Source organism: Micromonospora sp. SL1-18, assembly GCF_047921505.1.
GTDB lineage: Bacteria > Actinomycetota > Actinomycetes > Mycobacteriales > Micromonosporaceae > Micromonospora.
In genome coordinates, this window is sequence record NZ_JBLROA010000008.1 from 57,672 (window position 1) to 115,342 (window position 57,671).

The window sequence follows — 57,671 nt, forward strand, 5'->3', positions numbered from 1 at the left end:
GCGGCCGCCCCGGTAGACCTGGCCGCCGCTGACCAGGCAGGCACCGATGCCGGTGCCGGCCTTGACGTAGATCATGTCGCCCGGCTCCTGGCCCCGGGTGACGTACTCGCCGATCGCCGCCGCCTTGGCGTCGTTGTCGACGATCACCGGCAGCTGGAAGCGCTCGGCGAGGTACGCCCTCGCGTCGACGCCGCTCCAGCCGGGCATCCGGGCCGGGCCGACCAGCCGCCCGTCGGGGAACGCGACCGGGCCCGGTAGGGCGACGCCGACCCCGAGCAGCTCCTGGCCGGGCGCGGCCGCCGCCTGGAGCCGCGCGAAGGTCGCCGCGACAACGTCGAAAACCTCGTCGGGCCCGCTGGCGATGTCGATCGCCACTTCCTCGGTGGCGCGCAGCTCCCCGCCGGGTGCGCACAACCCCACCCGGGCGTGCCTGCCGCCCAGTTCCGCGACGGCGAGGACCCCCTTGGTCTCCCGTAGGCGCAGGATCCGCGGACGGCGTCCCCCGGTGGACCGGCCCACCCCCTCCTCCAGGATGACGCCCTCCTCGAGGAGCCGGCGGACCACGGTAGTGACGGTCGAGGGGGCGACCTGCAACGCCTCGATCAGGTCGGCGCGTGAGGTGGCCGCGCCGCTGGCGAGCAGGCTGAGGGTCTGGTCGCGCAGAGTGGCGGAGATCGATGGTTCCAAGATGCCTCTCCTTGTTCGGGGCGGTCCTCCGGCGCGCTCAGTCTGTCGCAGTTCCCGAGCCTCGGCGCTCCGGAGTCCGCGCGAAGAGTATCGGTCGATCCTTCGCCGACTTGGATCGTACCTTGGCCGAAGTACGCGAATAAAGAGGGTAAGTTCCGTTGACTCGGCACTTCGGCCCGGATACATTCTCCGCGTCGAACGTCGAGGAGCAGCACAGGCGGCTGACCGCGTGGCAATGCCGCTGGCGCCCGGAGACGCGGGCCACTCGCACATCAATCGAGGAGATTCATGAGGAGCAGATTTGCCGGGCGCGCCCTCCGCGGCGCGGTGGCGGCAGCGAGCGCGGTCGCCCTCGGGGCGGGCCTGGTCGCCTGCGGCGGCGGCAGCGGTTCGTCGAAGGACGGCGGGAGCCAGGGCAAGGACACCGCGACGGTCGCCTTCCGTACCCCCAACTGGATCCTGCCGATCTCGGCACCCGGCTTCACCCAGGGCGAGAACGCCATCTTCGGTCAGGCCCTGTACCGGTCCCTGTACCAGTACAAGCTGGACGGCACCGCGCAGTACAACATCGACCCGCAGCGCTCGATGGCCGAGCCGCCGGTGGTGAGCGACGGCGGCAAGACGCTGACCATCACGCTGAAGGACAACACCTGGTCCGACGGCAAGCCCGTCACCACCAAGGACATCCAGTTCTGGTACGACCTGGTCACGGCGAACAAGGACAAGTGGGCGTCCTACCGGGCCGGCGGCCTCCCGGACAACATCGCGCAGTGGTCGGTCAAGGACGACAAGACCTTCTCGATCACCACTACGAAGGTCTACAACACCGCCTGGTTCGTGGACAACCAGCTCAACAAGATCACCCCGATGCCGGAGCACGCCTGGGACAAGGACTCCGCCACCGCGGCCGTGAGCAACCTGGCCAGCACGCCGGAGGGCGCGAAGAAGGTCTTCGACTTCCTCACCGCAGCCGCCAAGGACCCCAAGACGTACGACTCCAACGAGCTGTGGAAGGTCAACAGCGGCCCGTGGAAGCTGGCGAAGTACGTGCCGAACGGCGAGGTCACCCTCGCCGCCCAGCCGAACTACTCCGGCGTGGACAAGCCGAAGCTGGCCAAGGTCGTGCTGCGGCCGTTCACCGGCGACGACGCCGAGTTCAACGTGCTGCGCGCCGGTGACATCGACTACGGGTACGTGCCGGCGGCCAACCTGTCCCAGGAGGGCTACCTCAAGTCCAAGGGCTACACGGTCTCTCCCTGGTACGGCTGGTCCGTCACCTACCTGCAGCTGAACTTCAACAACCCGAAGACCGGGGTGCTGTTCAAGCAGCCGTACCTGCGGCAGGCGCTGCAGATGCTCATCGACCAGCCGACGATCAGCAAGGTCATCTGGTCCGGCACGGCCGCGCCCACCTGCGGCCCGGTGCCGGCCAAGCCGGGCACCAACGGCACCGACGCCGCCGGCTGCGTGTACTCGTTCGACCCGGCCAAGGCCAAGGAACTGCTGGAGAGCCACGGCTGGAAGGTGACCCCGGACGGGCAGACCGCCTGCCAGTCGCCGGGTACCGGGCCGAACCAGTGCGGCGACGGCATCGCCGCCGGCGCGGCGTTGGACTTCACCGTGACCAGCCAGACCGGCTTCTCCGCCACCACCAAGATGTTCGCCGAGATCAAGTCGCAGATGGCCAAGCTCGGCATCCAGCTGACCATCAAGGAGGTGCCCGACTCGGTCGCGGTCACCCCGGCCTGCAAGCCGACCGAGGCGACCTGCACGTGGGACTTGTCCTTCTTCGGCTCGCAGGGCAGCTGGTACTACCCGGCCTTCGCCAGCGGCGAGCGGCTCTTCGCCACCGGCGCCCCGGTGAACCTGGGCAGCTACAGCAACCCGGAGGCCGACAAGCTCATCGAGGCCACCCAGTTCTCCGGCGACGAGAGCACGCTCAAGGCGTACAACGACTTCCTCGCCAAGGACCTGCCGGTGCTCTGGATGCCGAACCCGGTGTTCCAGGTCTCGGCGTACCGGTCCGGCCTGCAGGGAGTCGAGCCGCAGGACCCGATGAACTTCATGTACTTCCAGGACTGGTCCTGGAAGTGACCGATCACTGATCGTCCCGGCCTCGGCGGCGCCCACCGCGCCGCCGGGGCCCCGACCGGGGAGGAGGCACGGCCCAGGTGGTCCGGTACCTCATCACGCGCTTGGGCCAGGCCCTCGTCGTCGTCGTGCTCGTCACGGTGATCGCGTTCCTCATCCTGCACCTGCTGCCCGGGGGTGCGGCGCGGGCCACCCTCGGCAAGGAGGCGACGCTGGAGCAGTTGGCGGCGTTCAACCACGAGATGGGCTACGACCGGCCGTGGATCCAGCAGTACGGCATGTACGTGCAGCGCCTGCTGCACGGCGATCTCGGCTACTCGTTCCAGCTCAACCAGTCGGTCGTCGAGGCGATCAGCCAGCGGCTGCCGAAGACCATGGTGCTGTCACTGCTGTCGACCCTGCTCGCCATCGTGCTGGCGATCCCGCTCGGGGTGATCCAGGCGGTACGCCGCAACCGCTGGCCCGACTACGCCATCACCTCGCTGTCACTGCTGGCGTACGCCACGCCCATCTTCTTCATGGGCCTCATGATGATCATTCTCTTCTCGCAGGTCTGGCCGATCCTGCCGCCGGAGGCGCCGCAAGGGTTCACGGTCGCGGAGGTGCTCGCCGACCCGGCCGGACTGGTCCTGCCCACCGTCACCCTCGCCATCGTCACCATCGCCGTCTACTCGCGGTACGTACGCTCCGCCATGGTCGACAACCTCAACGAGAACTACGTCCGCACCGCCCGCAGCAAAGGCCTCTCCGAGCGGCGGGTCGTGCTGCGGCACACCCTGCGCAACGGGTTGTTCCCGGTCATCACCCTGCTCGGGATGTACCTGCCCGCGCTGTTCAGCGGGGCGTTGGTCGTCGAGTCGCTGTTCAACTTCCCCGGCATGGGGCAGCTGTTCTGGCAGGCGGCGCTCAAGCGTGACTTCCCGATCCTGCTCGGCGTCACCGTCATCATCTCGATCGCGACGGTCGTCGGCGCGCTCGTCGCCGACCTGCTCTACGCCGCCGTCGATCCCCGGGTCCGACTCCGCGGGAGCGCGTCATGACCACCCTCTCCGAGGCGGCCCGCCCAGGCACCGCCCCCGACCAGCCGGCCGACGCGACCGAGGCGCCGGTGCGCGGCCTCTGGCGGCAGGGGTTGGTCGTCTTCTGCGAGAACCGGCTCGCCCTGGTCGGCCTGGGCCTGTTCGTCCTGCTGGCCGGGATCTGCTTCCTCGGCCCGCTCTTCTACCACACCGACCAGGTGCACACGGACCTCACCGCCGTACACCTGGCCCCCGGTGAGCAGCAGCATCCGCTCGGCACCGACGGGGTCGGCTACGACCAGCTGGGGCGGCTCATGCTCGGCGGCCAGACCTCGATCATCGTCGGGCTCGCGGCCGGGATCCTCGCCACCGCCCTGGGCACCCTCTGGGGCGCCGTCGCCGGGTTCGTCGGCGGGTGGATGGACGCGGCGATGATGCGGGTGGTCGACGCACTGATGTCGATCCCGTCGCTGTTCCTCTTCATGCTGCTCGCCGCCATCGTCACACCGAGCGTGCCGATGCTCATCCTCATCATCGGCGCCTTCGCCTGGCTGGGGCCGGCCCGGCTCGTCCGAGGTGAGGCACTGACCCTGCGCTCCCGCGAGTACGTCCAGGCCATGCGCGCGATGGGCGGTACGGGCGGCCGGGCCGTACGCCGGCACATCGTGCCGAACGCCATCGGGACAGTGATCGTCAACGCGACCTTCCAGGTCGCCGACGCGATCCTCTACGTCGCGTACCTGTCCTTCCTCGGCCTCGGCGTCCCACCGCCGGCTGCGAACTGGGGCGGGATGCTCTCCGACGGCCTCGCGGACACCTACAGCGGCCACTGGTGGCTGCTGTACCCGCCCGGAATCGCCATCATCCTCATCGTCCTCGCCTTCAACTTCATCGGCGACGGGCTGAGGGACGCCTTCGAGGTCCGCCTCCGGCGGCGGTAGCAGGAGCAGGAAAATGAGCGAATCGACCGACGTTCGGCACTCCTCGGCCGTCGGGGGCGCGGCAGGGGGCCAGCCCCTGCTGGAACTGCGCGACCTCGACACCGACATCGCGCTGCGCCGCGGTACGGTCCACGCCCTCGACGGGGTCAATCTTGAGGTCATGCCGGGGGAGACCCTCGGCGTCGTCGGCGAGTCGGGCAGCGGCAAGACCATGACCGCGCTGTCGATCATGGGTCTGCTGCCGCCCGGCGGCCGAGTGTCCGGGGGCCAGATCCTCTTCGAGGGCCGCGACCTGCGATCGTTGTCGGCCGACGAGGTGCGCCGGATCCGTGGCGTCCGGATGGGCATGGTCTTCCAGGACCCGCTCACCTCGCTCAACCCGACCATGCGGATCGGGGTTCAGGTCGCCGAACCGCTCCGGGTGCACGAGAGGGTCGGCCGGGCGGAGGCCCGGGAACGGGCCATCGAGATCCTGCGCCGGGTCGGCATGCCCCGGCCGGACCGGATCGTCGACAACTATCCGCACGAGTTGTCCGGTGGGATGCGGCAACGGGCCGCCATCGGGATGGCACTGGTCTGCTCGCCGCGCCTGCTCATCGCCGACGAACCGACCACCGCGCTCGACGTCACCACCCAGCGGCAGATCCTCGAACTCATCGACGACCTGCGGGAAGAGTTCGGGATGGCCGTCATCCTGGTCACCCACGATCTGGGGGTGATCGCCGGCCGCGCCGACCGGGTCGCCGTCATGTACGCCGGACGGGTGGTGGAGACCGCCGCGACCGAGAAGCTGTTCCGTTCGCCTCGGCACCGCTACACCGAGGCGCTGATGGAGGCGCTCCCCGAGTCGGCGATCCGGGAGGCCGGTGAACACGCCCGGCTCTACAGCATCCCCGGACTGCCGCCGGACCTGTCCCGACCCCTGGCCGGCTGCCGGTTCGCGCCACGCTGCCGGCACGTCACCGACGAGTGCCGGATCACCGAGCTGACCCTGTCGGCCGACGAGCACCAGCACGCCTGCCTGCACCCAGTGCCCCTGGCGCCCGCCGCACCGGTCACCCGGCCGGCTCCGGTACGGGTCGAACCGGCGCCGCAGCCGGTCGGCTCCACGGCCGGACCAGCCGAGCCGGCGGCCACCCCGGTCCTGTCCGTGCGGGCACTGGTCAAGAACTACGCGGCGCACGGCAGTGGACTGCTGCGCCGGACCGCTGGGCAGGTGAGCGCCGTGGCGGGGGTCTCCTTCGACGTCGGTCCGGGGGAGACGTTCGGGCTGGTCGGCGAGTCCGGCTGCGGCAAGTCCACCGTCGGACGGCTCGCCGTCGGGCTGGAGCGGCCGACCGCCGGGCAGATCATGTTGGACGGCACGGACATCGCCGGCCTGGCCGGGCGGGAGCGCCGCCGGATGCACCGGCAGGTCCAACTGATGTTCCAGGACAGCTACGCCGCGATGAACCCCCGAATGCGCGTCGACGCCATCCTCGCCGAACCGCTCGAGATCCAGAGGGTGGGCGACGGGGCGGCCCGCCGGGCGCGGATCGCGGCCCTACTCGACCAGGTAGGGCTGTCGCGGCGGGTTTTGGAGCGCTACCCCCACGAGTTCTCCGGCGGCCAGTTGCAGCGCATCGGGCTGGCCCGGTCGCTGGCCCTGCAACCTCGGCTGATCGTCGGCGACGAGCCGGTGAGCGCGCTGGACGTGTCGATCCAGGCGCAGGTCCTCAACCTCATGCGGGACCTGCAGCGCGAGCTCGGCTTGGCGTACGTCTTCATCAGCCACGACCTGTCCGTCGTCGACTACATGGCGGACCGGATCGGCGTCATGTACCTCGGCAAGCTCGTCGAGGTCGGACCCGCCCGGGACGTGGTCCGGGCTGCCCGGCATCCGTACACGCAGGCGCTCATCGACGCCGTTCCGTCCGTCACGCCGAACGCCGAGACTACGCGCGGCGGCATCACCATCCGGGGTGAGCTGCCCAGCGCTTTGAACCCGCCCACCGGGTGCCGGTTCCGGACCCGCTGCCCACTCGCGCAGCAGATCTGCGAGACCGAGCCGCCGCTGGCCGGCGACGCGCACCAGGTGGCCTGCCACTTCCCGCTGCGCCCGGAGCCGAGCCAGGCCTCCCGTGCGGGCCGGGCGGCCGCATGACCGAGCGAAGCGAGGTCAACAGTCATGCCGATGAGGGGGCGGCATGACCGCGGTGGAGATCTGCGTGAGTGACGTGCCGACCGCGTTGGTGGCCGAGGCGGCCGGGGCCGACCGGGTGGAGCTCTGCGCCGATCTCGGTCAGGGCGGCACCACCCCCAGCCTGGGGACGGTGGAGGTCGCCCTGCGGACGTTGCACAGGGTGGGGGTACGGGTCATGGTCCGCCCCCGTGGCGGTGACTTCCGGGTGAGCGAGATCGAGGAGCAGGTCATGCTCGCCGACATCGCGGCCATCCGTAGCCTGCCCAATCCGCACGGCCTCGCGGTCGGGGTGGTGGTCGGTGCCGTCGCCGCCGACGGCGACCTCGATCTGGCCGTGCTGCGGCGCCTGATCCAGGCGGCGGGCCCGCTGCCAGTGACCGTGCACAAGGCCTTCGACGAGGTCGGCGACCAGCTACGCGCACTCGCGGACATCATCGACCTCGGGGCCGACGCGGTGCTCACCTCGGGCGGGGCCGCCACCGCCCTGGACGGCGCCGCGCGGATCGCAGCGCTGCGGCAGCGGGCCGGCGACCGGTTGCGGGTCATCGCCGGCGGCGGCATCCGATCGCACAACGTCCGGCAGGTGCTCGCGGAGACCGGGGCGCGGGAGGTGCACCTGCGGGCACCGGTGCAGCACGACGGACGCGAGGCCACCGACGGCGACGAGGTACGCCGGGTCGTCGACGCCACCCGCGCCCGCTGACGAGCCCAGCGACCAGACCATCACCTGCTAACGCCGCCGAACCCGCACTAGTGTTTCGGGAGTGTCGTAGGTGGCGGGCATGCTGTGGGGCTGTGGGGAGGTTTACCGCGTTCCGGTTCACAGTCGATCCGTCGCCGTCGCAGGTGGTGGTGTTGGCTCGTCATGCGGGGGCGTCCCGGTTCGCGTTCAACCAGTGCCTGGCTCTGGTGAAGGAAGCCCTGGATGCGAAGCGTCGGGGTGGGTCGGTGGTGGTGCCGTGGTCGGGTTTCGACCTGATCAACGCGTTCAACTCGTGGAAGTGCTCGGCGGAGGCGGGTCGCCGCTTCGTGGTCGATGCGGCCGGCTCGACGGAGATCGTGGCGACGGGGTTGTCGTGGCGGGCGCAGGTGTGTCAGCAGGTGTGTGAGGAAGCCGCCGTCGACCTGGGCCATGGCCTGGCCGCCTGGGCCGACTCGCGGCGGGGGGAACGGCCAGGCCGCCGGGTCGGGTTTCCCACATTCAAACGCAAGACCCGCACCCGGGCGTCGTTCCGGATCCGCTGCACCACCAAGGCCGGCCGGGCGAGCATCCGGGTAGGGGACCCGACAGCCGGTCCTCGCAGTGTGTGTCTGCCGAAGATCGGGGTCTTGAGGGTACGGGAGGACACCCGCCGCCTGCGGCGGATGATCCGCACCGGCCGAGCCCACATCCGGTATGCCACCGTCTCCTGCCGGGCCGGCCGGTGGACCATCACCGTGACGGTCCAGGCAGTAGATCTGCATCCCGCCCGCCAGCACCCGCCCCGCCCCGACACCGACAGCAGCGGTGGTGGTTGGGTGGGCGTCGACCGCGGCCTCGCCGCACTCGTCGTGGCCGCCGACACCACCGGCCGACAGCGGCTGCGCGTCGATGACGCGCCGCGCCCGCTGCGGACCGCCCTGCCAAAAGCTACGGCGCCTGTCCCGCCAGGTCAGCCGCAAACAGCGAGGCTCACGCAACCGGGCCGAGGCTGCCGCCCGGCTGGGCCGTGCCCACCTGCGTGTCGCGAACGTGCGTCGCCACTTTCTGCACGAGGTCGCCAACCGGCTGGTCAAGACTCACGACCGGCTGGTCCTGGAAACCCTGCACACCGCCGGCCTGCTCCGTAACCGGCGTCTGGCCGCCGCCATCTCCGACGCCGGCTGGGCGGACCTGGCCCGCATCATCGGCTACCAACAATCCTGGCGGGGCGGGCAGACCGCCTTGGCGCCCCGCTGGTACCCGTCCACCAGAATGTGCAGTGGCTGCCGCACCATCGGCCCGGCACTGCCCCTGTCCGTGCGCATCTTCGCCTGTGGCGAGTGTGGGTATACGGCGGACCGGGACGTCAACGCGGCGGTCAACCTCGCTGTCTGGGCCGAGCAACATGCTCAGACCCGGGACCCCGAAGTACGAGGCCCGGTCATCAACGCCTCCCGAGGGGACGGCTCTGGCCAGCGCCCACGCGCCGGTGAAACCAGCCCCGATGACGGAGGAACCCTGCCGCCACGAATATCCGTGACGGCAGGGACGCCCGAGAAGGGCGGTGTCTCATGACCCAACAGACTATTGAGACACTCTGTAACGGAGCACGGCTTCGCCGAGGGGCGTACGCCGATAGCGGATCTCGTGCCGGTGTCGTTCCCCGGCGACGAACCCGGCGTCGCGCAGCACCGACAGATGCTCGGAGACCGTCCCGGCGGCCAGCGCGTGGCGGTGGGCCAGCGTCGTTGTGCTGGCCGGCTCGTCGAGGCTGATCAGCAGCACCGCCCGGGTTTTGCCGATCAACCGGCCCAAAGCCGCATGCCGATCGGCGGAGAGGGGCTGCCAGAGCGTGCCGAGCCCGCGCGCCGGATAGATCACCGTGGGCTGCCACGGCGGATCCACGATGACGACGACCTGATCCCACTTGAATGCGCTGGGCACCAGGACGAGCCCCTCGCCGCGCAGCTCGCGGTGTTCATCGTCGCCGTACTCGCGAGACAGCACGCCGTTGCTCCACCGCAGCCGTGGATGCAGCTCGGCGAACAACCGGTCCAGACCGCCTTCGGCGAGGCGTCGGGTCTGGAAGCCCACATCGGCGTCAAGCAGTCCGCGTACCTGCGGCCAGACCGGTTCGACCAAGACCTCCCACGCCTGCTTCACGAGTGAGACCAGCAGCTGGAGAACAACAGCCGGGTCGCCCAGCAGGAGCCGTCCGGTCGCCGACTCGGCCGCCCCCGGGCTGTCCGCCAGCGACCGTCGCAGCTCTGCGCGTACCCGATCATGGTCAGTGGCCGCCACGGCCGCGCGCTCGTCCTCGAACCGGGCGTGCGGGCCGACCGGAGGCGGCGAGAGGAAATCGGGGGTGTAGCCGCGACGCGGCTGGAGCAGGGCGATCGGCCGCAGGTCGAGTTCCCGCGTGTCGATGGTGTCGAGCCAGCGGCGGTGCGGGCCGACGCCTTCGCGCCGGGAGAGCAGGCGCACCGCGGACAGCGTCTCGAGCATGGGTGAGATGGCGAAGCGGCAGCGCAGCAGGTCGGCAGGGCTGAACCGCAGCGTGACCGCCATCCGCACCACCTTCCGCAAGCAGAAGAGATTCGGCGGATGCCGAATCACTGGCGGTCACGGTACCAGCGATCGCAGAGTTCTCCCGACCTGAACCGGCGATCATGAGGAGAGCGACGATGAACCCGAACGCCGACTGGGAGCAGCGCAGCGCGGACCTGTGGGCGGCCTTCAACGCGGCCCCCGACGACTGGGATGGCGAGGAGTTCCGCGAGCGGGTCGGGGCTCTCGCCGACGAGTTGGGGCCGGATCATCCGGTGGCGGCGTTCGAGCGGGCCTGTGCCTGGGACTCGACCGGTCATTCGGACAAGGCGGTTCCGCTCTACCGCAAGGCGCTGGAACTGGGCATCGACGGCATCCGGCGGCGGCGCTCAGTGATCCAGATGTCCAGCTCGCTGCGGAACATCGGGCAGCCCGGGGAGAGCGTCCGGCTGCTGACGGAGGAGCGCGAGCGCGGATCCGACGAACTCGACGACGCGGTCAGCGCGACGCTCGCGCTGGCTCTGACCAGTGTCGGCCGGGAGCGGGAGGCGGTGTCGATCGCCGTCGGGGCGCTCGCCAAGCACCTGCCACGCTATCAGCGGTCGATGGCCAACTACGCCCGGCTCCTGGTCGAGTCCGACTGATTCGCCGAGGGTGATGGCTCGGAGGTCGGCGGGACGAGCGCGGTGAGCAGGCCGGGTGCGGCGAGCCGCTGATAGACGCTGGCGAGGGCGGCGGGTCCGGGCCGGAAATCCTGGTCGACCCACCAGGCGAGCAAGCCGAGGAGCGCGGAGGTGTAGAACGCGGCTGCGATATCGACCGGCAGGTCGCTGCCGGCGGCCTCGATGTGCGGGCGCAGATGGTCGCGGAGCAGGTCGCTGACGAGCCGGTACAGGTGGCGCTGCGCGACGCTACGGCCGCGCCGGCCGCAGAGCGCCCGGTAGAGGTCCCGGTGGCGGTAGGCGTGGGCGAAGATCACGCCGGTCGGGCTGGTCGGATGGGGTGGCACGCCCGGGCTGAGGACGTCGAGGTCGCGCCGCAGCTCGGTGCGCAGGTCGTCGAAGCCGGCCAGCAGCAGGTCATCCTTGTCGCGGTAGTGGGCGTAGAAGGTGGAGCGTCCCACGTCGGCGCGGTCGAGAATGTCCTGCACCGTGATCCGGTCGTAGCCCTTCTCGGGGATCAGGGCCACGAGCGCCTCACGAAGAAGGCGCTGGCTGCGCCGGACCCGGCGGTCCTGTGCCGGCATCTCACATCCCACTTCCCGAACAGTTACCGGCGGATGTCCGGTAACGGATCGTGACGCCGTTCTGATCGTTGAACCGGCTCCTGCCTTCGACCATATTCGGACATTATGTTCGACATCGCCCGAATGTCCGACGGTCCTCGGGCTCTTCAAACCGGGCCGGCGGCGGCCCGATCCGGCGGCAACCTCGGAGGTGGCACATGCATGCGTTCGTCAACGTTGAGCAGGCCGAGGCGTGGAACGGGCCTGAAGGCACGCACTGGGCCGAGCACGCCGCCCAGTGGGACGCGGTCAGCGCAGAGCTCAACGAACCGCTCCTCGCGGCGGGCGGGATCAAACCGGACGACCGGGTGCTCGACCTCGGCTGCGGCAACGGCCAGAGCACCCGGTTGGCCGCCCGGCGCGCCCGGGACGGGTACGCGCTCGGGGTCGACCTGTCCGGCCCGATGCTGCGGACAGCGCGGGCCCACGCCGCCGACGAAGGGCTGACCAACGTCCGGTTCGAGCAGGGCGACGCGCAGGTGCACCCGTTTCCGCCCGGCGAGTTCGATGTCGCCCTCAGCCGTGGCGGGCTGACCTTCTTCGCCAACCCCGGAGCCGCCTTCACCAACATCGCGCACGCGCTGCGACCCGGCGGCCGCCTGGCGTTCACCTGCGCGCGAGCCGTCGACGAACAACAGTGGTTCACCGTGTTCATGACGGCGCTCGTCGGCCGCGTCCCGCGCATCGACCCGACGGCGCCGTACGAGCCGGGCATGTTCTCCCTGGCCGACACCCAACGCGTCGAAGAACTGCTGACCACCGCCGGCTTCCGCGACATCACCATGACCGGCGTCGACCCAGCCATGACCTACGGACGCGACGTCGCGGACGCCACCCAGCTCGTTCTCGGCACCGGACCGGCACGCGCCCTGCTCGACGACGTCGACGCCGCCACCCGAGCGCGGGCCGCACTCACCACCGCCCTGAGCGCCTACGAGCACCCCGACGGTGTCCAGCTAAAGGGAGCATTCTGGCTCGTCACCGCCGTAACGGGCGGCAAATGATCGGAGAACCCGGCTGACCTTCCGTGACCATCTGCGCCCTTGCTCGCGTCACAGTGCGGGGGTCAAACGCCGCAGCCGGCGGTTCCACCATCCGGGGCGGGTGCGGGCCTGCCCGAGCAGCCGCCGGTGCTCCCAATGCTGGTAGGCGACGAGCACCGGCACGAGTCCGAGCATGGCCATCGGTATGCGCAGGCGGGCGGTGCGGTTCTCGGCGACGACGGCGAGCAGGCCCGCGACGGCCGAGGTGTAGAGGATCGGGTTGTAGAAGGGCATCAACTTGGGCCCCAGCCCCTCGCAGTCCGTCAACCAGGGCAGGCCCGCTCGGGTGCGACGAGTCGGCCAACCGAGCAGATGAGCCGACACGGCGGCGAGCCCGAAGCCGTTCGCCGCAGCCAGGAACGTGTCAGTGGAGTCGTCGCGAGCGGTCGCCGTCAGGACGCCACCGGTGACGAGCGTCCAGAAACTCGCGGCGGCGTACGGCCCGATCACCGAGGCGAGCGGCATGCCGACGCCGGCTCCCAGCTCGAAGACCACGTGTCCCGCCAGGCTGACCACGGTCAGCCGGGTCAAGGGCCGGCGTCCGACAGACGACGCCGGTCGGGGACGGACGCGGCCCGTACGGCCTCCGAACATCACCGGAGGGCCGTCGATGTCCGCGCGTCGGAAAGGCTTCATCCGCCCCGCCCCTCACGAGAGTCACCGCCGCCGCTGCCCGCGGGCGCCGGTCCGCCCCTAGTTCGGCGGGTGTACCCCGTTTTCAGGCGAGCATGCGTCGGCCCGGACGGCGCAGCAGCCGTCCGGGCCGACGACGTACGTCAGAAGCCGAGCGCCTCGAGGCCACCGACGATCGGCAGGGTGAGGCGGCTGGAGCCGGGCTGGACAGTCAGTTGCGTGCCGCCGAGCGGCAGCAGGGTGTATTCCTGATCACTGGAGAACACGGCCACCCCGATGCGATGACCCGCCGCGAAGACATAGTCCTTCGGCTGCAGGGTCCAGCGGTAGTCGTACATGATCCCCTGCTTGACTTCGGTGGTGTGCGACCAGCCGGTCCGGTTCTGCGGATCCATCCACCCCCGGGTCACCACCACCGGCCGCCCGGTCGAACCGGGAGCGCCGTAGTCGACCAGATAGACCGACAGGTTCGCGTCTGCGCGGTTGTCGATGGACATCCGCAACCGCATCTCAGGGCGCCCGGACAGGCGCACGTCCCGGGTCAGCACCGGCGAGCGGTAGACGAGCCGGTTGGCGCTGGCCGTGTCGGGTTCGGCCACCAGCGTGCTCGGGCTGATCGTGCGGCCCTCGTCCACGAAGGACTGCTCGGCGCGCTGGTTCCGGGCGTCGGTGGTGATCAGGTTGCCGGGCTCGGTGGCACTGTCGGCGGTAAGGGTCAGCGCCACGTCCCGAGCGCCCGGATCCGGCCAGTTGGCGTACGTGGTGTAGGACCGGTCCTCGCGCTGCAGGACCGCCGTGGGCTCGTCCATGACGCCGTTCTGCACGTTCCACAGCCAGTAGTCGAACCAGCGGTTCTCGGTCTGCTTGTAGGTCCACGCCTGGCCGCCCGGCAGCGTCACCGTCGCGGTGTTACCCGGGCCGCCGTGGCCGCCCTGGTGCAGCCAGATCTTGCGCGGCACGCCGGCCGAGGCGAGCCGGTCCCACCAGCTGGCGAAGCTCTCCGTCTTCACGTTCCAGTCGTTGAGTCCGTGCACGACGAAGACACTCGCGGTGACCTTCTTGGCGCCCGGCAGGTAGTCGCGGGCCCGCCAGAACTCGGTGTAGTCCCCGGTGACCCGATCCTGTTCCGCCGTCAGCTGGGCCATCTCGTCGGCGCACCTGCCCTCGGCGCGCGCCTTCCCCGCCGTGTACTTCGCGAGGACGTCGGCGTCCTCGCCCTGGTAGGTGCCCGGCGCCACCACGAGTCCGTTGGCGCGGTAGTAGTCGTACCAGCTGCTGATCGCGGAGACCGGGATGATGGTCTTGAGGTTCTCGACACCGGTCGTGGCGACCATGTTGGGCAGCGTCCCGTTGTACGACACGCCGGTCATGCCCACCGCTCCGGTGGTCCAGTCGGCGGTGACCGGCTCACCGGCGGCGTTGTACGCCTTCGCCCGGCCGCCCAGCCAGTCGATGATGGCCTTCGTACCGAGCGTCTCCGCCATGTCGCCGCTGGTCGGACAGCCGTCGGAGTCCGCGGTGCCGATGCTCTGCCCGAGCACCACCGCGTATCCCCGCGGGACGTAGTAGTCGTCGAGGGTGCCGGGCAGGTTGGCCCTGGCCCGCTGGATCCCGATCGCCTGCGACTGGCTGCGCAGTTGCTTGGTGAGCCCGGTCTGCGGCAGCTCGTCCAGCAGCACACTCGGGTACGGCACGTTGTTCCAGGTGCCCTTGCGGTACGGGCTGTGCTCGAAGATGACGGGGACCTTGAAGCCCTCCGTGGCGGTCTCCCGCGGGCGGGAGATGTCGGCGACGACCCGGTCCAGCACTCCGTCGTGGTCGGTGTCGAGTGGTGTTTCCACCCACACCCGTTCCTCGATCGCGTCCGCGAACGAGAACACCGGTTGGGTCATCCCGTCGCTGACGACGATGCCGGGTGACGGCGTCGGCGCAGCGCTGGCCGGTGCCGCGGACACGGCCAGGACCGATGCGGTGGTTACAGCGATGGCAAGCAGAACGCTATGGCGCGGTTGGCGCATACCTACCTCCCGTGGTGGGGGTTGTTCGAGAGGATCATGGTAGTTGCGCTACTCGCCGCAGTCGATGCCAGAGATCAGAGGTGGGTGATCACGTCCTTGCCGTACGCGGACAGGGTCTTCTCCTTGTCGTCGTGCATCAGGTACACGGCGAAGTTGCTCACCCCGATCTCCTTGAGTTCCTGCAGCCGGTCGACGTGGGCCGACTCGGGTCCGAGCAGACAGAACCGGTCGACGATCTCGTCCGGCACGAAGTCGGTGGACGGATTGCCGGCCCGGCCGTGGTGTGCGTAGTCGTAGCCCTCGCGGCCCCTGATGTAGTCGGTCAGCGCCTTCGGCACCACGCCGGAGTCGCCGTAGCGCGCGACCAGGTCGGCCACGTGGTTGCCGACCATCCCGCCGAACCAGCGCAGCTGGTCCCGCTGGTGTTCGAGGTCGGTGCCCACGTAGGCGGGCGCGGCCACGCACATGGTGATCGAGTCGGGGTCCCGGCCGGCGGCGGTGGCCGCGTCGCGTACCGAGCCGATGGTCCAGCGGGCGATGTCCGGGTCGGCCGTCTGCAGGATGAAGCCGTCGGCCTGCTCGCCGACCAGCCGCAGCGCCTTCGGGCCGTACGCGGCCATCCAGATCTCCAGCCGGCCGTCCCGCACCCACGGGATACGCACCGGCGTGTCGTGGTGTGCGACCTCCCGGCCCTCGGCCAGCTCCTTGATCACGTGCATCGCCTGGCGCAGCGTGGCGAGGCTCGCCGGCGGCTGGCCGATGACCCGCCGGGCCGAGTCGCCGCGACCGATGCCGCACACCGTTCGGTTGCCGAACATCTCGTTGAGGGTGGCGAACAGGGACGCGGTGACCGACCAGTCGCGGGTGCTCGGGTTGGTCACCATCGGCCCGACGACCAGCTGCTTGGTCGCGGCGAGGACCTGCGAGTAGATGACGAACGGCTCCTGCCACAGCACGCAGGAGTCGAACGTCCAGCCGTAACGGAACCCGTTGTCCTCGGCGGCGGTGAGCCCGGCCACGACGTCGCGGGCGGGCGGGTCGGTCTGGAGTACGACACCGAAGTCCACGGTCACTCCTTCGTCAGACCAGGTACTGGCAGAGGTCGCGCTTCAGGAACGTGCCGTGTCCGGCCGCGCCGTGGAAGGCGTTGTCGTCGACGAGGACCCGACCGCGGGACAGCACGGTGGAGACCTTCCCGGTCAGCTCCATGCCCTCGTACGCGGAATAGTCCACGTTCATGTGGTGGCTGCTCGCGGAGATGGTCTGCCGGGCCGTCGGGTCGTACACGGTGATGTCCGCGTCCGCGCCGGGCGCGATGACGCCCTTGCGTGGGTAGAGGCCGAACATCCGGGCGGGGGTGGTGGAGCTGATCTCCACCCAGCGTGGCAGCGTGATCTCGCCGCGTACGACGCCCTGGTAGAGCAGGTCCATCCGGTGCTCGACGCCCGGCATCCCGTTCGGGATCTTGGAGAAGTCGCCTCGGCCCAGTTCCTTCTGGTCCTTGAAGCAGAACGGGCAGTGGTCGGTGGACACCAGCGACAGGTCGTTGGTGCGCAGGCCCCGCCACAGCTCGGCCTGGTGCTCCTTGGGCCGGAGCGGGGGAGAGGCGACGTACTTCGCGCCCTCGAAGTCGGGCCCACCCAGGTCGTCCAGGGACAGGAACAGGTACTGCGGGCAGGTTTCGGCGAACACGTTCTGGCCGGTGTCGCGGGCGCGGGTGACCGCGTCGAGGGCGTGCGCGGCGGACAGGTGCACGATGTACAGCGGCGCGCCGGTGACCTTCGCCAGGGTGATCGCCCGCGAGGTGGCCTCGCCCTCCAACTCTGGCGGCCGGGTCAGCCCGTGCTGCACCGGGTCGGTGTGCCCGCTGGCCAACGCCTGCGCGACGAGCTGGTCGATGGCGATGCCGTTCTCCGCGTGCATCATGATCATCGAGCCGGTGTCGCGGGCCTTCTGCATCGCCCGCAGGATCTCCCCGTCGGTGGCGTAGAAGACCCCGGGGTACGCCATGAACATCTTGAAGGTGTTTACGCCCGCGTCGATGCAGGCCTCCATCTCCTTCAGCGAGGTGTCGTTGACGTCCGAGATGATCATGTGGAACGCGTAGTCGATCGCGCAGTTGCCGTCGGCCTTGCTGTGCCACTTGTCCAGCGCGGACAGCAGTGAGGTGCCCTTGGCCTGCACCGCGAAGTCGACGATCGTCGTCGTGCCGCCCCAGGCCGCCGCGATCGTGCCGGTCTCGAAGGTGTCCGCCGAGAACGTGCCGCCGAACGGCATCTCCATGTGGGTGTGGCCGTCGATGCCGCCCGGCACCACGTACTTCCCGGCAGCGTCGATCACCCGCTCGGCGCCGGACGCCCACTGCTGCGCCAGATCCGAGTCCGGCGCGGCGAGCGCCGCGATCCGCTCGCCCTCCACCAGCACGTCTGCCGGATAGGCCCCGGTTGCGTTGGCGACTGTTCCGTTGCGGATGACGATGCTCATGCCGACGCCTCGCTTCGCTCGCTACGCTCGCTCACGGCTTCACCAGCGATTCGTAGGTCTCGGGCCGGCGATCGCGGTAGAACGCCCACAGGTCGCGTACCTCGGCCAGCTTGTCCATGTCCAGGTCGCGGACGACGACCTCCTCCTCGGTGTCCGACGCCGCGTCGCCGACCAGCTGCCCGCGCGGGTCGACGAAGTAGGACTGACCGTAGAAGTCGTTGTCGCCCAACGGCTCCACTCCGACCCGGTTGATCGCCCCGACGTAGTACTCATTGGCGACCGCGGCGGCCGGCTGCTCCAGCCGCCACAGGTACTGCGACAGGCCGCGGCTGGTGGCGGAGGGGTTGAACACGATCTTCGCGCCGGCCAGCCCCAGGGCGCGCCACCCCTCCGGGAAGTGCCGCTCGTAGCAGATGTAGACGCCGATGCGGCCCACGGCGGTGTCGAACACCGGATAGCCCAGGTTGCCAGGCCGGAAGTAGAACTTCTCCCAGAACCCCTTCACCTGCGGAATGTGGTTCTTCCGGTGCTTGCCGAGGTAGGTGCCGTCGGCGTCGATCACCGCGGCGGTGTTGTAGTAGACCCCCGGCTGCTCCTGCTCGTACATCGGCACGATCAGGACCACCCCGTGCTGCTCGGCGACCTCGCGCATCAGCGCCGTCGTCGGCCCGTCCGGGATCGCCTCCGTGTACGAGTAGTAGTCGGCGTCCTGGACCTGGCAGAAGTACGGGCCGTAGAACAACTCCTGCAGGCAGACCACCTGCGCGCCCTGCGACGCGGCGCTGCGGATCGCCTCCACCGCGTTCGCGATCATGGACTCCTTGTCGCCGGTCCACTTCTGCTGTACGAGCCCGGCTCGGATGATGTTGCTCATCTGACCTCCTTCTTGGCGTGGCTGCCGTGCAGCACCGACAGCGCCAGATAGATCACGAACGCGCCGACCAGACCGGCGACCCAGCTGTAGTCGTAGAGTGGCTTGAGGAACGGGATCAGCCCGTCGGACGGGAACGGACCCGTGCCGGGCGCGGAGTACGCGCCGCCCACGGCGAGGAGCGCGCCGACGACGGTGGCGACGACTGCCGTCCAGCTCCAGCCGCCGGCGAACCAGTACCGGCCCTCGGGGCGGTAGAGAGCGGGCAACTGCAGGCGGGTGCGGTGGCGGACCCAGTAGCCGGCAATGAGCACGCCGGCGACCGCGCCGAGCAGGCCGCCGTAGAAGCCGAGCCAGACGAAGATGTAGATGTTCGGGTCCTGCACCAGGCGCCAGGGCTGGATCAGGATGCCGAGCACCCCGGTGATCAGGCCGCCGGTCCGGAAGGTGACCAGTCGGGGTGCCGCGTTGGAGAAGTCGTACGCCGGGCTGACCGTGTTGGCTGCCACGTTCACCGACAGCGTGGCCACCACCACCGTGAACAGGCCGAGGGCGACGACCAGTGGGTTCTCGAACTTCGCGGCCAACTGGATCGGGTCCCAGATCGCGTCGCCGTAGATCACCGCCGTGCCCGAGGTGATCACGATCGACAGGATGGCGAAGAACGACATCGTGGTGGGCAGGCCCAGGATCTGCCCGTACACCTGCTGCCGCTGGCTGCCGCCGAACCGGGTGAAGTCCGGGATGTTCAGCGACAGGGTCGCCCAGAACGCGATCATCGCCATCAGCGACGGCGCGAACAGCTTCCAGAAGTCGGCGCCCCAACCCAGCTTGGACGGCTGGGACAGGATCGGACCGGGCCCGCCCGCCTTGATCAGCACCCAGATCAGCAGGGCGACGGCGACCACGATGACGAACGGCGCGGCCCAGTTCTCGAAGCGGCGCAGGGTGTCCATGCCGCGCCAGATGATCGCCATCTCGATCGCCCAGAACAGCAGGAACGACGCCCACAGCGTCCACGGGTAGTCCATGACCTTCGCCGCGTCGACCCACCAGGAGCCCAGCAGCTTGCCGGCGATCGCGTAGATCGCCTCGCCGCCGATCCAGGTCTGGATGCCGAACCAGCCGCAGGCGATGAAGGCGCGCAGCAGGGCCGCGAGGTTGGCGCCACGGACGCCGTAGAACGCGCGGGCGAAGACCGGGAACGGGATGCCGTACTTCGTGCCCGCGTGGCTGTTCAACAGCATCGGGATCAGCACCAGCAGGTTGCCCAGGGTGATGGTGAGGAACGCTTGCACCCAGTTCATGCCGAGCTGGATGAGCCCGGCCGCGAGCAGGTAGCTGGGGATGTTGTGCGCCATCCCGACCCACAGCGCCGCGAAGTTGTACGTGGTCCAGGTGCGCTTCTCGATCGGTACCGGGGCGAGTTCGACGTTGAAGTAGCGGCTGCCGGCGATGGTGGAGAAGTCGCGCAGCTCCACCCGGCCATCCGGATGGGTGATCTGGGTGCCCGGCTCGACCGTGGTGGCTTCGGAGGGCAGGGGTTCGACGGTCATCGGTGTCACCTCCCTGTTGCGCTGTCGCAACAGGCGCCGGGCAACCGGCGCGCGTGCTGCGGATGGGGGCGGAACAGCACGATCTTTATTCCGGAATGGTGAGTGTCGCGGGCCCGCCACGGGCAGTGGCAAAGTGTCCACGCTTGCCATGATCAGGGCACACTGTGTCCAAACGCACGGCCACAGCGATCGTGTCAATCCGCGCGCTGGACGGATTCCGGCCGCCTACCCGGTCCGGTGCCCCGTCAGGCGTCGTCGAGGTCGTGCACCAGCAGCGCGACGTAGAGCGACAGCATCGACTCCGAGTCCTCCAGCGAGACTCCGAGCACCTGCGCGATCCGCGCCAGCTGTTGGTAGTACGCCGTCCGTGACACGTGCGCGGCGGCGGCCGCCGCCGACTTGTTCCCGCCCTGCTCGCAGAAGCAGCGCAGCAGCTCCACCAGCCGGCTGTGGTGGTTGGCGTCCCGCGCCAGCAGCGGCCCCAGTTCCCGGTCCGCGAAGGCCCGGACCCGCTCGTCGTCGCGCAACAGGTGCAGCAGGCCGCGCAGGCGCACGTTTTCCAGCCGGTGGTAGAGCTGCGTGCCGGGGCTGCGCAGGGCCGCTCCCGCCACGTGGGCGGCCTCACCGAGGCTGCGGCGTACCTCGGCGACGTGCGACACGGTGGTGCCGACCGCCACCAGGACCGGGCCGGCCGCGGATCGGTGCACCTCCCGGGCCAGCCGGCGCAGCACCGCGTCGATCCCGGCCTGCGCGGGCAACGACAACAACGCCCGCACCGTGGTGTCGTCCACGACACCCACCAGGGCGGGCACCGCCACCCGCCGCGCCGCCAACGCGGTCGCCTCGGCGAGGTCGCGCAACACCTCCTGGGTGGCCAGCGCGGGAGCCCGGGGCACCATGGTCGCCGGCCGGATCGCCATCCCGACCAGCTGGCGCCGGTCGAGGCCGACCCCCAGGGCCGCCGCCCGGGCGGCCAGATCCGGCGGCGGTACGGCCTGACCGAGCAGCTGCGCGAGCAACATGCGGTGTGTCTGCCGCTCCAGGCTCTCCCGGTCCCGCGCCACGAGCCGGTGCACCGCCAGCGCCGACGCGGCCCGCTCGGCCACCACCACGTCCCGGTGCGGTGGCGGATCCGGCGACAGCAGGACCAGCCGCCCCCAGTCGGCGCCCTGCGCGCCGACCATGGTGACCAACCAGCCGGCCTCCTCGTCGTAGGCGGTCCGCTCGGGCGCGGCCACGGATCGGGACCGCTGCCCCCAGTCGGACAGCAGATCGGTGGGATCCCGGCCGGCCGCGTCGTACGCGAGCACCTCGTGCCCCAGCGTCTCCAGCACCACCGGCAGCCCGGAGATCCGGGCCACCTCGCGCAGCACCTCCGCCGGCTCGGCACCGGCCACGGTGAGCGACGTGAACGTCTCGTGCACCTGCTCGGCGGCCCGCAACTCGGCGAGCTGCGCGTCGACGATCAGCGCCACCACCGCCTCGGTGACGGACACGAACGGCGTCTCCTGCGCCAGCGTGATCAGCGGGAGCCGGTGCCGGTTGGCCGCCGCCACGAGCGGCTCGGGCAGCTGGTCGCTCCACCGCCGGACCAGCTCGATCACCAGCCCCGCCGCGTGCACCGCGGCCAGGTCGTCCACGTACCTCGTCAGCGCCGCGGCCTCGTCCGGCAGCGCGATGCCGGTGGTCAGCACCAGCTCCCCGCCGCGCAGCAGGTGCGCGATGTCGGCCACCTCCGCCACGTGGACCCAGCGCACCCGGCCCTGCATGCCGGCCGACCCGGCCACCACCTGCGGTTTCCCACGCCGGATCACCGGCAGTGCGATGGCTTCTGCGACGGAGGGATACATCGCGGCCCCCTACCAGGGAAATGCACACAACGTAATGGCAGGGCGACCACAGCGGTACAGGTTGCGCGTAGCGGTTGCACAACGATTGCCGCCACACTCGCCCTGGAGACGAGTTACGGGAGGACGCCATGGCCCACCGCGACCTGCTGGCCAGACACCGATCCGTGCTGCCGAACTGGCTGGCGTTGTACTACGAGCAGCCCATCGAGATCGCCAGGGCGCACGGCCGCCGGGTGACCGACCACGAGGGACGGACCTACCTCGACTTCTTCGCCGGCATCCTCACCAACGCCATCGGCTACGACGTCGCCGAGATCAGCGACGCCATCCGGTCGCAGGTCGACACCGGCGTGCTGCACTCGTCCACGCTCTACCTGATCAAGTCGCAGGTCGAACTCGCCGAGAAGATCGCGGAGCTGTCCGGCATCCCGGACGCCAAGGTGTTCTTCACCAACTCGGGCACCGAGGCGAACGAGACCGCGCTCATGCTCGCCACCCAGCACCGCCGCAGCGAACAGGTGCTCGCGCTGCGCAACTCGTACCACGGCCGTGCCTTCGCCACCGTCGCGATCACCGGCAACCGCGGCTGGTCGGCCAGCGCGCTCAGCCCGATCAAGGTGAGCTGGGTGCACGGCGGCTACCGCTACCGCAGCCCGTTCCGGGACCTGCCCGACGCGGACTACATCAGGGCCTGTGTCGCCGACCTGCGCGAGGTCATCGAGACGACCACCGCCGGCGACGTCGCCTGCATGATTGTCGAGCCGATCCAGGGGGTCGGCGGCTTCGCCACCCCACCTGACGGGTTGTTCGGCGAGTTCAAGAAGGTGCTCGACGAGTACGGCATCCTCCTCGTCTCCGACGAGGTGCAGACCGGCTGGGGGCGTACCGGCGAGCACTTCTGGGGCATCCAGGCGCACGGCGTCGTGCCGGACGCGATCACCTTCGCCAAGGGATTGGGCAACGGCCTCGCGATCGGCGGCGTGGTCGCCCGGGCCGACCTGATGGACTGCCTGCGCGCCAACTCGATCTCCACGTTCGGCGGAAACCCGCTGGCCACCACGGGCGCGCTGGCGTCGCTGAACTATCTGCTGGAGCACGACCTCCAAGCCAACGCCGCGCAGCTGGGCGCCCGGCTGCTCGACGGCCTGCGCGCGGTCGCCGCGACGCATCGGGTGGTCGGCGACGTGCGCGGCAAGGGCCTCATGATCGCGCTGGAGTTCGTCGGACCCGACGGCGAGCCCCATCCGGCGGCCGCCGCCGCCCTGCTCGAGGAGACCCGCGAACGCGGCCTGCTCGTCGGCAAGGGCGGCCTGTACGGCAACGTGATCCGCCTGGCCCCGCCGATGACCCTGACCAGGGCCGAGGCGGACGAGGCCCTGGAGATCCTCACCCAGTCGATTGAGGCCGTGGCCAAGGAGGTGCAAATCCGATGAGGACCACCCACTGGATCGGCGGCAAGCCGTGGCACGGCGTCGCCGACCGCACCGGGGACATCTACGACCCCGCCACCGGCCAGGTCTCCGGGCAGGTCGACTTCGCCACCGCCGCCGTCGTCGACGAGGCGGTCGCCGCCGCCCGCGAGGCGTACACCCGATGGCGCACCGTGTCCCTTGCCAAGCGGACGAGTGTGCTGTTCGCCTTCCGGGAGCTGCTCAGCGCCCGCCGGGCCGACCTCGCTGCCATCATCACCGCCGAACACGGCAAGGTGCTCTCCGACGCGGCGGGGGAGATCCAGCGCGGGTTGGAGAACGTCGAGTTCGCCTGCGGCATCCCGCAGCTGCTCAAGGGCGGATACAGCGAGAACGTCTCGACCCAGGTCGACGTGTACGCCATCCGGCAGCCCCTCGGCGTGGTCGGCGTGATCTCCCCCTTCAACTTCCCGGCCATGGTGCCGCTGTGGTTCGTGCCGAACGCCATCGCGTGCGGCAACACGGTGGTGCTCAAGCCGAGCGAGAAGGACCCGTCTGCGGCGAACTTCCTGGCGGAGCTGTTGGCGGAGGCCGGGTTGCCGGACGGGGTGTGCAACGTGGTGCACGGCGACAAGGAGGCGGTCGACCGGATCCTCGAACATCCCCACGTCAGGGCCGTCTCGTTTGTCGGCTCCACCCCGATCGCCCGCTACGTCTACGAGACCGGCACCCGGCACGGAAAGCGGGTGCAGGCGCTCGGCGGGGCGAAGAATCACATGGTCGTGCTGCCCGACGCCGACCTCGACCTGGCCGCCGACGCCGCCGTCTCCGCCGGCTTCGGCTCGGCCGGCGAACGCTGCATGGCCATCTCCGCCGTAGTGGCGGTCGATCCGGCCGGCGACGACCTGGTCGCCAAGATCGAAGAGCGGATGGCCGCGCTGCACGTCGGCGACGGCCGCCGCCCCGGCTGCGAGATGGGGCCGTTGGTCACCGGCGCGCACCGGGACCGGGTGACGGCGTACCTGGACGCCGGCCGGGCCGCCGGGGCGCAGCTCGTGGTCGACGGGCGGAACCACCCGATCGACGGCGAGCCGGGCGGCTTCTGGCTCGGGCCGACCCTGTTCGACCATGTCGCCACCGACATGTCCATCTACACCGACGAGATCTTCGGGCCGGTGCTCTCGGTGCTGCGGGTGCCCAGCTACGACGCGGCGGTCGAGCTGGTCAACGCCAACCCGTGGGGCAACGGCACCGCCATCTTCACCAACGACGGCGGCGCGGCCCGCCGCTACCAGAACGAGATCGAGGTCGGCATGGTCGGGGTGAACGTCCCGATCCCGGTCCCGGTGTCGTACTACTCCTTCGGCGGATGGAAGGACTCCCTGTTCGGCGACGCCCACGCGTACGGGCCGGAGGGGGTGAACTTCTTCGTCAGGTCCAAGGTGGTCACCAGCCGCTGGCTCGACCCGTCCCACGGCGGGGTCAACCTCGGCTTCCCGCAGAACCACTGATCACCGTCCCCGACCATGCCGGCGGCGATCCGGGCGTCAGGCCGGGCCGCCGCACGGGGCCGATAAGAGGTAGTCGGACAGCTACCCGCGACTCTGCCGGGGCCTTGGGGTCGGGCGGCTCGGTTCTGCCCCGGCTCGGCGCAGCGCCTGCACGATCCACTCGTGGGGAGGAGTGCCGCGGAGCCCGTCGTCCGTCGCGTATACGCGGCACATCAGCCCGTACGCGGTCCGACTGGCCGCGTCCGGGTCAACGTCGACGCCGTTGACCCGCACTGTCGGCGAGCCCAGGAAGCGCTCTACCCGGGCTTCCTCCTCCGACTCGATGCGACGGTGGATGATCGTTTCCTCAATGTCGACAGCAGCGAGGAGCGACCGTATCCGCCCCTCCAGGCCCTCATGGTTGGGGCAGCCGTCGAAGTACAGGATTTCGATCATTGGCCCACCCTAACCTCGGCCGAGCCGGTGTTGTGTGGCTCGCAGGGCGGGCGGCGAGATGTCGAGGACGGACACGTCACGGAACCCACGTTCGAGCAGGCGGTCGACGAGCACGGAGGAGCCGGCGCCGACATCGAGGATCGGATCGTCTGTGCCGACATTCGCGGCGCTGAGCAGGTCCAGCGACAACGTGGGCTCGGGCTGGAACCAGCTGACCTCGGTGGTTCGCTTCTGCTCGTAGACGCTGGTCCAATGCTCGGCAGTCACGGGTCAGCCCGCGTCCAGCACCTCGCGCAGCCTTGCCGCGAACTCGTCGGGCTTGCCTGCGTAACCGAACTGACCACCAAGGAAGCCGCCGTGGTGGCTGGGGAACACCGCGGCCTCCTGGCCGAGCAACGCCGCGGTGCCTACGGCCGTACGCGCGGTGTACGTTCCCGCCGACTCCTCGCCGACCGCGATCACGATCCGGGTCGGTGCCGCGGTGAGCACGCTCGCGTCGGGGCGGTAGTCGGTGATCGCCCACGAGTTCTTCGACAGCAGCGGATCGTCGCGGGTGCCGTCGTCGTCGGTCGACATGCCGAACATCGCCGGATCGGGCGCGGGCTGGGCGAAGTAGGCATCAGTGAACTCGCCCTGCCAGGACGTCATCGCGATGAACGCGGCCATGCCGGCACCGGTGCCCTTCGCCTGGTATGCCTCGTGGAAGGCGGCCCGGGCGCGCTCGGCGCCCGTGGCGTCCGGGAGCACAGCGTTGATCGGCGGCTCGTGCGCCACCAGCGTGACGACGTCGCCGGGGTGGGCCGCGACCAGTTCGAGTGCGGTCACCGCACCGCCGCTGCTGGCGAACACGTCGACCGGACCGGCGCCGAGCGCCTCGATCAGCAGGTGCAGGTCGGCCGCCTGGTGCTGGGGCGTGTGGTCGGACCGGCCGTCCTTGCGGATGCTGCGGCCCAGGCCGCGCGGGTCGTAGGTGACGACTGTGCGGTCCGTGAAGTGTGCGGCGAGCGCTTCGAAGCCCTCCGCCGTCATCGGCTGGCCGATCATGAGCAACGCGGGGCGCCCGCCGGACGGGGGCAGCGGGCCGCGAACGTCGTAGACCAGGTCGACGCCGGGCGCGGCGAGGATGTGCGTCTTCGTTTCCGTCATGTCGGTGAGACTACGGCGAGCCCCCGACATGGTCCGCAACGCCGCCGTCAGACGCCGGACGGATACGTCTCGGGCTCGGCCAGGCTGGTGGGCCGCACGCGCAGCGGCCGGACCGCCTGGGTTTCGTCGATCCAGCAGAAGGCGTCGTAGCGGTCGCCGAGCACCGTCGGTACGTAGTTGCCGAGGCTCTCCCGCTCCGGGTGGTAGACGACGCCGATCGCCCGGTGGTCGAGCTCGTCGGTGAGCACGTCGGGCTTGCCGTCGCGCGGGAAGACGAACAGGGCCTGCGCCGGCGCGGCGCCGTGCAGGGCCTCCTCCAGGGAGTGCCGGCGGCCCGGTGGCACCGCCATCACCTCCATCGGCGCACCCCAGGCGTCACCGGCGACCACGGTGCCGTGGTGGGTGCCGAAGCCGACCAACACGACCTGGTCCGGACCGTACCGCTCCCGGGCGAGCTGGCCGATGTTGACCTCTCCGGCGTCGGCCATGTCGGTCGCGCGGGCGTCCCCCACGTGGGTGTTGTGTGCCCAGACGACCGCCTTCGACCCCGGCCCGTAGTGCCGCAGCAGCCGGTCGAGGGTGTCGTCCATGTGCCGGTCGCGGACGTTCCACGACTCCCGGCCACCGCGCGCCATCGTCCGGTAGTAGCGCTCGGCCCCGGCGACGATCTCGGCGTTCTGCCACGCCCCGAAGCGGCCCGCGCCGCCGGCCACGGCCCGCTCACGCAGCCCGACGAGCAGGTCCACCACCTCGTTCTCGCAGTTGTTCGGTACGAATCGGGTCGCCAGCGCGTACCGTTGCGGGTCCTCGTCGTACGGCTGGAAGCAGCGGTACGCGGCCAGCGCCGCCGGCACCTGCTCCGGGTCGTGCTCCTGCAGCCAGGTGATGATCTCGCGTAGCGACTCCCACAGCGAGTACACATCCAGACCGTGGAACCCCGCGCGGTCCGGCTCGTCCGCCCTCGCGTTGCGGGTACGCAGCCAGCGGGTGAAGTCGATGACCTCCTCGTTGGCCCACATCCACGTCGGCCAGCGCTCGAAGGTGCCGAGCGCGTCGCGCGGGTCGCTGGGCGCGCCGGCCTGGCAGCGGACGCTGCGGTCCACCCGGTCGCAGTCGGGCCAGTCGCCCTCCACGGCGACGAACGAGAAGCCCTTCTCCTCGATCAGCCGCCGGGTGAGCGCCGCGCGCCAGGTGTAGAACTCGTGCGTGCCGTGGCTCGCCTCGCCGAGCATCACCACCCGGGCGTTCCCGATCCGGTCCAGCAGCACGTCCAGGTCACCTGGGTCGGCCAGCGGCGCTGCCAGCCCGGTCACCTCGTCGTCGTAGCGTCCCATCTTCACCCCCGCCGCCTCAGGTCCCGGCCCGTTGTCACGCCCTGGCGTACCCGGCCCGACATCGGCCATGCGAGCCACTGCGGCTGGTCGCGGCGCTAACCATGCGGGCCGAACGGGGCAACGGCGACAAAGGTGCGCGTGAGCTGCGAAAGGCCTCTCCAAGCAGGCCTTTCATTGGTCGTGGCGACAGTTCAGCGGGGGACATGTCGTGGCCGGGTGTGCATGATCAAGCCGCACCCGGCCACATCACTCACACCACGCTTGCGCCGAACCGTTGGCCGTCGAACTCGTGGACGCGAACGTTCACGACCGTGCCGATCTCGGCCTTGGCGCTGCGCACGAGCCCGTGCACGCCGGCCGGAGTCTCGACGAAGAAACGCCCCAGCTCGTGACGCGATTCCTCCCGGCCCTGAAGGACCGGGACTCCTCGCCAAGTTATGTTGACGGCCCTGAGAGAAGCCGGCTTCGTCGTGGGCGAGCGCCACGGGCACGAAATCGCCCCTCGCTCCGGCCCGTGTTCACGCCACCGGCATGTCCCTGCGGCGCAGCCCGGCGAGCCCGGCCGCGCCCAGGGCGACCGCGATGACGGTGAGCCACAGAATCGGCGCCACGGTGAACCCGGAGCCGGGCAGCTTCGGCACGTGCGCGAACGGGGTGAGGTCCACGATCCACTGGCTCAGCCCGAACAGCGCGCCGAGTTCAACGAGCAGGACGGACAGGATGAGCGCGGCCCACGCCAGCGCGCTGAGCCGCGGTACCAGGCCGATCAGCGCGGTTCCGAATCCGGCCAGCACCCAGGCGGCCGGCAGCTGCACCAGCGCGGCGCCGAGCAGTCGCCCGACCTGCCCGCCGATGTCGTGGACCTGCGCACCGTACACGAGACCGCCCGCGACGCCCGACAGGGCCAGCAGCAGCGCCGTGCCCAGCAGCGCGAACGCCAGGTGGCTCATCGCCCAGCGCAACCGGCCGACGCGTGTGGCCAGCAGCGCCTCGACCCGCCCGCTGCTCTCCTCCTGGCGCAGTCGCAGCGTCGCCTGGACCGTGTAGGCGGCGGCGACCATGCCGGTGATGCCGAAGATCGCGGCGAGGAACGCGTCGGTGAGGCCGCTGCGCCCGCCCATCCGGGTCAAGATGTCGGTCAGCTGCTGGTTCGGCGACTTCAGGTCCCCGATGCCAGCGGCGGCGCCGCCCATGACGGCCCCGGTCAGCGCCAGCCCGATGGCCCAGCCGAGGAGCAGGCCGCGATGCAGCCGCCAGGCCAGCGCAAGCGGGCTGCGCAGGGCGGGGGAGGCCGCGGCGGGCCCGGGCCGCTCCGGAAGCAGGCCCGCACCCACGTCACGGCGATGCACGAGCGCGTACCCGAGCGTGGCGAAGACAGCCGCGACCCCGACGAACAGCGCGGCGATCCACCATCGTTCACCGGCGTACGGGCGCATGTGCAGCGCCCAGCCGGTCGGCGACACCCAGCTCAGCCAGGTCGGCCCGGTGTCGCCGACGGCGCGCAGCAGGTAGGTGCCGCCCAGGACGGCGCCGGCGATGCCGCTGGCCGTCCGGGCGCTCTGGGTGAGCTGCGCGGACGCCGCCGCGATCGCGGCGAACAGCATGCCGACAAGGCCGGTCGCGAGGCCGAACGCCGCCGAGCCGGCGGCCGGCAGCCCGGCCGCCATCAGCCCGAGGGTGCTCAGCACCGCGATGGCCAGGTTCGCCAGCGCGGTGACGAGCAGGGCGGCGGTGAGCGGTGCATACCTCCCGATCACCGTGGCGCGGATGAGCTCCAGCCGGCCGGTCTCCTCCTCGGTCCGGGTGTGCCGCACGACCGTCAGCAGGCTCATCAGCGCCACCAGGATGAACTCGGTCACGCCGATCTTCCACGCGGTGAGCCCACCGATCGATACGCCGAACAGCGGGCCGCTCATCGCGACGAGCGACGGGTTGGTGAGCACGGCGCTCACCGCGTGCAGGTCCTCCTCGGTCGGGTAGAGCTTGACGTAGTTGGCCGCGGTCCCCATCGGCATCACCGCGAGCCCGAGCACCCACACGGTCAGCCGGACGCGGTCGAGCCGCAGCGCCAGCCGCATCAGGGCGTACGTGCCGGTCAGCGAGTTCACCGGGCCACCCCCGACCGCTGCTTTCCGACGGCCTGCGTCCGGTCGTAGTGGCGCAGGAACAGCTCTTCGAGGGTCGGCGGCTGGCTGGTCAGGTTCCGGATGCCTACGGTGGTGAGTTGCCGCAGCACCGCGTCGAGCGCGGCGGTGTCCACGGTGAAGCGCACGGTGCCGTTGTGGATCTGCAGGTCGTGCACGCCGGGCAGCGTGTCCAGGCCGGCCGCCGGCCCGGCGAGGTCGACCTGGATGGAGGTGCGGGTCAGGTGCCGCATCTCGGCGAGCGTGCCGGTCTCGACCGCCCGGCCCTCGCGGATGATGGTGACCCGGTCGCAGAGCGCCTCGACCTCGGCGAGGATGTGGCTGGACAGCAGCACAGTGCGGCCGGCGCGTTGCTGCTCTTCGCGGATCACCTGGCGGAAGACCTCCTCCATGAGCGGGTCGAGGCCGGAGGTGGGCTCGTCGAGCATGAGCAGGTCGACGTCGGAGGCGAGGGCGGCGATGAGGGCGACCTTCTGTCGGTTGCCCTTCGAGTAGGTCCGGCCCTTCTTGCTCGGGTCGAGGTCGAAGCGCTCCAGCAGCTCGGCGCGGCGCTTGGTGTCGAGGCCGCCGCGGAGCCGGCCGAGCAGGTCGATGACCTCGCCGCCCGACAGGTTGGGCCACAGTGTGACGTCGCCGGGCACGTAGGCGAGGCGGCGGTGCAGTTCCGTGGCGTCGCGCCACGGGTCGCCGCCGAGCAGCCGGGCGGTGCCGGCGTCGGCGCGTAGCAGCCCGAGCAGGATGCGGATGGTGGTGGACTTCCCCGCGCCGTTGGGTCCCAGGAAGCCGTGCACCTCCCCGGCCTGCACGGCTAGATCGAGCCCGTCGAGCGCACGGGTGCGCCCGAACGTTTTGACCAGTGCGTCTGCGCGGATCGCCTCGGTCATGATCCTCATGCTCCTTCGGCCCCGGGGTCGGTCCCCGCGGCGGTAGGCGGATTGGGTGCCCGCAGCGGCTCCATCGCCCGGCGGGCCTTGGCGACGAATTCGGAGTCGAGTAGCGGATGGGAGTAGAAGTCGGCCAGTGCGCTGGCCATGCGCAGGTGCCCGTCGGTGGTGAAGACGTCAACGCCCAGCGCGCGGGACACGTGGTCGTGCATCGCGAGGATCCCGGACTGCATGCCGACGAGCACTGCGGCGAATGCCCGGTAGTCCTCGGTGACGTCCGGCGCGTGCTTGCTGATCCACTGCTCGGTCAGCACCACCATGTCGTCGAACATCGCCGCGGCGCTGGGCGAGCCGTCGAGCAATGCCCGGGTGACGTACTTGTACAGCAGCACGATCGCTGGATGGACCGACGGCAGGAAGGCGGGGTTGGCCACCTTGTCCTCGAGGAAGAGTTCCTCCTTGATTTTCACGAGTCGGTCCAGCACGTAGCCGTCGCAGGCCTCGCGCAGCGCGTCCTTGGATCCGAAATGGTGCCGAAGCAGGCCCGGTGACACGCCCGCCTGCGCGGCGATGTCGCGGACCGTCGTGCCGTCGATGCCACGCTCGGCGAACAGGCGGATCGCGGCGTCCCTGATCCGCGCCCGAGCGGTCAGGTCCTCGAACGCCGGATCGCCAACCGGGCGTCCCATCACCTGCAACCCCCTTGTACAGACGTACGGTGTGCTACCCAACTCGGTAGTCAACTATACGCACGTATAGTGCCTCCGCAAGATGCCTCGGGCAGGTGTCTGGTCGGCGGAGGTGACGGTGACGGGCGTTTCCCGGCCGTCAGGTCTCGGGACCAATCGCCGGGGCGTCTCGAATCGCGAGTGCGGCTTGGATGAGCGCGGCGTGGGTCAGCGTCTGGGGGTAGTTGCCGATGTGGGCGCCCGTCGTGGGGTCCATCTCCTCGGCGTAGAGGCCGAGTGGGCTGGCGTGGTCGAGCATGGTCTGGAACAGCTCGACCGCCTCGCTGAGGCGTCCGGTGCGGGCGAGGGCTTGAACGAGCCAGAACGAGCAGGGCAGGAATGCGCCCTCTCCGCCGGGGATGCCGTCACGTCCCGGCGGGTAACGGTAGAGGAGCGGATCGCCGGCGGAGAGCCTGTCCCGAATGGCGTCGATGGTGCCGTGCACACGGGGCGATTCGATGCCGTCCATATTTAGCAGCGGCAGGACGAGTAGGGCCGCGTCGAGGTCCTGGGAGCCGTAGCTGCGGACGTAGCTGCGCGCCGCTGAATCGAAGCCGTACGTCCGGACCTCGGCGGCGATGGCGTCTCGTGCTTTCTGCCAGGCTCGGCGTTGGCGCTCCGGCAGCGGGTGAGTGTCGGCGATGCACAGGGCTCGGTCCAGGGCGAGCCAGCCCATGAGCTTGGAATGTACGTGTTGGGAGGGTGTGCGGACCTCCCAGATGCCGGCGTCGGGTTCCTGCCAGCAACGAGCGACCAGATCGGCGAAGCCGCGCACCGCCCGCCACGTCTCCGCGTAGAGGCGGTGCCCCGTCTGCGCGAACGCCCAGGCGGCGTCGATCACCCAGCCGTAGCCGTCGAGCTGGTGTTGGCCGGTGGCGCCGTTGCCGGTCCGCACCGGGACGCTGTCGAGATAGCCGGGCCAGCCGGGCAGTTCCCGTTCCGCCGGTACGTGGCGGCCGTGCAGGGTGAACACTGCCGGCAGGCGTGGCCGCTGCAGCCGGCTGGCGTACAACAGCCACGCGAGGAAACCGTGGGCCTCCTCCGGCTTGCCGACGCTGAGGAAGGCGCTGACGCCGATGCTGGCGTCACGGGGCCAGACATAGCGGTAGTCCCAGTTGCGTACCCCGCCGGGATCCTCCGGCAGGGATGTTGTGGGTGCGGCCACCGGGGCTTGCGAGGGCGAGTAGGTCAACAGTCGCAGGGTCAGCAGGCTTCGTGCCACCTGTTCCCGGAAAGGCAGTGATCGGTCGATTTCAGCCGTCCAGGCCCGCCACCGGTTCTCGTCCTCGAGGAGCAGTTCCCAGGCCGCTGCCGGCTCGACATGGATCAGAGGTTCGCGGTGGACCACGGCCAGCACGAGGGTGACCGGATGGTCCGGCCTGACCATGATCGAGGTGGGCCGACCCGGTTCGATGGTGAGCTTGGGCGCGCTGTCCAGAGAGACCGCGAGCGATCCCCACTCACACACCAGGGCCTGGCGCCGCCGGTGGACTCGGGGCCGGCGGTGCCGTACGCCGAGGCGGGGGTCGAACTCGACGACGGCGTCGACCGCTGCCTCCTCGGCCGACAGCCGACGCACGATCAGTGTCGCTGGCAGCAGACGACCGCTGACCTCGGCCACCATGCCCTCGGTGAGGGTGAGGCGGCCGCTGCCCACCGCCCAGGTCGTCTCGAGTGTGGCGGTGTGCTGCCGGTAACGCCGTTCGACGACCGCGGCCGGCCGGGCCGGGCCGACCCGGAACGTTCCCGCCTCCGGGCCCCCGACCAGCCGGCCGAACAGGGGCTCACCGTCGAAGCGGGGCACGCAGAGCCAGTCGAGTCGGCCGTCACTGGCGACAAGGGCAGCGGTGCGGGTGTCACCCAACAGGCCGTAGTCACTGATCGGCGCCGGGGGCGGAGGGCACGTCACGTCGGGCCCACCAGTCCTGGAGACCGCTTCCTACCGAACCGATCGGGGCGCTGGTGAGCGCAGCGCAACAGGCGGGGACAAACGCGGGTCAGTCGGGCTTGAGGAGTAGTCCGAGGACGACCCCGAACATGACGTGGACGACGGCCGTGACCGCGGGAGTCTGGACGCCGTAGTTGAGGGCAAACAGGCCGGGTGGCTCCAGCACGGCCGTGCTGGCCGGGCCCGCCCGCTGCGAGGCCATACGCGGGTGAACACCCGGGAGCAGCGGCAGGAGCACCGTCAGCGCGATCCCGACGTGAAGCATCCCGAGCAGCGCCCCGATCCACCAGGTGGCGCGGTGCAGCAGGGCGAACGTGGCCGCGTAGCCGAGGGCGAAGCCCTGACCGGCACCGAGGTGCATGAAAAACCCGACGACCCGGGCCCGGTCGGGATCCTCGGTGACGAGGGTCCCGAGTACCAGGGGAAGGTCGAGACGAGTGAAACCGGCCAGCTGAGCAGCGATCAGCGCTGCGGTGAGCGCGGTAGTGGCCACCAACCCGAACAGTGCCCATCCGGCCCAGTCCATTTCAGCAGTGGTCGACGCCGCGGACGTGCCGCGCGAGGATCCGGCCGGCGCGGGCGGCACAAGCGCCGGCGATGCCTGGTCTCCGCGCCGTCGGCGCGCGGCACGGCGACGTCCTCTGAGTCATCGGTCCATCCCTCGGCTGGGCAACGTGAAGATCCTACTGGTCTGACCGTCATGTACGCCCCGTACGCCTATGCGACTATCGTGGCGGTTCCGGGCTTTTCACCATAAGCCACCGGGCCTGTGAGGTCGGCCCGCTCGCCGAGATGCATCCGGGCCAGGTCGTCGCGTTTCCTCGGCGCGCGGCGGGGCGTCCGGCTGCCATGGTGTGACCTAGGTCACTGCCTCGCCTTCCGTCGGGCCGCGCCTGACCATTCACGGTGCACCGGAGATGGCCGGACCTGCGCCTTCCGCGGAGCCCGTCCTTCTCGTCCCGCCGGCCCTGACCGCGGAGCCCCGCCGCTCTGTCCCCTGTCGTGTCGGTCATTACTGTTAGCGTGCCCTGCGTTGATGATCGTGGCCGATTCCTCACGAAATCTAGTTAATTTGCCACTGCGGAGGGTGTTCCTGATGGGCTGGCTATCGATGGGAGATTCGTACGAGATCTCTCTCGTGGACGGAAAGGTGGCGGCCCGGTCCGCCGGCCCACGGGCCACCGGCCGTCCATTGAAGACTCTGCCGAAGGCGCTGCGGGACAACCCCGAGGTGGACCGGTTGCGCCAGGTCGCCCAGTGGCTGGACCGGCACACGGCGGAATGCCTGGCCCGGGTCGACGCCTGGGTGATGTCCTCGCTGCCGGTGCCGACCGGGCTGCTGGCGCGGATCTGGCCGGACCCGGCCTGGCGGGACGCGCTACGCGATCTCGTGGTGCTCGGGGACGACCCGGCCGAGCCAGGCTTCCTGCGGGACGTCGCCGACACCGATGACCTCCGCGTGGTCAACCTCGACGGGGAGACCGTGCGGCTCTCGCCGGCCAGCGTCACGCTGCCCCACCCGGTGCGCCTGCCCGACCTGGCCGACCTGCGCGAATTTGCCGACGAACTGGACGTCACCCAGCGGGTCGAGCAACTGCACCGGGGCACCTGGGGCAAACCCACCAACCTGAAGGACCGCGACACCACGATCACCGACTTCCGCGGTACCACGGTCCCCAACCGGCTGGCCGCCCGGGCCGCCGCACTCGGCCTCCAGGTCTCCCGCTCGCAGGTCAAGTGCCGGGTCTGGGAGGCCGGTCGCACGGTCGAGGCTGCCATGTGGTTCGACGAGGACTACTGGGACTCCGAGGCGACTCTGGGCACCCTCTCCTGGTCGGTCGTGGATGGACCGACGCTGCGGCTGACCGAGGTCGGGCCGGTGGCCTGGTCGGAAGGAATGCGGATGGCGACGGCCCTGTCCGGCGTCGTGACCGGAACGGGGAAGAAGGCATGACTTCGGACGAAAGCTCAGCCGAGAGCCTGCTGGCCGCCGGCGCGGTCCTGCCGACCGGCACCGCCGGGGCCGGCGACCGGGCGGTGCCCCTCACCGCCCGCACCTACCGGCACCCCGCCCTCGACGACCGGCCGGTGGTCCGCCTGGTCGACGCCGCCCTCGGCGAGGGCGAGGACATGGCCGTCGGGTTCCTCGGCCTGACCCCGTGCGCCGAGCCGGCCGTCGTCGGGCTGGGCCCACGCCGCTCGTTGGCCTTCCCCGAGTGGGTGCTGGTACACCACCCGGCGGACGGCCGGCACGCGTTGGCGGTCGTGCCGGAGCTGCAGAAGCTGGCCAAGCAAATCCGGTCGCGGCCGAAGGCCGCGCTGGACGGGCACCAGATCGTCGCCGACCGGTTCGCCCGCACGATGCCACACTTCCTGCCGACGTTCTTCGAGCAGGCGGCGCGGGTGTTCCTGGCCGCCGGGCAGGACACCTACGCGTCGCAGCTGTTCAACAAGGCACGCAAGGCGGAGGCGCAGCACGGCCTGCCGGTCGACCTGAACCGGCTGGACGAGGTCTACGTGGAGTTCGCGGCGGCCAAGGTGGTCTCCGCGACGGCGTTGGCCGGCTATGCGAAAGAGCTGTCCGCCCAGCTGCCGGCCGACGAGGCGCTGGACCGGTTCTGCCGGCTGGCGCTGCGGGCCGCGACCGCCGGAGTGGTGCCGTCCACGCAGTCGGCCACCGCGGTGAACCGGCTGGTGCGGACGGCCACCAAGGCCGCTGGAAAGGCCGGTGCCGCCGCCGTCAACGATCGTGCGGCGGCCTACCTGACCGAGCTGCTCCGGCTGCCGGTGGCCGCCGAGGCGCCCGCCGGCTGGTGGAAGGCGCACCTGCCGGCGGTGACGGCGTTGGCCGGCCGCGACCCGGCGATCCGCGGCAGCCTGCTCGACCTGATGCCCGCCGACCGGGACAACCTCGTCACGTGGCTGGCCCTGTTGACCGACACCGGTGCGCTCTCCGGGCTGTCCGACCCGGACGTGCCGGACACGGCGCGCCCGCACGACGGCTCCGTTGGCTGGCTGCGCCGCTTCGTGAGCCGGGCCAACTCCGGCTACTACCGCAGCCGGACACCGGAGCTGTACCCACTCGTCGAGCGGATGGCCGACCGGCTACGCGCCGAACTGGCCGACAGCGGCGAGACCCTCTCCGCCGACGGCGACCTGGACCTGCTCGACCTGCTGCTCGCCCTCGACCTGCCGGTGACCCCGCCAAAGGAGCACGACACCGTGGACCTGGCCCATTGGGTCAAGGTCGAGGGAGAGCGGGATCTGCTCGCCGTGGCCGGCGACGACCGGTTCACCGAGGCCCTCCGCCGGGGCCTCGACCAGCTCGACGACCAGCAGTACGTCCTGCGCCGGATGGCCGGGACGCCGGGCATCCGGCCGTTGCTGACCGACTGGCTGCGGACTCGGATCCGTGACCGGTTCGCCACCGGACTGCCGTACCTGCCGGAATCGGTGGACTGGCTGGGCAAGCTTCCGGTCGAGGCGCTGCGCCTGGTGTCCGACGACCTCGACCTGTCCGGTGACCCCGGCCCGGGCGGCGACCTCGGGCAGGCCCTCGGCGTTGACCTCGCCGAGCACGTCGCCCGCAGCCTGCGCGGCGGGATCATCGACGAGCTGGGCTGGCCGGACTGGGAGCTGGCCTGGCAGGAGGTGACCGGCGGCGACCGCCGGGTCGAGCTGACCCGGCAGGAAGCCTGGCCGTACGTGATCCTGGGCGGGCCGACCACCGTGCGGGTGCTCGGCGCCGAGGGCATCGTGCTCCGCCACGACCTGCGCATCCCGGCCGGCGACATGTGGGGCGAGCCCGGCTACCACTACGTCGACGGTCACCTGCTGGTCTACTGGGAGTCCCGGGCACTCGGCTACAACCTGCGCGGTTACTGGCACTCGTCGCCCGGCGAGCCGCAGCCCCTCCTCGGCGACACCCGCGGCCTCCAGCGGCGCAGGAACGAGACAACCCTGCCGCTGGCCGGCGGCGGGCGGACCACCGGCGGCGGCGTGCTGCACGTCGGTGACACCGCTGTCCCGTCCGAGCTGCCGGTCATCACCGACGGCACCTCTTACTGGGTCTACCGCCACAGCGAGGATGACGGCAACAACGGCTGGCACGAGTACGACCCGGCCAGCAACACCCACGGCCGGCGTAGCCTGCCCCGGTTCCTGACCGACCTCCCGGTCGGCGGAAGCCGCCTCCAGGAGTCCGCCAGCTGGCTGCGGCCAGCCCTGTCCGACCGAGCCACGCCGGCCGCCGTACCGGTGGACGGCCTGCTCGGCTGGCGGGTGGTCACCCTGCCGGACGGCTCGGTACGCGGCGAGGACCTGGCCGGTCGTACCGTCACCGTGGCCCCCGGACAGCAGCCGATCGCGGCGCTGGTGCTACCCGGCGACGACCGGCCGCGGGCCGTCCTCAAGGATTTCGTCCTGGTCGACCCGGACGGGGTGGTGTCGGCCGCCGCCGGACCGCCGTCGAGCCGGGACTACACCCCCGACGCGGTCCCGCTGCCGGGACAGAAGTTCATCGGCAACATGCTGCCCCGGGATCCGGTCGGCTCCACCGCCCTGCGCCGGATGGACCGGGACACCGCAGCCGCGCTGCTCAAGGTCGCCCTCGACGAACGCCGCGCCGCCCTGGCCGAAAAGGCCGCGCGGGCTGCGGCCCAGGCGGCAACCCGATCGGGGCTGACCGCGGCCACGCAGGCCGTCACCGGCCTTCCCGTCGCCGTACCGGCGTCCATGGTGAGCGCACCGGCCGGCACCTCCGGCTCCGGGCCCTCCACCACAGGCGAGGTCGACGAGGACGCGCTGGTCGAGCTGGTCCGCTCGACGCTGCCGGCGGTCAGCCACGACGCGGTGCTGGCCGGGGTGGCCGGGGTGCTGCGGCTGACCGCCCGGGTGCGCACCGACCTGGACGCGGTGACCGAGCGACTCAGCAGGTCGTGGTCCGCCCCGAAGGCGGCAGCGCCGGTGGCCACCGCTAGCGGACCCACCGACCAGCAGCTCAACCTGGCGCTGGACGGTCTGCGTGGCTCGGCCTACTGTGCGAACAACTCGACCCACACCTTCACCCAGTTCCAGGCGTTCGCCGCCCAGCGGTCCGCCACCACCGGGAGCGAACCCGCGGTACGGCTGCACCTCGACGGACCGCCCCTGCCGAACGCTCTGGGCTGGTGGCCCCTGCTCGGCGGTGTAGCGGCCGCCGCCTACCGGGCCGTCGCGGCGGTCACCCCCGACGAACACCGGAAGACGCTGCGCGCCCTGCTCACCGAACTGGACCGGCTCGACCTGAGCGCGGCGGCCGAACCGACCCGGTGGCGCCGGTTCACGCTGCACCTGCTCGACGGCGACCTGAGCAACCCCGACGGCACGCGTCGTTACCCCAGGCCGGGCATCCTGCCGTTGCCTGACGGTGCGTTCATCGCCGTCCTCACCTCCAACGGCACGGCCACCGGCTACTGCTTCGACGCGCTCTACCACGACCCGGCTGGGGTGTTCGCCGTGCCCGAGCCGTACACGGTGCAGTCCACGGCGCCGGTCGGCGACGAACGGCCCGCCGGCTGGCTGGCCGGTTTCCTCACCGAGTGGACCGCGCGCGGCCCGCTGCCCTGGCGGCCGGAAGCGGCCGAGCAGTTCGCCGAGCTGACCGGCGTCACCCCCACCGCCGCGAAGCTGGTGCTCGCCGGCCTGCCGTACGCGGACTCGGCGAACACCGTGCCGACCGAGCTGCGCAAGGCGCTCGGGATCAAGCAGGTCGGCGACGTCAAGCTGGCCTTCGGGATGCTGAACGAGGCCAGGCCGGCCCTCCGGCGGGCCGTGGTCTCGGCGCTGCTGCCGGACGACCCGGCCCGGCTGTGGACCGACGGTCCGGACGTGGCCGCGGCCGCGGCGGCCTGGAACGCCGCCCTGGGTCGCCGGGTGGTGGTGCCCGAAGGGCTGCTCGCCGAGGCGGTGCGCGCGATCCGAACCGGCTGGGGACCCGCGAAGGCGTTGCCGGCGCTGCTCGACCCGTCCGGTGCGGTCGAGTTGAGCACCGACCTGGCCTTCCAGATCAGGGGCGACCAGGCCCGGCAGGTCGACGGCCGAGCCGCGGGCTTCACCGGTGAGGTGCTGCGCTCCACGGTCGCACTGGCAGCCTGGGTCGCCCACCACACACCGGCCGGCGATCCGTGCCGGCTTGCCCTGCCGGCCGCACTGGCCGTGATCCGGGACCGGCTGGCCAACCCCGACCTGCTGCTCGACCTCGGCCGGTACGTCTCCCTGCCCGAGTTCCGCCAGGTGGCGGGCACCCCGTCGGAGACCGGCCCTGGCTGGGAACGGTACGGCGCCATCGTCCTGGCCACCCACGACAGCCAACCGTCGCCCGCGCTGCGGCCGGACCTGCTCGACGCCGACGCGTCGGACCCGTACCTGCCGGCGCTGCGCGAGGACGCGGCCAAGCCGTACCCGATGGAGGTGGCGCTGCGCCTGGTCCGCGACCCGCGGTTCGCGGCGCTGCTCGGCGATCCGGGGGAGCCGGACGGCGGCGCGCGGGCGGCGGATGGGACCTGGTGGCCGCAGGATCCGACCCGGTCGGTGCCGGAGCTGGTCGCCGAAGTGGCTGCGGAACACGGCCTGGGCGTCGACGCGGCGGCGGTGTACCTGATGCTGCTGGCCATGCCGGACCCGACCGACCGCAACACGGCGAAGTGGGCCGGCTGGAAGCCGGCCCGGCTGAAGGCGGCCCGCGCCGAACTGGCCGGCACCGACCTGGTCGTCGAGGCCAGCCGGTCCCGGGCCGGCCGGTCGCTGTTCCTGCCCGGCCCGTGGCTGGAGCGCGGCAGCGGGCAGGCACCGATCGAGGGCTGGAAGGTGAGCCTGTTCGACCTCGCACCCGACGGTACGGCCGGGCTCGGCGTGACCGTGCCGTTCGAACCGGTCGCGGACCTCTACCGGCGGGCCTGGCAACGCCTCCGTGACGGCGACCGGCCCCGGTTCGACAACCTGCCCACCCGCGGCACCCACCGCTGACCCCGGCCGCGGAGCGGCGGCTGTCCGCGACGACCGACCCGGCCGTCGCGGCAGCGCCGCGCCGCCGACCCCTGCCCCGAACACCCAGTCCGAACCAGAGAGAGATCGAGGAACACCAGTGACCGTGACGGAACACGTCCGCCCCACCGCGGCGCCGGAGACCGCCGCCCAGGTCCTCTCCGCCGAACAGCGGTACGCCGACGAGCTGGCCTTCCTGGCCGCGTACGACGACGGGGCCCGGCCGCCGGGCTGGGCGCTGACCCCGCGCGCCGTGGTCACCTTCATCCAGGGCAGCGACGGCGACGCGCTGAAGCTGCCCAGCGACCGGCGTACCGGCCCGGACGGCATCGAGCTGCCGGCCAGCATGACCATCCCGCCGAAGTTCGTCGGTGAGCGGAGCCTGGTCGAGCGGTGCGTGGTCACCCTCGCCGGGGAGCGGGGCCTGCTGCTGGTCGGCGAACCCGGTACCGCCAAGTCGATGCTGTCCGAGCTGCTGGCCGCCGCGGTCTGCGGCACCAGCGCGCTGACCGTGCAGGGCACCGCCGGCACCACCGAGGACGCCTTCCGGTACGGCTGGAACTACGCGCTGCTGCTCGCCCAGGGCCCGACCCCGCAGGCGCTGGTCGACTCGCCGGTGCTGACCGCGATGCGCACCGGCCGGGTGGTCCGGATCGAGGAGATCACCCGCTGCCTGCCCGAGGTGCAGGACGCGCTGGTGTCCATCCTGTCCGACCGCCGGATGAACGTGCCGGAGCTGGCCGGTACCGAGGGCGGCCTGATCCGCGCGGTGCCAGGGTTCACCGTGATCGCCACCGCCAACCTCCGGGACCGGGGCGTGTCGGAGATGTCCTCGGCCCTGAAGCGCCGGTTCAACTTCGAGACCATCCACCCGATCTCCGACGCGGACACCGAGACCGACCTGGTCCGCGGGCAGGCCACCGCCGCCGTGCAGCGCGCCGGCGCGGCGTACACGGTGGACGACGCGGTGCTTGACGCCCTGGTCACCGTGTTCCGCGACCTGCGTTCCGGCCGGTCCGGCGAGGGCTGGGACGTGGAACGGCCCGGCACGGTGATGTCCACCGCCGAGGCGGTGCAGGTGGCGGTGTCGCTCGGCCTGGCCGCCGCGTACCTGCCCGGCGGGGACGCGCTCGACCTGGTGCCCGGGCACCTGCTCGGCGTGGTCCGCAAGGACGACCCGAACGACCACGCCCGGCTGCTCGGCTACTGGGACGGCCCGGTCCGCCGTCGCGCCGAGGACGGCTCGGCGATGTGGCGCCGGCTCTGGGAACTGCGGGAGAGCGTGCGGTGACGTCCCTCTCCAGCACGTCGACCGGTGCGGCCCCGCGGCCCGTCGATCCGGTGGCGGCCGGCCCGTCAGCGGCCGGCCCGCGAGCCGTGGTCGACGCGCTCGCCGGTTCGGTCCGGCCGTACCTGATCGGGGTGCGGCATCACAGCCCGGCCCTCGCGGCGGTGATCCCGGCACTGCTGGACGCCGCCGGGGCCGAGGTGGTCTGTGTCGAGTTGCCGGCGGACTTCCAGCGCTGGCTGCCGTACCTGTCCGACCCGGCCGCCCGGGCCCCGCTGGCCCTGGTCGGCAGCCACGGTGCGGACGGGCCGATGGGCTTCTACCCGTTCGCCGACTTCTCCCCGGAGTTGGCCGCGATCCGCTGGGCCCGGCAGCGCGGCGTCGAGGTGGTCTGCTGCGACCTGCTCCTGGCCGACCCCGGCTGGACCGGCGACAGCACCGGCCCGGCCACCGGCTCCGCCCCGGCTGTCGGTGCCGAGCCGGCCGCTGGCGCTGAGCCGGCCGCTGGTGGCGATCCCGAACCGGATGCCGCTGAGCCGGTGTCCGGCCGGCGCCGGTCCGGCTACGCCGCCGCGCTCGGCGCCAGCGGCACCGGCCGGGACGGCGACGACCTGTGGGACCGTGTGGTCGAGGTGCGTGCCCCGGGCTGCCCGCCCGAGGCGGTCCGTCGGGCCGCCCTCGGTGTCGGCTGGGTGATGCGTACCGACAGCGCCAGCGGCGACGGCGTACCGGCCCGGGACCTGGCCCGCGAGCGGCACATGCGCCGGGTGCTCGCCGGGGCCGGCGCGGACGGCCAGCGGGTCGCCGCCGTCATCGGCGCCTTCCATGCCCCGGCCCTGCTCGCCGCCCCGTCGGCCGACGTCGCCGTCGCCGCCGCCGACGACGCTGACGGCGACGGCCCGGCCCGGTCGGTCAGCACGGGTGCCGGTGTCGCCGCCGCGCCCGCCGTTGTTGCCCCGACCGGTCCCGTCCGGTCCGTGACGAGCCAGCCCGGGCCGGCCACCAACAACGGCGGCGGCACGGCGATCACCTCGCTGGTGCCGTACGCGTTCGACCTGCTCGACTCGCGGTCCGGCTATCCGGCCGGGATCCGCGACCCGCGCTGGCAGCAGTCTGTCTTCACCGCGGCCGGCGACCCGGAGCGGATCCGGGCCGCCGCCGCCCGGGCGGTCACCGACCTGTGCCGGGAACTCCGCTCGGCCGGTCACACCGCCGGTACTGGCGAGGCCGCCGAGGCGGTACGGCTGGCCGGCGACCTGGCCCGGCTGCGGGACCTGCCCGCCCCCGGCCGGGGCGAGGTGCTGGAGGCGGTGACCACCGTGCTCGGCCAGGGCGAACTGCTCGGCCGCGGCCGAGCGCTGGCCAAGGCGCTGGAGACCGTGCTGGTCGGCGCCGAGCGAGGTCGGGTCGCGCCCGGTACGCCGCGGTCCGGGCTCGGCCCCGCCGTCGAGGCGGAACTCACCGCGCTGCGGTTGCCCAACCCGGACAGCCCGAAGTCCCGCGAGGTCCGGCTGGACCCGCTGCGTACCGAGCTGGACGGGCGGCGGGAGATCCTGTTGCAGCGCCTCCAGGTGTGCGGCGTCGGCTACGGCGAGCCGATCGCGGTCTCCGGCACCGGCGACGGTGCCGCCCTGACCACCCGCTGGCAACTGGCCTGGACGCCGTCCGTGGCGGCCCGGCTGGACCTGGTCGGCGTACGCGGGGTGACCGCGGCGCTGGCCGCGGCCGGCACCCTGCGGGAGCGGTTCCGCCGGGAGGCCGCCGACGGCGGCCCCACCGCCGCGCAGCTGCTCACCGGGCTACGCGACGCCGCCCGGTGTGACCTGCCCGAGCTGGTCACCGAACGGCTCGAGCTGGCCGCCGCGGTGCTGCCGGGCACCGGCACGCTGCCCGAGCTGCTGGCCGCACTGGACCTGCTGGAGGCGCTGCGCCGGGAACACCTGCCCGGCACCACCGCCGACGGCCGGGCCCGGGCGGCCGAGCTGGCCGTCGTGCTGCTCGACGCGGCGGTCCGCGGGCTGCCCGGCCTGGCCGGCAGCGACGCCGCGGCCGACGCCGCCGCGCTGGTCGACCTCGCGGTCCGGGCCGGTGAGGACCGGATCGGCCTGCGCCTGGACGAGGCCCTCGGCTACCTGGCCCGGGCCGGTTCGTCGTTGATCCAGGGTGCCGCCCTGGCCGCCCGGGTGCTGCTCGACCTGACCGATCTGGAGACTCTGGGCACCCGGGTGGGCGGCTGGATCGATGCGGCGACCGGACCGGACACCCGGCGACACCTGCAGCGGCTGCTCGGTGGCCTGCTCATCGCGGCGCACCCGCTGCTGCAGTCCGCCCCGGCCGCGCTGGACCCGCTGCTGGAGCGGATCGAGCGGCTCACCGACACCGAGTTCCTGGACCGGCTGCCGGCGCTGCGTGGCGGGTTCGACGTGCTCACCCCGGCGGCCCGGGACCGGCTGCTGCACACCGTCGCAGACCGGCTCGGCGACCGGCTCGATCTGGCCCTGTCCGCCCCGCCCGAGCTGCTGGCCCGCTGGGCCGCCGCTGACGGGGCCGGTCGGGCCGCCCTGGTCGCCCGCGGCATCCCGATTCCGGGCACGCCGACCGGCTCCGCCGATGCCCCCACCGACGCCGACGCCGACGCCGAGCCAGGGCCGGACATGTCGGTCGCCCGGCTCACCCCGACGGACCGGTGGCGGCTGCTGCTCGGCCGCCAACCCGAGCGGTTGCCGGCCGACGCCCGCCGCTATGCCCGCGCCCTCGACGAGCTGTACGGGGCAGGCAAGGGCGAGGGCGCGACCGACCTCGGCCAGGCGGCGGCCGGCGGCAGCCAGGCGGCGGGCGGCGGTGGCCGGGAAGCCTCCTTCCCAACCGCCCGCGAGTGGGCCGACGAACTCGAGGCGCTGTTCGGCACCGCGGTACGCGAGGAGGTCATCGCCCGGGCGGCCGAGAGCGGCCGTGCCGACGTGCTCACCGAGCTCGACCCGGCCGCGGTACGCCCCTCGATGGAGCTGCTGACCTCGGTGCTGTCGCTGGCCGGTGGCCTGCCCGAGGGGCACCTGGCCAAGTTGCGGCCGCTGGTCCGGCGGCTGGTCGAGGAGCTGACGAAGCAGCTGGCCACCCAGATGCGTCCGGCGCTGACCGGGCTGACCAACCCGCGTCCGTCCCGCCGTCCCGGCGGCCGGATCAACCTCGCCCGTACGCTGCGGGCGAACCTGGCGCACACCCAGCGGCTCGACGACGGCCGGACGGTGGTGGTGCCGGAACGCCCGGTCTTCAACACCCGAACCCGCAGGGAGGCCGACTGGCGGCTGGTGCTGGTGGTCGACGTGTCCGGCTCGATGGAGGCGTCGGTGGTGTGGTCGGCGTTGACCGCCGCCGTGCTGGCCGGGGTGCCCACCCTGTCCACCCATTTCCTCGCTTTCTCCACCGAGGTGGTCGACCTGACCGACCGGGTCGACGATCCGCTGTCGCTGCTGCTGGAGGTGCGTGTCGGCGGCGGTACGCACATCGCCGCCGGGCTGGCCCACGCCCGCTCGCTGGTGACCGTGCCGAGCCGCACCATCGTGGCGGTGGTCAGTGACTTCGAGGAGGGCTACCCGCTGGCCGGGCTGCTCGGCGAGGTCCGCACGTTGGCCAGTTCCGGCGTGCATCTGCTCGGCTGTGCCGCGCTGGACGACAGGGGAGTGCCCTGCTACTCGGTACCGGTCGCCGAGCAGCTCGTCGCGGCCGGGATGCCGGTCGCCGCTCTCAGCCCGCTCGAACTCGCCCGCTGGGTGGGCGACCGCGTACGCGGAGGATCACGTTGACGGACCCCACACTCACCACCACAGAGATCGACCGGTTGCCGCCGGTGCTGCCGGGGGTCGCCGCCGCGGCGGTGGCGGCCCTGCCATCCCGGCTGCACAAGCGGCTGGACGCCACCGTCGAACGGCTGGCGGCGGTACCGGTCGGCCGGGTCGACGGCGGCGTGTCGGTCGACTGTGGCCCAGAGGCCCTGGTCACGCTGACGCCCGGACCGACCGGCGCGGTCACCGAACCGCACCAGGCCCGGTGCAGCTGTCTGCTGGCGCCCCGCTGCCTGCACCGGACCGCGGTCCTGGTCGCCTGCCCGGTCGCCGACCTGGCCACCCACCCCGAACAGCCGTCCGCCGCCGCATCGTCCGTTCCGGCCAGCCCCGGCGTGACCACCCGCCGGACCGGGCGTACCGGAAAAGCGGCCGGCGCGGCCCCCGGTCGTACCGGCCGGAGCACGGGACCGACGAAGGCGCAACGGGCCGCAGCCGGAGCGCTGTGGCGGGCGGCTGCCGCGGTGCTCGCGGCCGGCCTGCCGGCCGCCGGCGCGGTCCTCCAGGCCGACCTGCTGCGGGCCGCGCACAGCGCCCGGCTGGCCGGCCTGCCGCGGGCCGAGAGCGCCGCGCTGCGCACGGTACGTGGCCTGCGCGCCCACCGGGGCCGGCAGACCGGCCACCGGCTGGCCGAGCTGGTCGAGGTGCTGCACGACCTGCTGTACGTGGCCGGCCGGCTGGCCGCCGGCGATGCCGACCCGGCGCTGGTCGGCATCCTCCGGCGGGCCTACCAGCCGGACGGCACGCTGGAGGTGTACGGCGTCTGCCGGGAGCCGGTGATCAGCGCGACCGGGTACGCCGGGGTGGTCACCCACCTGGTCGCCGACGACGGGCGCCGGCTCTCCTTCGGCGACGTGAAGCCGGGTGGCCCGGACCGGGCACGGGACTGCGCCCGAGCGGTGACCGGGATGGGCGCGGTCGCGGTCAACCACGCGGTGCTGGCCCGCGGCGGCCTGCGGATCACCGGCACCACCGTCTCCCCGGACGGCCGGCTCGGTGCCGGCAAGGGGATCCGGGCCACCCCGCTCACCGGGACCGACTGGTCCACCGGGCCGCTGGCGGAACTGTTCGCCCGCCCGCTCGCCGAGGTGGTGACCGCCCAACTCGCCGCCGACGACCCGGAGGACCCGGCCCGGGCCGGGACCGCGCTGGTCGGCTGTGACCTGATGGTGGTGGGTGCCGTCGGTGACCAGGTGCTGGCCCGCGAGCTGGCCCCCGCCACCGACGCCGGAGCGGACCGTGCACCGGTGCCGGACGGGCCGGTGATCCGGCTGGTGCCGGTCAACTCCCACCCGGTGCTGGCCCACGTGGCCAACCTGCGACGGCTTGCCTCCTGGCCGGGCCTGCGGGTCCGGGTGGTCGGCCGACTGGACCCGGACCGGGCCAGCACGCTGCACCCGCTCGCGGTCGGCCCGGTGCCCGGCACCACCGTGACGCTGCGGCTGCCGGCAGACTGGCACGGCCGGGCGGACCTCGGCTACGACGAGATCCAGGGCAGCCACCTACCGCCGCGCGACCCGGCCGCGATGACCGAACCGCTTCTCGCCGTTGGCGCCGACGCGGTTGCGGAGTCGCCGCTGTGGCGGGTCCGCCGGCTGGTGGAGCTGGCCGTCTCCGGCGGTCGCCGCGCTGTCGCCGAGGCGGCCAGAGGCGAGGGCACCGGGCTGGCTGGCCCGCTGCGCCGCGCCGGCTTCATCACCGCCGCCGCGCTGGCCGCCGCGCTCGCCGACGAGTCCGACCGCCGCGGCCGGGACGCGTTCGGCCGGCTCACCGATCCCGACCCGGACCGGTACGCCTGGGCCTGGCTCGCCGCGACCGCCCACCTCGCCGCCACGGAGCGGGAGCTGATCCGGTCCTCCTGGGCCGCCCCACCCGTGGGCTGACCTGCCGGAACCCGGAGGCAACGAGCTCCGGGCCGGTGGGCGGCAGGCCAGGTGATCACAGATGTGACGCGACCACCTGCGTCCCGGCGCCCGTCCGAACCGGGCGGGCGGCGGGACCTCAGGCAGAACTGCGCCACTCGCGGCACATCCGGCCCGGGTAAATCACCTTGTTGCCCTGCTGGCCCGTCTCTACTGTGAATTGATGCTTTCGCGACTGCTGACGGTGACCTTCGACGCGCACGACGCGGCCCGCCTGGCACAGTTCTGGGCCGGCATGCTCGACCGGGAGGTCGTCGAGGACGCCGGCGGTGCGCTCCTTGCCGGCGAGGACGGCCAGCTCAGCCTCCGGTTCGCCCCGAGCCACGCGGAGAAGGTGGGGCCGAACCGCCGCATGCACCTTCACCTGACCAGCGCCAGCCGCGCCGACCAGCAGAACACGGTGGCGACGGCGCTGGGGCTCGGCGCCGGCCACCTCGACGTCGGGCAGCGCCCCGAGGAGGGGCACGTCGTCCTGGCCGACCCCGAGGGCAACGAGTTCTGCGTGATCGAGCCGGGCAACGCCTTCCTCGCCGGGTGCGGCTTGCTCGGGGAGCTCGCCTGCGACGGCACCCGGGAGGTCGGCCTCTTCTGGAGCGAGGCGCTGGGCTGGCCGCTGGTGTGGGACCAGGACCAGGAGACCGCGATCCAGTCACCGCACGGCGGTACAAAGGTCGCGTGGGGAGGCCCGCCCGTGGCCCCGAAAGGGGTGCGGAACCCGCAGCGCTTCGACCTCGCCCCGGCCGGTGGCGACCTGCAAGCGGAGGTCGACCGGCTGGTCTCTCTCGGGGCCACTCGGCTCGAGGTCGGTGAGGACGGCGCCGTCGTGCTGGCCGATCCCGACGGCAACGAGTTCTGCGTGAAGGCGAACTGACCACAGCGCGCTCGCGGCGGGTCACGTCCTCACCGGGGGCCATCACCCGCAGTCGAAGTCGTGTCAACGCCCGGCATCCGGGTTGTGACAACCCTGCAATCTGGAGGCACCTCGCGGCGCGGCCGCGCGATGCCGTGCCCCAACCACCCGGATCCGGTCGACGCACCCACTATCAAGGGATATGTCGGATGGCGTGTGTCCGATTACGTACCGCGACGGGAGCGCTTTCCTGGCTACCATGAGCGATGTTCCGATCGCGACGGCCGGTCCGATGGACGTCGGCCTCGGGGAGGTGCGTGATGCCGTCGGAGCCCGCCCGCCATCCGTCGCTGAGCCTCGTGCGACCGAGACTGATCACGTCGTTGAACGTGCGGCCGCGCTCCCTCGGCCTGGTCATCGCCCCCGCCGGGTCCGGCAAGACCACTTTGCTCGCCCATTACGCGGCGAGCGTGGCCGGGCCGGTGGGCTGGTTGCGTACCGTGCCGTCGGACGCGGACCCGGCGCTGGCGTTGTGCCGGATGGACGCGGCGCTGCCCGACGGCGACGGGCTGCTGGTCGTCGACGACCTGCATCTGATCGAGGGCTCACCGGGGGAGTCCGTGCTGCTGGACCGGGCGCTCACCCTGACCAGGGCGGGGGTCCGGGTGCTGATCGGCAGCCGCCGCGCCCCGTCGCTGATCCTGGCCCGCCACGAGTTCTCCGACAGCGTCGTCATCGACGCCGAGCAGCTGCGCTTCCGTACCTGGGAGGTCGAACGGCTGCTGCGGGACGTCTACCGGGAGCCGCTGCCCGCCGACGACGTGGCGGCCCTGGCCCGGCGGCTCGGGGGATGGGTGGCCGGCCTGCAGCTCTACTACCTCTCCACCCGTGGTCAACCGCTGCCCGACCGGCGACGCGCAGTGGCCTCGCTGGCCATGCGTTCGGCGCTGTCTCGGGACTATCTCACCCGTACGGTGCTGGCGGAGCTGGCTCCGTCCCTGCGCCGGTTCCTCGTCCGCACCTGCGTGTTCGAGGTCCTCACCGCCGAGCGGTGCGACCGGCTGCTGGGCACCGGCGACGGGCAGGCCGCGCTGGAGGAGCTGGAACGCCGGCAGGCGTTCACCGTCTCCCACGACGGTGGCCGTTCCTTCGCGTACCACGAGGTGCTGCGCGCCCACCTGACAACGGCGTTGGTCGAAGACCTGGGGGAGGCCGCGGCCCGGGCCTGGCACGCCCGCGCCGGGCGGCTGCTCGCCGAGGAGGGCGCGGCGCTGGAGGCGGCCCGGTGCTTTGCCCGGGCCCAGCAGTGGCCCGAGGTGCAGCGCCTGCTCGACGCCGCCGGCCACGCCGTCGCCGTGCGGGGTCTCGACCCGTGGTCCGACCTGCTGCCGGCCTGGTTCATCGCCGAGGACCCGTGGCTGGTGCTGGCCGACGCCCAGCACCGGATCAACGAGGGGCAGCTGGCGGCGGCGGTGCCGTTGCTACGCCGCGCCGAGGAGATGTTCGGCGGCGGGCCGGGTGCGGCTCGCTGCCGGTCGCTGCGCGCCGACGTGACGGCCTGGCTACCGGACGGCCCGCACTGGCGCGGGCACTGGTCCGGCTGGCTGCGAACCGCCACCCGCCGGCACCCGATGGTCGTCGTCGGCGAGGCGGAGCGGCTGACCGGCGCCGACGAGGGCCTGGTCCGCGCGGGCGCGCTGCTGCTGGCCGGCCACGCCGCTGAGGCGCTGCGCGTCCTGGACCGGGCGGGGCCCGCCGACGTCGGCCTGATCGGCCTCGGCAGCCGGCTGCTGCGCGCCGCCGTCGCCTTGGCCGGCGGGGATCCACAGGCGCCCCCTGCCGTCGCCGCCGTCGGCCTGGCCGCCGACCGGGCAGGCCTGCCGTGGCTGGCCCGGCTCGCCCGGGCGGTGCCCGCCCTCGGCGGGGTGGAGGCAGAAATCAAGGAGGCGGCCGCCGTCGTGGAGGAGTGCGACCGGCTGGGGGACCGGTGGGGCGCCCTGCTCGCGGCCGGCTGCGCCGCGCTGGCCCGCTCGCTGCGGGGTGGGCCGGAGATGGCGGAGGCGAGCCAACTGCTCGACCGAGCCCGCGAGGTGGACGCGGGCGTGCTCGCCGCCTGGGCACAGTCCCTGCTTGCCCTGGCTGCCGTGCGCGCCCGGCTGCCAGACGCCGAGATCGAGGTCCGTCGGGCGGAGGGCACCGCCCGGGCCGCCGGGGTGCCGGGTGCGCGGGTGCTCGCCCTGGCCGCGGGCGTCCCCGCCGGGCCCGGTCGGGCGGCCGCGCTGTCTGCCCTGCACGCCGCCGAGCAGGCCGGGCTGCCCCGGGCGGCGGTGGCCGCCTGGCTCACCCCGGAGGCCCGGCCGTCGCCCGCCGCACCGGACACGGCTCCGCTGACCGTACGCTGCTTCGGCGGCTTCCGGGTCTGCCTGCACGGCGAGCCGCTGAACTGGTCGCCGCTGCGTCCCCGGGCCCGGGCGGTGGCCCGGATCCTCGCCATGAACGCCGGCCGCGCGGTGCACCGAGACCGGCTCCTCGACGCGCTCTGGCCGGACACCGACCCGGCGACGGCCACCCGGACCCTGCACGTCGCCCTGTCCAGTCTGCGCCGGTTCCTCGACACCCACCTGCCTGCCGGCGACGGGGAGACGCTGCTGCACCGCGACGGGGACGCGTACCTGCTGGCCCTCCCGGCGGACGCATGGTGTGACGTCGCCGAGTTCCGGCGGGCGCTGGAACGGGCGTCCCGGAGCGGATCCATCCGGCGGGCGCTGGACGACCTACGGGTGGCGGTGGCCGCGTACGCCGGTGAACTGCTGCCGGAGGACGGCCCGGCGGAGTGGGTGGTGGCCGAGCGGGAGACCCTGCGCCGGCAGGCGGCGGATGCGGCGGCCCGGCTCGCCGGGGCAGCCCTACGCGGGGACGATGTCGAGGCCGCCCTGCGCGGGGCCGGCTCGGCCGAGCCGGCGGTGGCGATGGCGGCCCGCTGCGTCGAGATCGACCCCTGCCACGACGCCGGCTGGCGGCTGCTGATCGCCGCGCACGACCGGGCGGGCAATGCCGCCGCCGCCGAGCACGCCCGCCGCCGGTACGCCGACGTGCTCGTCTCCCTCGGGCTGGACCCGTCCCTGGTCGCGGGAATCCCGCCGCCCGCCCCGATCAGCGTCGACCGAAGAATTCCGCTTCCCCGATCGCAACCGAGGGGATCAGCCCAGGCCCGTACGTCGAGCGGACCACCAGCCTGATTCGTACCATGTTCGACGCCGCCACGTCGAAGTGCTGTTCCCCGGGCTCGTCGCGCAGTTCGATGTCGGTCTCCCGCTGCTGTCCGTCGGTGTCGATGGTGATCACGGTCAGCCCGCGGGGCCGCCCGGCGGCGAGGAACGCCTGCCGCCGCGGGCTGACTCCGGGGGTGATCACGACGGTGAGCAGCCGCACGGGCTCGGTGAACCGGCCCTCCACCCAGGCGCCGGCGGCTGCCCCGTTCGGCGCCCAGTAACGGTTGTTCGCCCCGTCGGTGAGCCGGGCCGCGCCGGCACCGGGTGCCTCCGACGACGCGGTCACCGCTGCCGGGACCAGTGGCGTCGGGTCCTGAGTGCGGTCGCGTACCGCCTCCACCGCCCGCCGCGCGAGGGGCGGCCCGACGACGGCCAGCACCGCGACCAGACAGAGTACGAGCACGATCAGCAGGGTCCGCCGGGCTGCCCGGGTGGCCCGGCGGTCGTCCCGCAGCGAACGCCGGCGGGGCGTCCGGCGGCGAAGCCGGTCCCACCACCGCTGCCACCAGCTGCGCCGCGGCGCGGGCCCGGCCGGGGTGGCCAGCTGCGCGCCGCACGACCGGCAGAACCGCCGGCCCGGGGCGTTGTCCACACCGCACGCCGGGCAGGCGCGTCGGGGCTCCGGCGGGCGGGGTGGGAGGTCGACCGGGTCCGCCGGCTCCGGGTTGTCGGACGGCTGCCCGCGCTGGTCGGGCGGTCCAGGCTGCCGAGGAGCGGGCTGGGTATCCCCGCCGGCCCGGTCGACCGTGACGGAGCCGTCGGCGGGCTGGCGGGGCGGCACGTCCGGGGCGTTCCGGCCGGTGGCCGCCACCGCGTCGACCGGGACGCGGGTGGCAACGGCCGGCTGATGGGGGTCGATGTCGGCCTCGGGGTCCGCCTGCCGGTCAGCGGTCCGCCCGTTGTCGGTCCGCCCGTTGTCGGTCCGGCCGTTGTCGGTCCGGCCGTTGTCCGTCTGTCCTGCCGTGCCCTCGCCGGTCCGTGGGCGGTCGGCTGCTTCCGTCCGTGGGCGTTCGTCGGCTGATCCCGTCTGCGGGCGTTCGCCGGCCGGCCCCGTCTGCGGGCGGCCGTCGGCGATCGGCCGCACGGTCGACGTTGCGGCGCTCGCATCCCAACGCAGGAATTCGCCGCAGGTGCCGCAGAACTGGTCGTCGTCGCCGTTGGTCGCGCCGCACTCCGCGCAGATGATCATGGCTGCGTCTCCAGTGTCACCCGAACGTGGGCCGGCACGGCGGACGCCAGGACCTGGCGTACCAGCGTCTCGTCGACCTCCCCGTGCAGCCGTACTCGGACCTCCGGCGCCTCGTCTGGCGGCGGCGCGTCGGTCGGCGTCGCCGAGCAGGTCACCCCGCCGCTGTCGGTGACCTCCACCTGCGTACCGGTGGCGACCCGCAGCGCCAGCGCGACGCCACGGGCCGTGCCGCGCCAGCGATGCACCTCCACAGCGTGCCGGACCAGTTCCCGGCGTACGTCCGGCGGCCGGTCCCCGTCCACGGGCGCGGCCACCCAGCCGGCCAGCCAGTCCACGAAGTCCGGCGGGGCCAGCCCCAGGTCGAAGTAGGCGTCGAGACAGTCGAGCGTCAGCAGGATCGGCGCCAGCACCTCGTCCAGCCCGGCGGTGAACCGCTGCGCGAAGTCGTCCTCCAGGTACACCGCGGGCAGTTGCTGCCCGATCGGGTGCGGGCTGACCAGCCCCGGTACGGAACCCCGCATGATCGTCTCCTGACCTCGGCGACCCGGCCGTTCACCCGGTCACCCGCACCTGATGGCCGTACGAGAAGGCGAGCGCGTTGACGCCGAGTTCGAGCCGTTGCACCGCCTCACCGCGTTCCCCGGTGGTCGGGTCGGCCCCGAACAGCCGGACGTCCTCCACCAGGTCGACCCCGTCGACGCGCTGGAGCACCGCGTACAGCTCACCCGACTGGACCGGCCGGCCGAACGGCCACCCGGCGCCGTCGGGCCCACCCCGGACCGGGTCCAGGTAGTCGTAGAGGGCCCGCAGCGCCCGACGGCGCAGGTCGGCGGTGGACGTGGCGGCACGGGGCCGGGCACGGACCTGGGCGACCACCGTCACGCCCTGGTAGAACGGCGGCTCCACCAACACCCGGGCACCGACGCAGCGGCGCGCGTCGAGGAAGGACCGGATCCGCTCCAGGGTCTCCTCCCGGGGCCGCAGCGCGGCGAACCGGGCCGCGTCGTCGTCGGCGTCCCGGTGTTCACCCAGCGCGGGCACGACCAGCACCCGCACGGCGGTCGAGTCGTCGCCGGCGGGCACGCACCGTACCCGCAGCACCTCCGGCGCGGCCTGCCGGGCCAGCTGCTCGTAGTCCTCAGCGGTGACCGCCCGTTCCCGGGTCCGCAGGGTCAGCGGCCCCCGCACCGACGTCTCCGCCAGCGACTCGCCGTCGACCCCGCCGGTGGCCGCCGCCCGGTTGGTCACCGTGGACACGAACGGCACCGGGTCGCGCAGCACGGTCAGCGCGCGGGCGGCCACGTTGCCCCGCCGCCCCCCGCCCGTGCGGTACGCCGGAATCCGGATCACCGATCCCTTCGGCGGCACCGCCCCGTACCGGCGTACCGTTCCGTCGGGCTGCCGCACGGCCGGCCCGAAGCAGATCTCCCCGCCGGCTCGGTCCACGCACACGTGCCGGTCCTCCGGGCCGGAGTCTGCGAAGCTGGCCACCTCCCGCCAGGTCTGCCACCCCTCGGCGGTGCCCACCTCGACCTCGACCGCGCCGTCGGCCGCCACTATCGGCGCTCGCTGCACCCTGAACCGCTGGCCCGGCACCCCCTCGGAAGCGCCGAGGCTCTCCCCGGCGATCAGCTCCGCGTGGCAGGCCGCCACGGTCCCGCCGATGGTGGCCGCCTCGGCCCGGCCCAACCGCGGCGGCGCGTGAAAGTACGGCTGCCCGGCGGCGGGCTCCCGCAGCCGGCAGCGCAGCCAGCCGGCGCGGTGGCGCGCCACCACCGATGCGGCATGTCCGGTCGGTACGTGCAGCACCACCTCGCCGGCCCGGTTGAGCGCGCCGGTGGTGTCCCGTTCCACCGGGCACTCCACCCAGCCGTCATCGGTCCACGCCTCCCAGACCAGCGGCGGATTCGTCGGGTCCACGCCGCGCCCGGCGACCGCCCAGTCCATGGTGAGCAGCACCGCGCAGCCGGGCACCGGACCGTCGAGACCGAACAGCACCGCGTCGCCGGCCGCCGGCGGGTCGGCGAACGCCGGAATCCGGTCGGTGCCGCCCAGGTCGCCCGTCCGGTCCGTCGGCTGGCCTCCGACCGGTACGGTCACCACCCGAACGAGTCGGCACGGCGGCACGGCCAGCTCGCCCAGCGTTTCGAACATCACCGGCTCGACATGCTCGGCCCGGACGGTCGCCACGTGGGTGCCGGCAGGGACGACGACCCGCGCGTCGCGCGGCGCGGACAGCCAGAACGTCACGTCCGTCGAGGCCACCGCCGGCGGGAACGGAGTGATGCCAAGCAGGTCGAGGAACTTCACGTAGTGCCGGTCCGGCACCCGGTTGAGCCGGTAGAGCAACTGGTCGACCAGGTACGCGAACGTCTCGATGAGGGTGACCCCCGGATCCGAGACGTTGTGGTCCGTCCACTCCGGGCAGCGCCGCTGCACCAGGCGTTTCGCGTCGTCCACCAGGTCCTGGAACCGGCGGTCGTCGAGGTGGGGCGCGGGCAGGGCCATCACGGGTCTCCGGGGTCGTGCGCGGGGATGACGTAGAACGGGAAGACCAGGTTGCGCGGGTCGTTGTCCTGCCGTAGCCGGTAGCGGATATCGATGTGCAGCGTCCCGCTGGCGGCGTCGGCGAAGTCGACCAGCACGTCGTCCAGCACGATGCGCGGCTCCCACCGCTCCAGCGCCAGCCGCACCTGGTAAGCGACCTGGCCGGCGGTGGACGGGTCGGCGGGGGCGAACGCCAGCTCGTGGATGGCGCAGCCGAACTCGGGACGGCCGGGCCGCTCGCCCGGGGCGGTGCCGAGGATCAGCCGGATGCTCTCCACCACCTCGCGGTCCCCGCGTACCAGGGCGATCCCGCCGGTCGGGCCCGTACGCAGCGGGAACGCCCACCCGGTGCCGACGAAGTCCGTGGCCATGCGGATCACCCGCCGATCAGCACGGTTGGGCAGCCGGCGACGATCGGCGCGCCGCAGCCGGCTAGGTCGCCGAGGCGGGCGGCCGGTTGGCCGCCGATGAGCACCGTGGGGCACCCGGGCGGCAGCAGGGCAGACGGCGGGTGCGGCGGGGTGCCGGGGAAGGAACAGGCGTGCATGGTGCCCACGGTTGCGGCGGGCTGCCCGCCGATGAGGACGGTGGGCACCCCGGGACCGCCGACCGCCCCCGGATGGGCGGTGGGGTCGCCGACGCGAGCGGCTGGTGGCACGGCACTCTCCCTTCGGTCGCTCTGACGGGTGTTCAGTTGATGCGCACCACGGCACCGCGCACCGTGACCGGGCCGCTGGCGGTCAGTTCCGCGCCGCCCTGGCCGTTGACCTTCACGCTCGCGCCCTCCACCGACGCGCCGCCCGTGCCGCGGACGCTCACCCGGCCCTGGCCCTCGATCCCCACATCGCCCTTCGCTGTGACGGTGACCTTCTGCCCGGCCAGCTCCAGCGGCCCCGACCCGGCGTCCAGGCTGATCCCGTTCTGGGCCCGAACGCTCACCTTGCCGTCGCTGACGATCTCGATCTGCCGGCCGGTGCGGTCCAGCCGTACGGTGAACTTCCGGTCCCCGGTGGCCAGCAGCACGCCATCCGGGCCACTGCCGGCCTCCAGCAGCTCCAGCCGGTGGCCGGTACGGGAGACCAGCGCCCGGGCCGCGATCCGGCCGCTGCTGCCGTCCACCGGGTCGGTTTCCAGCTTCGGGGGCGTGTCGGTGCCGTTGTGCAGGCCGCCGAGGACGTACGCGGCGTCCAGGTTGCCGTCGGTGAACCCGACCAGCACCTCGTCGCCCACCTCCGGCAGCAGCACCGCACCCCGGTCCGCACCCGCGCCGGGCTGCACGACCCGCGCCCAGCCGGTGGTGTAGGTCTCGTCCAGCCACGGCAGGGTGAGCCGGACCCGGCCGAGCTTCTTCGGGTCCTTCACGTCGCTGACCACCGCCGGGACCAGCCCCCGGCCGGCCCGCTCGAGCCCGGCCGCACCAGCGGTCAGCCCGTACAGTGACCGGTCCGAGCGGCCGGAGACGGTGAACGCCGTGGTGTAGCCGGCCTGCTCGCTGAACACGTGCCGGGTGCTGGTCAGCACGTACCTGCCCTGGAACGGCTCGCCGATGTTCGCCAGCGCCACCGCCGTGCCCGCGCGCAGCTGGGCGTTTCCCTTCGCCACCCCCTCGATCTCGGCGCACCCGCCGCCCAGGTCGCCGGCGAGCGCGCCGGCCACCGCCCGGACCGCGGCGTCCGTGCCCAGGGTCGGGTCGGCCACCACGTACGGCGGGCTGCCCAGCTTCCTCCCCAGCTCGGCCGGATCCACGCCGATCCCCTCGGCGCCCGGCACCTTCGGGGTCGTGGTCGCGCTGACCGCCCGTTTGGTGGCCGGGTCCCAGCCCCGCGCACCCACCTCAGGCACCTGGGCGGTAGCGGTGACGCCGGCGCGTAGCGCGATCAGGTTGCGGTTCAACTCCAGCACCAGCGGGTCCTGGGTGGCCCGCGCGGACGGGTCCGGGGCGCCGGCGGGCGGCTCGGGCATCCGCAGGTGCAGCTCCCCGTCGAGCACGGTCACCTGCGCGCCGACTAGCTGCGCGAGTCGGTGGAGGAACGTCCAGTCGCTGATGTTGTCCTGGCTGAGCTGCGCCTCCGGCTCGCCTCCGATGCCGGTCACCGGGTCGATCCGGCCTGCCTTCAGCCCGGCCCGCTGGGCCACCTTCCGCACGATGTCGGGCACGCTCATCCCCGGGTACGCGGCCACCCGCCGGCCGCGAAGCAGCCGGTGGGCCAGGTCGAGGCCGCGCACCTCGGTGAACGTGCCGGTGGCGTCCAGCTCGCACTCGAGGGCGGTGACCTCGCCGGTGAGTAGCAGCGCGGGGCCGCCCGGATC

General features: G+C 72.3%; 42 protein-coding genes and 1 pseudogene (2 of these 43 cut by a window edge). 18 read left to right on the forward strand and 25 right to left on the reverse strand.

What is annotated here, in order from left to right:
- Positions 1-687, reverse strand: the 5' portion of a protein-coding gene (locus ACNAW0_RS05515) for an ROK family transcriptional regulator (protein WP_416286610.1). The gene continues 459 nt to the left of window position 1, outside the view; only the first 687 of its 1,146 coding nucleotides appear in the window; its start codon is at positions 685-687; its stop codon lies beyond the left edge, outside the window.
- 288 nt (positions 688-975) lie between these two features.
- On the opposite strand from ACNAW0_RS05515, the gene ACNAW0_RS05520 reads away from it, so the two are divergent.
- The 7 genes and pseudogenes from ACNAW0_RS05520 (at position 976) to ACNAW0_RS05550 (ending at position 9,177) form a co-directional block, all read left to right on the forward strand.
- Positions 976-2,781 (forward strand): peptide ABC transporter substrate-binding protein, encoded by a 1,806-nt coding sequence (locus ACNAW0_RS05520; protein ID WP_416286611.1) that lies wholly within the window; start codon positions 976-978, stop codon positions 2,779-2,781.
- A 77-nt stretch (positions 2,782-2,858) separates the two neighbouring features.
- Positions 2,859-3,818, forward strand: a complete 960-nt coding sequence (locus tag ACNAW0_RS05525; RefSeq protein ID WP_416286612.1) for an ABC transporter permease — start codon at positions 2,859-2,861, stop codon at positions 3,816-3,818.
- Positions 3,815-4,738: an ABC transporter permease gene (locus tag ACNAW0_RS05530; protein ID WP_416286613.1), complete on the forward strand. Its 924-nt coding sequence runs from the start codon at positions 3,815-3,817 to the stop codon at positions 4,736-4,738. Before ACNAW0_RS05525 ends, ACNAW0_RS05530 begins: the two co-directional genes overlap by 4 nt.
- Before the next feature lie 13 nt (positions 4,739-4,751).
- The gene (locus ACNAW0_RS05535; RefSeq protein ID WP_416286614.1) at positions 4,752-6,881 is read left to right on the forward strand and encodes a dipeptide ABC transporter ATP-binding protein; all 2,130 of its coding nucleotides are present in this window, start codon (positions 4,752-4,754) and stop codon (positions 6,879-6,881) included.
- 43 nt (positions 6,882-6,924) lie between these two features.
- Positions 6,925-7,623 carry a copper homeostasis protein CutC gene (locus ACNAW0_RS05540; RefSeq protein WP_416286615.1) on the forward strand — a complete coding sequence of 233 codons (699 nt, stop codon included), beginning with the start codon at positions 6,925-6,927 and terminating at the stop codon, positions 7,621-7,623.
- A gap of 92 nt (positions 7,624-7,715) precedes the next feature.
- Positions 7,716-7,838 (forward strand): annotated as a pseudogene (locus ACNAW0_RS05545) (helix-turn-helix domain-containing protein); the annotation flags it as partial.
- A gap of 673 nt (positions 7,839-8,511) precedes the next feature.
- Positions 8,512-9,177, forward strand: a complete 666-nt coding sequence (locus ACNAW0_RS05550) for an RNA-guided endonuclease InsQ/TnpB family protein (RefSeq protein WP_416286616.1) — start codon at positions 8,512-8,514, stop codon at positions 9,175-9,177.
- 9 nt (positions 9,178-9,186) lie between these two features.
- On the opposite strand, the gene ACNAW0_RS05555 is transcribed toward ACNAW0_RS05550, so the two are convergent.
- Positions 9,187-10,170: a DUF5937 family protein gene (locus ACNAW0_RS05555; protein ID WP_416286617.1), complete on the reverse strand. Its 984-nt coding sequence runs from the start codon at positions 10,168-10,170 to the stop codon at positions 9,187-9,189.
- 116 nt (positions 10,171-10,286) lie between these two features.
- Between ACNAW0_RS05555 and ACNAW0_RS05560 the strand changes: the two genes are divergently transcribed.
- Complete coding sequence (locus tag ACNAW0_RS05560; protein ID WP_416286618.1) at positions 10,287-10,793, forward strand: tetratricopeptide repeat protein; 507 nt, start codon at positions 10,287-10,289, stop codon at positions 10,791-10,793.
- Here the strand turns inward: ACNAW0_RS05560 and ACNAW0_RS05565 are convergent.
- Positions 10,763-11,395 carry a TetR/AcrR family transcriptional regulator gene (locus ACNAW0_RS05565; RefSeq protein WP_416286619.1) on the reverse strand — a complete coding sequence of 211 codons (633 nt, stop codon included), beginning with the start codon at positions 11,393-11,395 and terminating at the stop codon, positions 10,763-10,765. The genes ACNAW0_RS05560 and ACNAW0_RS05565 overlap by 31 nt on opposite strands.
- 197 nt (positions 11,396-11,592) lie before the next feature.
- Between ACNAW0_RS05565 and ACNAW0_RS05570 the strand changes: the two genes are divergently transcribed.
- Complete coding sequence (locus ACNAW0_RS05570; protein ID WP_416286620.1) at positions 11,593-12,438, forward strand: class I SAM-dependent methyltransferase; 846 nt, start codon at positions 11,593-11,595, stop codon at positions 12,436-12,438.
- Positions 12,439-12,486: 48 nt separating this feature from the next.
- Here the strand turns inward: ACNAW0_RS05570 and ACNAW0_RS05575 are convergent, their stop codons facing one another.
- From ACNAW0_RS05575 to ACNAW0_RS05605, 7 genes are all read right to left on the reverse strand, one after another.
- Positions 12,487-13,008: a hypothetical protein gene (locus tag ACNAW0_RS05575; RefSeq protein ID WP_416286621.1), complete on the reverse strand. Its 522-nt coding sequence runs from the start codon at positions 13,006-13,008 to the stop codon at positions 12,487-12,489.
- A gap of 245 nt (positions 13,009-13,253) precedes the next feature.
- Positions 13,254-15,128: a Xaa-Pro dipeptidyl-peptidase gene (locus ACNAW0_RS05580; RefSeq protein ID WP_416286622.1), complete on the reverse strand. Its 1,875-nt coding sequence runs from the start codon at positions 15,126-15,128 to the stop codon at positions 13,254-13,256.
- Positions 15,129-15,202: 74 nt separating this feature from the next.
- Positions 15,203-16,195: a TIGR03842 family LLM class F420-dependent oxidoreductase gene (locus tag ACNAW0_RS05585; RefSeq protein WP_416286623.1), complete on the reverse strand. Its 993-nt coding sequence runs from the start codon at positions 16,193-16,195 to the stop codon at positions 15,203-15,205.
- Between the two features lie 13 nt (positions 16,196-16,208).
- The gene (gene hydA, locus ACNAW0_RS05590) at positions 16,209-17,612 is read right to left on the reverse strand and encodes a dihydropyrimidinase (protein WP_416286624.1); all 1,404 of its coding nucleotides are present in this window, start codon (positions 17,610-17,612) and stop codon (positions 16,209-16,211) included.
- A gap of 31 nt (positions 17,613-17,643) precedes the next feature.
- Positions 17,644-18,486: a nitrilase-related carbon-nitrogen hydrolase gene (locus tag ACNAW0_RS05595; protein WP_416286625.1), complete on the reverse strand. Its 843-nt coding sequence runs from the start codon at positions 18,484-18,486 to the stop codon at positions 17,644-17,646.
- Positions 18,483-20,039, reverse strand: coding sequence for an NCS1 family nucleobase:cation symporter-1 (locus tag ACNAW0_RS05600; protein ID WP_416286626.1), 1,557 nt, complete (start codon positions 20,037-20,039; stop codon positions 18,483-18,485). The genes ACNAW0_RS05595 and ACNAW0_RS05600 overlap by 4 nt, the downstream gene beginning before the upstream one ends.
- A 245-nt stretch (positions 20,040-20,284) precedes the next feature.
- Positions 20,285-21,889 (reverse strand): PucR family transcriptional regulator, encoded by a 1,605-nt coding sequence (locus tag ACNAW0_RS05605; RefSeq protein ID WP_416286628.1) that lies wholly within the window; start codon positions 21,887-21,889, stop codon positions 20,285-20,287.
- 128 nt (positions 21,890-22,017) lie between these two features.
- On the opposite strand from ACNAW0_RS05605, the gene ACNAW0_RS05610 reads away from it, so the two are divergent.
- Together ACNAW0_RS05610 and ACNAW0_RS05615 are read left to right on the forward strand one after the other, a co-directional pair.
- Entirely contained in the window at positions 22,018-23,322 is a 1,305-nt protein-coding gene (locus ACNAW0_RS05610; protein WP_416286629.1) for an aspartate aminotransferase family protein, read from the forward strand.
- On the forward strand, positions 23,319-24,809 hold the full coding sequence (locus ACNAW0_RS05615; protein ID WP_416286630.1) for a CoA-acylating methylmalonate-semialdehyde dehydrogenase: 1,491 nt from the start codon (positions 23,319-23,321) through the stop codon (positions 24,807-24,809). Before ACNAW0_RS05610 ends, ACNAW0_RS05615 begins: the two co-directional genes overlap by 4 nt.
- 81 nt (positions 24,810-24,890) lie before the next feature.
- Here the strand turns inward: ACNAW0_RS05615 and ACNAW0_RS05620 are convergent, their stop codons facing one another.
- The 9 genes from ACNAW0_RS05620 to ACNAW0_RS05660 all read right to left on the reverse strand — a co-directional run bounded on the left by ACNAW0_RS05620 (position 24,891) and on the right by ACNAW0_RS05660 (position 33,921).
- Entirely contained in the window at positions 24,891-25,244 is a 354-nt protein-coding gene (locus ACNAW0_RS05620; RefSeq protein ID WP_416286631.1) for a hypothetical protein, read from the reverse strand.
- Positions 25,245-25,253: 9 nt separating this feature from the next.
- Positions 25,254-25,511: a hypothetical protein gene (locus ACNAW0_RS05625; RefSeq protein ID WP_416286632.1), complete on the reverse strand. Its 258-nt coding sequence runs from the start codon at positions 25,509-25,511 to the stop codon at positions 25,254-25,256.
- Between the two features lie 3 nt (positions 25,512-25,514).
- A complete protein-coding gene (locus tag ACNAW0_RS05630) occupies positions 25,515-26,390 on the reverse strand; it encodes an alpha/beta fold hydrolase (protein WP_416286633.1) in 876 nt (291 codons plus the stop codon).
- A 47-nt stretch (positions 26,391-26,437) separates the two neighbouring features.
- On the reverse strand, positions 26,438-27,724 hold the full coding sequence (locus ACNAW0_RS05635; protein ID WP_416286674.1) for an erythromycin esterase family protein: 1,287 nt from the start codon (positions 27,722-27,724) through the stop codon (positions 26,438-26,440).
- 518 nt (positions 27,725-28,242) lie between these two features.
- A complete protein-coding gene (locus ACNAW0_RS05640; RefSeq protein ID WP_416286634.1) occupies positions 28,243-29,832 on the reverse strand; it encodes an ABC transporter permease in 1,590 nt (529 codons plus the stop codon).
- Positions 29,829-30,752: an ATP-binding cassette domain-containing protein gene (locus tag ACNAW0_RS05645; protein WP_416286635.1), complete on the reverse strand. Its 924-nt coding sequence runs from the start codon at positions 30,750-30,752 to the stop codon at positions 29,829-29,831. The genes ACNAW0_RS05640 and ACNAW0_RS05645 overlap by 4 nt, the downstream gene beginning before the upstream one ends.
- Before the next feature lie 5 nt (positions 30,753-30,757).
- Positions 30,758-31,441, reverse strand: a complete 684-nt coding sequence (locus ACNAW0_RS05650; protein WP_416286636.1) for a TetR/AcrR family transcriptional regulator — start codon at positions 31,439-31,441, stop codon at positions 30,758-30,760.
- A 139-nt stretch (positions 31,442-31,580) separates the two neighbouring features.
- On the reverse strand, positions 31,581-33,389 hold the full coding sequence (locus ACNAW0_RS05655) for a glycoside hydrolase family 15 protein (protein ID WP_416286637.1): 1,809 nt from the start codon (positions 33,387-33,389) through the stop codon (positions 31,581-31,583).
- Positions 33,390-33,477: 88 nt separating this feature from the next.
- On the reverse strand, positions 33,478-33,921 hold the full coding sequence (locus tag ACNAW0_RS05660; protein ID WP_416286638.1) for a hypothetical protein: 444 nt from the start codon (positions 33,919-33,921) through the stop codon (positions 33,478-33,480).
- A gap of 603 nt (positions 33,922-34,524) precedes the next feature.
- Here ACNAW0_RS05660 and ACNAW0_RS05665 point away from each other — a divergent pair.
- The 7 genes from ACNAW0_RS05665 to ACNAW0_RS05695 all read left to right on the forward strand — a co-directional run bounded on the left by ACNAW0_RS05665 (position 34,525) and on the right by ACNAW0_RS05695 (position 51,592).
- A complete protein-coding gene (locus ACNAW0_RS05665; protein WP_416286639.1) occupies positions 34,525-35,382 on the forward strand; it encodes a DUF4132 domain-containing protein in 858 nt (285 codons plus the stop codon).
- Positions 35,379-40,433, forward strand: a complete 5,055-nt coding sequence (locus tag ACNAW0_RS05670) for a hypothetical protein (protein ID WP_416286640.1) — start codon at positions 35,379-35,381, stop codon at positions 40,431-40,433. The genes ACNAW0_RS05665 and ACNAW0_RS05670 overlap by 4 nt, the downstream gene beginning before the upstream one ends.
- A 118-nt stretch (positions 40,434-40,551) precedes the next feature.
- Positions 40,552-41,742 carry an ATP-binding protein gene (locus tag ACNAW0_RS05675; protein WP_416286641.1) on the forward strand — a complete coding sequence of 397 codons (1,191 nt, stop codon included), beginning with the start codon at positions 40,552-40,554 and terminating at the stop codon, positions 41,740-41,742.
- Complete coding sequence (locus tag ACNAW0_RS05680; RefSeq protein ID WP_416286642.1) at positions 41,739-45,542, forward strand: vWA domain-containing protein; 3,804 nt, start codon at positions 41,739-41,741, stop codon at positions 45,540-45,542. The genes ACNAW0_RS05675 and ACNAW0_RS05680 overlap by 4 nt, the downstream gene beginning before the upstream one ends.
- Entirely contained in the window at positions 45,539-47,464 is a 1,926-nt protein-coding gene (locus tag ACNAW0_RS05685) for a hypothetical protein (RefSeq protein WP_416286643.1), read from the forward strand. Before ACNAW0_RS05680 ends, ACNAW0_RS05685 begins: the two co-directional genes overlap by 4 nt.
- Before the next feature lie 202 nt (positions 47,465-47,666).
- A complete protein-coding gene (locus tag ACNAW0_RS05690; protein WP_416286644.1) occupies positions 47,667-48,374 on the forward strand; it encodes a VOC family protein in 708 nt (235 codons plus the stop codon).
- Positions 48,375-48,712: 338 nt separating this feature from the next.
- Positions 48,713-51,592, forward strand: a complete 2,880-nt coding sequence (locus ACNAW0_RS05695; RefSeq protein ID WP_416286645.1) for a BTAD domain-containing putative transcriptional regulator — start codon at positions 48,713-48,715, stop codon at positions 51,590-51,592.
- On the opposite strand, the gene ACNAW0_RS05700 is transcribed toward ACNAW0_RS05695, so the two are convergent.
- The 6 genes in view from ACNAW0_RS05700 to ACNAW0_RS05725 are tightly spaced (at most 32 nt apart) and all read right to left on the reverse strand, a layout consistent with a single transcriptional unit that may run on beyond the window.
- Positions 51,507-52,814, reverse strand: a complete 1,308-nt coding sequence (locus ACNAW0_RS05700; RefSeq protein ID WP_416286646.1) for an NADase-type glycan-binding domain-containing protein — start codon at positions 52,812-52,814, stop codon at positions 51,507-51,509. The two genes, ACNAW0_RS05695 and ACNAW0_RS05700, sit on opposite strands and share 86 nt — an antisense overlap.
- Positions 52,811-53,335 (reverse strand): phage tail protein, encoded by a 525-nt coding sequence (locus ACNAW0_RS05705; RefSeq protein ID WP_416286647.1) that lies wholly within the window; start codon positions 53,333-53,335, stop codon positions 52,811-52,813. Before ACNAW0_RS05705 ends, ACNAW0_RS05700 begins: the two co-directional genes overlap by 4 nt.
- Positions 53,336-53,366: 31 nt before the next feature.
- Entirely contained in the window at positions 53,367-55,322 is a 1,956-nt protein-coding gene (locus tag ACNAW0_RS05710; RefSeq protein WP_416286648.1) for a putative baseplate assembly protein, read from the reverse strand.
- Entirely contained in the window at positions 55,322-55,732 is a 411-nt protein-coding gene (locus ACNAW0_RS05715; protein WP_416286649.1) for a GPW/gp25 family protein, read from the reverse strand. Before ACNAW0_RS05715 ends, ACNAW0_RS05710 begins: the two co-directional genes overlap by 1 nt.
- 5 nt (positions 55,733-55,737) lie before the next feature.
- A complete protein-coding gene (locus ACNAW0_RS05720) occupies positions 55,738-56,019 on the reverse strand; it encodes a PAAR domain-containing protein (RefSeq protein WP_416286650.1) in 282 nt (93 codons plus the stop codon).
- 32 nt (positions 56,020-56,051) lie between these two features.
- A protein-coding gene (locus ACNAW0_RS05725) for a VgrG-related protein (protein WP_416286651.1) crosses the window boundary here: on the reverse strand, positions 56,052-57,671 show its 3' portion. 222 nt of this gene lie beyond the right edge of the window; the window shows 1,620 of its 1,842 coding nt (coding positions 223-1,842); the start codon falls outside the window, past its right edge; the stop codon is at positions 56,052-56,054.

Bases quoted from the DNA above. Each gene is read 5' to 3' on its own strand.
- ACNAW0_RS05715 (WP_416286649.1), bottom strand. From the start codon at position 55,732: ATGGCCACGGACTTCGTCGGCACCGGGTGGGCGTTCCCGCTGCGTACG.
- ACNAW0_RS05555 (WP_416286617.1), bottom strand. From the start codon at position 10,170: ATGGCGGTCACGCTGCGGTTCAGCCCTGCCGACCTGCTGCGCTGCCGC.
- ACNAW0_RS05605 (WP_416286628.1), bottom strand. From the start codon at position 21,889: ATGTATCCCTCCGTCGCAGAAGCCATCGCACTGCCGGTGATCCGGCGT.
- ACNAW0_RS05615 (WP_416286630.1), top strand. From the start codon at position 23,319: ATGAGGACCACCCACTGGATCGGCGGCAAGCCGTGGCACGGCGTCGCC.
- ACNAW0_RS05550 (WP_416286616.1), top strand. From the start codon at position 8,512: ATGACGCGCCGCGCCCGCTGCGGACCGCCCTGCCAAAAGCTACGGCGC.
- ACNAW0_RS05610 (WP_416286629.1), top strand. From the start codon at position 22,018: ATGGCCCACCGCGACCTGCTGGCCAGACACCGATCCGTGCTGCCGAAC.
- ACNAW0_RS05600 (WP_416286626.1), bottom strand. From the start codon at position 20,039: ATGACCGTCGAACCCCTGCCCTCCGAAGCCACCACGGTCGAGCCGGGC.
- ACNAW0_RS05570 (WP_416286620.1), top strand. From the start codon at position 11,593: ATGCATGCGTTCGTCAACGTTGAGCAGGCCGAGGCGTGGAACGGGCCT.
- hydA (WP_416286624.1), bottom strand. From the start codon at position 17,612: ATGAGCATCGTCATCCGCAACGGAACAGTCGCCAACGCAACCGGGGCC.
- ACNAW0_RS05705 (WP_416286647.1), bottom strand. From the start codon at position 53,335: ATGCGGGGTTCCGTACCGGGGCTGGTCAGCCCGCACCCGATCGGGCAG.
- ACNAW0_RS05630 (WP_416286633.1), bottom strand. From the start codon at position 26,390: ATGACGGAAACGAAGACGCACATCCTCGCCGCGCCCGGCGTCGACCTG.
- ACNAW0_RS05700 (WP_416286646.1), bottom strand. From the start codon at position 52,814: ATGATCATCTGCGCGGAGTGCGGCGCGACCAACGGCGACGACGACCAG.
- ACNAW0_RS05530 (WP_416286613.1), top strand. From the start codon at position 3,815: ATGACCACCCTCTCCGAGGCGGCCCGCCCAGGCACCGCCCCCGACCAG.
- ACNAW0_RS05690 (WP_416286644.1), top strand. From the start codon at position 47,667: ATGCTTTCGCGACTGCTGACGGTGACCTTCGACGCGCACGACGCGGCC.
- ACNAW0_RS05520 (WP_416286611.1), top strand. From the start codon at position 976: ATGAGGAGCAGATTTGCCGGGCGCGCCCTCCGCGGCGCGGTGGCGGCA.
- ACNAW0_RS05710 (WP_416286648.1), bottom strand. From the start codon at position 55,322: ATGGCCCTGCCCGCGCCCCACCTCGACGACCGCCGGTTCCAGGACCTG.
- ACNAW0_RS05535 (WP_416286614.1), top strand. From the start codon at position 4,752: ATGAGCGAATCGACCGACGTTCGGCACTCCTCGGCCGTCGGGGGCGCG.
- ACNAW0_RS05635 (WP_416286674.1), bottom strand. From the start codon at position 27,724: ATGGGACGCTACGACGACGAGGTGACCGGGCTGGCAGCGCCGCTGGCC.
- ACNAW0_RS05540 (WP_416286615.1), top strand. From the start codon at position 6,925: ATGACCGCGGTGGAGATCTGCGTGAGTGACGTGCCGACCGCGTTGGTG.
- ACNAW0_RS05665 (WP_416286639.1), top strand. From the start codon at position 34,525: ATGGGCTGGCTATCGATGGGAGATTCGTACGAGATCTCTCTCGTGGAC.
- ACNAW0_RS05595 (WP_416286625.1), bottom strand. From the start codon at position 18,486: ATGAGCAACATCATCCGAGCCGGGCTCGTACAGCAGAAGTGGACCGGC.
- ACNAW0_RS05645 (WP_416286635.1), bottom strand. From the start codon at position 30,752: ATGACCGAGGCGATCCGCGCAGACGCACTGGTCAAAACGTTCGGGCGC.
- ACNAW0_RS05580 (WP_416286622.1), bottom strand. From the start codon at position 15,128: ATGCGCCAACCGCGCCATAGCGTTCTGCTTGCCATCGCTGTAACCACC.
- ACNAW0_RS05560 (WP_416286618.1), top strand. From the start codon at position 10,287: ATGAACCCGAACGCCGACTGGGAGCAGCGCAGCGCGGACCTGTGGGCG.
- ACNAW0_RS05670 (WP_416286640.1), top strand. From the start codon at position 35,379: ATGACTTCGGACGAAAGCTCAGCCGAGAGCCTGCTGGCCGCCGGCGCG.
- ACNAW0_RS05620 (WP_416286631.1), bottom strand. From the start codon at position 25,244: ATGATCGAAATCCTGTACTTCGACGGCTGCCCCAACCATGAGGGCCTG.
- ACNAW0_RS05650 (WP_416286636.1), bottom strand. From the start codon at position 31,441: ATGGGACGCCCGGTTGGCGATCCGGCGTTCGAGGACCTGACCGCTCGG.
- ACNAW0_RS05565 (WP_416286619.1), bottom strand. From the start codon at position 11,395: ATGCCGGCACAGGACCGCCGGGTCCGGCGCAGCCAGCGCCTTCTTCGT.